Origin of the sequence: Cupriavidus basilensis OR16 (assembly GCF_000243095.1) — a bacterium.
Lineage (GTDB): Bacteria > Pseudomonadota > Gammaproteobacteria > Burkholderiales > Burkholderiaceae > Cupriavidus > Cupriavidus basilensis_D.
The window spans coordinates 1-57,317 of sequence record NZ_AHJE01000018.1; the positions used below are offsets into that span (position 1 = coordinate 1).

Sequence of the window (57,317 nt, forward strand, 5' to 3'; positions counted from 1 at the left end):
GAGAACCTGTCGTGGGGTGGCCTGGTGTTTCCCAAGGGCACGCCGCAGCCGATCGTCGAAAAGCTCGGCGCCGCACTGGAAAAGGTGCTGAAGTCTGACGGATTGCGCCAGGACCTGGCAAATGCCAATGCTGTCCCGGGCACCGGCAACCGCGAGGACTTCGTGCGTTTCATCGCCAGCGAGCAGAAGAAGTGGGCGGACCTTATCGAAACCGCGAAGATTCCGAAACAGAATTGAGCAGCCCGCCAACCATGTCCAACTCCCGCATTGCGATTCTCGACTTTGCCATCGAATCGTGTCATTTCCATCGCGTGATTCGTGTTCCCGGCTCGGGGCGCTAGATGACTTCGGCTCCGGACGGGCAGGTAGGTCCGGGTCACGAAGTCGGCCCGATTGGAGACCGGAGTGAAGCGGCTCGTTCCCACAAATGCAGTTCCAGCGCGCCGCCCCCTACGAGACCGGCGCCGGTTCGGTCCAAAGCAAAGAACCCTCATTGTGTCACCCATCCTCCAGACCAACGGCATCGGACACGCAAGTGCGACGAAGACACTGTGGTCGCTCAACTAGCAATACGCAAACCAACCTGGATTATTTACATGAAAAACTGCCCCTCGCCGTTCTTGCGCTCCTCCCCCTTCTAGGTCCCTCGGAGGCACATGCATTCCGCGATTCGGCAATGGAGAACGTAGTCGACAAGGTCAGAATCGCCAAGAGTACGCCTCACATGGCGCCCGCGAGCGACGCCGAAGCTCCTGCAAGGCTCGCGAGACGAGAAGGTGGTCATCCGTGACTTCTCATCGACGCAGGTGGCATGGAACTGGCCGCAATGGCATCAGTGTGTCATGCAGATATGTAGATCCCTCCTCATCTCGTTGACTGCCGATCGACACAGGGCAGCGCCCCCCCGGGGCCCCGCCTATCTGAATGCGCTTTGGCATCGCGGTTGTGGCGTACCCTGTTATGCTAATTCTTGAAATCACAGCAACTGCGGGCTATCTCTGCGACGGCATATCCTAAGGCAGAATTTGTATTCTTAGGGAAAATCGCGTAGTACCGGATGTCACGATATCGAGTCGGTTTTCTTCGATCTTCTTCCCGAATAAATCAATAGGCAAACACCCGATGCCTATCCCACTCTCGATCAAGCCTCCGACTACTACATCATTGGTTCCTGCATAAATACGATTTGGTTCAACGCCAGCACGCTCGAACAGCTTGCCACTGACGCTCGTCACAATCGATCCTCTAGGAGGCTCCAGGATTGGCCAAGTCGCGAGCCTGTCGAGAGGGACATTGCCCTCGCCCTTGAATGTGCCGTGTGGCGCCAACCACTCGTAGCGCGCTGCTCCAAGTTCGACCGATGCAATCGTCGGAGGAAGTACCGGCTCGGCCACAAGCGCTAGATCGAGTCGGCCCTCCACGACGCGGCCACGCAGTACTTCGGATTGGTCAATCTCCGGCCGCACTAGTACGTCAGGATAATTGCTCCGCATCTCTCGAATAAACGTTGGAAACCACGTTAGAGCGATTAATTCCGTCATACCAACATGAAGGACTTGAGATATCGGCTGTTCGTCTCTTTGCAGTCTCTGTATGGATTCAATACTCTCCAATAGTTTTTCGCATAGCGAGTATATCTCTCTGCCTTTTTTGGAAAGAATGGATTTCTTCCCGTCTACTCGCTCGAACAGACCCTCAGCGGCAATGGCTTCCACTTCTTGCAGGCGTTTTGTTGCCGCGGATTGGGTTATGTGAAGCCTGTCTGCCGCGCGCTGGACGGTTCCGAGTTCAGCCACCCAGTAAAAGGTTTCAATTTGTTTTACGGATAGCATCGACTATTCCACAAAGCCGCTTTTCGGGCCGGCGATGCTGGCATTTTGATATCTTTTGTTGTAGTCGCAGCTATCACGCGCTATCGCGGCAACCTCCCGATGAAATGGTGTCATCGATTCCTCACGCGCGACGACAACATAGCGCACCACGGGTAGTGCGGGAGTGATTTTGACTTCCTTCACCAATCGCATCGAGACCAGTTCGTTGGACACCGCGAGTGGCAAGCAGCCTATCCCCATGCCCGCCGTGGCCATACCACCAAGCGCGGCAAAGCTATTGCAAGTGAGCATCCAACGTCCGAAAGCCGAATCGGTGTCCTGAATCAGGAGTGGATAGTCCGCTAGCTTCTTGACCGAGCAACGAATCAGCTGGGGTTCGAAAGAGCGAAGACGGAACCAGCCGCATCGCATACTGCCAAGCGGAAGCTGTAGCAGACCGGACCACTGCGGTGAATCGGAAACCATAGCCATCTCGAGCTGTCCACGACGCACTTTATCGTATAGTTCCCAGGCAACCCCCCCTATCTCCAACCTCAGTTCCACCAGTGGAAAGTGCGCCTTAAGGACCCCGACAAATCGGGGCAGCCAAGTCATGGCCGCGATCTCCGTGACACCGATGCGGAGTGATCGCTTCATCGTCAGCGGGCTGCCGAGTTGTTCGAGCAGGACATCGCGTTGCCGAAGGACATAACGCGCTTGGGCTAACACTTCGCTGCCCTCCAGAGTGAGACGGGCCGCACGCTCCGTCCGATCAAGCAGCGGAAACGGGAAGCGGCTTTCGAAGCCCCGGATGTGCTTGGAGACCGCAGACTGCGCGATACCGAGGCTGTCGCCCGCAGCCTCGAACGAGCCCATGTCAGCCACAGCGACGAGCGCTTGCAAATGATGAAAGGTGATCTGGAGTGTCATCGGCAATGCATATCCAAACGGAATGTAAAAGTATCGTTAAATATCGCTTTATTTTAGACGTCGTTCCGCTAAAAATGAAGCCAGAGAGAAGACGTAGGCGACTCCCGTCCCCCAGACCCCACAGCGCGAGGCCATCGCCAGGGCACTAGGGCTCGCGCCGCCAGCCATGCTCTTTGTTGAACCCACGAGTGCCCTCGACGCCCCAATGATTGGTGAAGCGTTGAAAGCGATGAAGTCGCTGGCTCGTGACGGAATGAACCCACCTACGGCGGACTCGTGTCGTTGCATTCGTAATACGCGAAACCTGTAGCCCGAATAAAGAAATGAACGATGATGATCAGCCCTGAGGAAAGACTCACAGCACTCGGAATCTCGCTGCCGCCTGCGCCTACTCCAAGCGCGAGCTATGTTCCTTTTCGAGCGGTAGGGTCAATGCTCTATCTCTCCGGACAAGGCCCAAAGCTTCCTGACGGTACGTATCGAATCTGGCAACTACGCACCGCCGACAATATCCCGGATGGCTATGCGGACGCACGCTTGGCCGGATTGAATCTCCTGGCCTCCATCAAGGCTGCCGTAGGCGAGCTCAGTCGTATCGAAGCGGTGATCAAGGTTTTCGGGATGGTAAATGCTGCACCCGATTTCCCGCACCACCCAAAAGTCATCGATGGTGTTTCTGATCTGTTGATCGAGGTCTTCGGGCCAGAGGTCGGCAGACATGCCAGATCTGCCGTGGGAATGGGTTCGCTGCCTCGCGGCATGAGCGTCGAGATCGAAATGATTCTGAAAATCAGGGATTAACGGGTATCACTGATCGCGTACTCCCGGGAATGCGCAAGCGTGGTTTTCGGAAGGGACATCGGGAGCCCGTCTTCAGGCGTTGTCGCCCACATACCGAATCTCGGTCTTCCGATTGCCCTGCGCATGGCGTTGGTCGGTTGGTCCAGAACGCCCGCGCGTGAGGTCGGCCGTGACGGTATCACCTGCAATATCGTCCTTCCCGGACGTATCGCCACCCAGCGCATTAGATTTTTAGATGAAGCAAAAGCGAAGCGAGAAGGACGCTCCGTTGAGTCTGTTGCCATGGACGGCACCGGGGCTATCGCGCTGGGCCGGTACTGCGAGCCAAAGGAGTATGCGGATGTGATGACGTTTCTTGCCAACTCACTCGCCAGCTTGGGATGGAACAACCGGTGTAGGAGCTCCTGCTCTTGTACGCCTTCGATCTGGAGAAGAAATATGGAAGTCCGCGATCCACTACAGACCTCCCCGTCCTGCGCCAGCGCGCAAGACAATGATAATTTAGCCATCCCATCATTTCCCATCGAAACGCCATGTTTCGTCATCCTCGAAGCGGCTGTACTCCATAACCTGCAAAAGACGGCAGAAGCAGCGGGGGGAATCCAGCGGCTCATGCCGCATATCAAGACGCACCGAGCGCAATGGCTGGTAGAGCTGCTGGTTCGAAAGGGCGTGAAGGCGTTTAAGGCAGCGACCCCGGCCGAAATGCAGATGGCGGCGGCCGGAGGCGCTCAACATCTTGTGTGGGCATATCCGACAGTGAACCCCGCGGCAATCTCCCGCGTTGCCGACGTCGCGCGAAGGCACCCCAACGTGCAATTCGAAGCGTTAGTCGATTCCCAACGCGGTTTCGCCGCCTGGCGCGATGAGCTGGGCTGGCAGCCGGCATCCAACGTCAAGCTGCGGCTCGATCTGGATCCTGGTCTGGGACGTACCGGCGTTCCGCTCAACCATGAGGCACTGGAACTGGCCCACGCCATGATGGTAGTGGGCCTCTTCAGTGGCTGGCACTGCTACGACGGCCACATCAAGGGGGCCAATAGATCGGAGCGTGTAAAGGAAATAGAGAGCCTGATTGAAGAGGTTAGGTGTCTGTTATCGCAAGCACGGCGGGAAGGCCTGCCAGTAGACCTGATCGCGGGAGGCAGCTATTCCTTTGATGTCTGGCCCGCTGATGTCGCACAGTGGGTTGCGCCGGGAAGCTGGACGTATTCGAGTGCGCAGCATCAGGCAGACCTGCCGGATTTCGGTTGGAGAGTCGGCGCATACGTGCTGGCTACCGTACTGTCCACACGCCAGGGCACCGCCACATTGGACGCGGGAACAAAAGCCATTTCGCCGGACATACCGCTGAAGGAACGGTTTCAGGGCCCGGGCCCGATCAGAATGATGAAAGAAGAGCACGTCGTTATCGAGACCGACGAACTGGACATCGGCCAGCAAGCGGCTCTCGTACCCCGGCATACCTGCACCGCAGCCTACCTCTACAACCGCGCGCTTGTACAGTGCGTTGACGGAAGCTGGGAGTTCCGCGATCAACTCGGCGCGCAACGTTAGTCGGAAGCCGGGCTGCGGTTCCCGCATGACAGGGCTTCGCTGAAATACTCCTCCTAAATGGCCGTGGGAATTCATGACCAGAGTTCTTCTCTGACAATTGAGCCTGCGGCCTGAGCTCATCGAGAAGGCACCCAGGACATGTCCAAGTTCATCACCGTCGCCGCCGCTCAGCTCGGTCCCATCCAGAAGTCCGAAGGGCGCGAGATCGCGGTCGGACGGATGATCCCTCTGCTAGAACGCGCCTATCACCGCGGTGCGCAGGTCGTCGTGTTTCCCGAACTTGCGCTGACCACATCTTTTCCGCGCTGGTACCACGAGGACCTCGATGAGGCGGACGGCTGGTTTGAAACGGCGTTACCTTCGCCGGCGACCGCGTCGCTGTTCGAGGCGATCCACCGCTTTGACCTGACGGTGTACCTGGGCTACGCCGAGATCGCTTACGAGCCCGATAATGCCGGTGTCACGCGCAAGCGCCGGTTCAACACCTCGGCGATCATCGCACCGACGGGCGAGATGATCCTCAAATACCGCAAGGTCCATCTGCCCGGCCACGCAGAGTACGCGCCGGCGCGCAAGGTGCAGCACTTGGAAAAGCGCTATTTCGAAGTCGGCAATCTGGGCTTCCCGGTGGTCCGCGCGCCGGTTGGCAAGGACGTCAGCGTGAACATGGGCATGATGATTTGCAATGACCGCCGCTGGCCCGAGGCCTGGCGCGTGCTAGGGCTGCAGCAAGTCGAACTCGTCATGCTGGGCTACAACACGCCAAGCCTTAACATGGAAAACCGCGGCTTCGAGGCCCATCACCTGCGCGTGTTCCACTCGCAGCTGTCCATACAGGCGGGCTGCTATCAGAACGCGTGCTTCGCCGTCGCGGTCGCGAAGGCTGGCACCGAGGACGGCCACGAAATGTTCGGCCATTCGATCATCGTCAATCCCCAGGGCGAAATCATGGCGCAGGCCACCAGCTGGGACGATGAGCTCATCGTGGCCGACTGCAACCTGGACATGTGCAAACTGGGCCGGTCCACCATCTTTAACTTTGCCTTGCACCGACGGGTCGAGGCGTATGCACGGATCACCAATCAGGTCGGCAGCGAGGCCCCGCCGGCCTGGCCAACGCGCTGATCCCGTTTTCCTTTCTCACTCGACCACCAAGGGGCCTCGCCATGCAGCCAATCGAAACGCTGGATATCCATCCGGCACGACCACGACCTGCGCACGCGATCCGGCACGAGATGCTGGGTGACATGCGCGTTCCCGATTTCGCCGATGTCGAGCAGGCGGCCGAGGACATCGCGCCCTATGTCGTGCACACGCCATTGCTACGTTCGTCGAAGCTCGATGCCATTGCCGGCGCCCCGGTCTGGCTTAAGGCGGAAAACCTGCAGATCACGGGCTCGTTCAAGGCCCGCGGGGCATTCAATGCGCTGCTGTCGCTGCGTAGCGAACAGCGCGCGAAGGGCGTGATCGCCTATTCCACCGGCAATCACGGGCAGGCGATCGCCTGGGCCGCGCGCCAGCTCGGCGTGGCTGCGACCATCGTAATGCCGGTCGATGCGCCTCGCAACAAGGTCGTGCGCGCGCTTGCCCAAGGCGCACGCGTCGTGCACTACAACCGCCGCCATGAAAGCCGCGAGGCGATCGGAATGAGGCTGTTGGAAGAAACCGGCGGCACGCTAATTCCGCCGGGCGATCATCCCGCGGTTCTTGCTGCCGGGGGCACCGTGGCGCTCGAGGCGTTGCAGGATCTTCCCGAGGCCGCGTTCGACAATCTCGGCCTGTTCGCGGCGCCCTGCGGCGGCGGTGGTTTGCTGGCCGGTTGCGGCCTGGTCGTCGATACGCTGAATCCCGGCGCGCGCCTGATCGCGGCCGAGCCGGCAGGATTCGACGACACGATGCGCTCGCTGCTCAGCGGCCGCAGGGAAAGCAATGCCATAGGCGCGAGGACGCTCTGCGACGCGTTGCAGGCTAGCACGCCGGCCGAACTACCCTACGCGATCAACAAGTGCTTTCTCGCCGGCGCTGTGGCGGTCAACGATGCGCAGGTCAGCGCCGCCATTCGCTTCGCGCTGGAGGAGCTTCGCCTGCTCGTCGAGCCGGGGGGGGCCGTCGCGCTGGCAGCGTTGCTCGCCGGCATGATCGATCTCGAAGGTCGCGACGGTGTCATCGTGCTGTCTGGCGGCAACGTCGATCTTCCCTTACTTCAAACGATGCTGCAGCCCACTGCAGCCGCCGCGCGTGGCACTTGAGACAGCCGTGTCACCGGTCCTGCGCATATCCACGCCGGGCCCGGACGCCAACTTGCCTACCACGAAAGGAACACAACCATGTCTCGCTTCCGAAACTGTGCCCGGCTCCTAAGACGGGCTTCACTGACTGCCCTAGCCATGCTGCTCACGGCGAACTCCTTCGCATCCTATCCCGAGCGTCCCATCACGCTGATCGTCCCGTTCAATGCGGGTACGACACCCGACATCGTCTCGCGCTTGCTTGCCAATGTCGTCAGCACTGACATCGGGCAGCAGATTGTGGTCATCAACCGCGTAGGCGCGTCCGGCATCATCGGCACGCAGGCCGTGATCAACGCGCCGGCCGACGGCTACACCATCGGTTTCGCGAACGTCGCCACGCTTGCCATCAACCAGTCCCTTTACAAAAAGCTGCCTTACGACGCCGACAAGCAACTGGCGCCCGTGGCGCTGACCGGCTACGTGCAGAACGTGCTGGCGGTGCGCAAGGACCTCGGCGTGAAATCGGTCTCCGATCTAATCTCGCTGGCCAGGAGCGCGCCGGGCAAGCTCTCCGTCGGCTCGGCCGGGAACGGAACCACGGGCCATCTGAGCGCCGAGATGTTCAAGGCGATGGCAGGTGTCTCCATCACACATGTTCCCTACAAGGGCGGTCCCGAAGCGGACCTGGCACTGATGCGAGGCGAAGTGGATCTGGTCTTCGAGAACATCACGTCGATCGCGCCGTATTTGAAGAGCGGCAACGTCGTGCCGCTCGCCGTCACCGGCGCACGCCGCGACAGCCGCCTGCCGAAGCTGCCGACGATGGCGGAGACGGGGCTGAAGGATTACCAGGCGGTGGCATGGACCGGCTATGTCGCGCCCGCCGCGACCGATCCGCAGATACTCGACTTGCTCAATAAGGCCTTCAACAAGGCGGTCAACTCGGACGCCATGAAAGCGCGGCTGGCCGATATGGCATACGAGGTCTCAACGGGGACGCGCGCAGCGTTCTTCGACCTCGCCCACAAAGAGAGGCCTGTCTGGGCCGCAGTAATCAAGAGTTCCGGCGCGGCCGTCGACTGAGGAGAGAGACACATGGCGCAATTCGACATACTGATTCGTGGTGGCACAGTGATCGACGGCACCGGCACGCCGCGCAGGCTCGCCGACATCGGGATCGAGGGATCGCGTATCACGGCGCTTGGCGCGCTGTCATCCGACACCGCTCCGGTGGTGATCGATGCGCGGGAACGCATCGTCGCTCCCGGCTTCATCGACTCGCATACGCACGATGACCGCTATCTGACGCTCGATCCGCTGATGCCGGCCAAGCTCAGCCAGGGCGTTACCACGGTCGTCACGGGCAATTGCGGAATCAGCCTGGCGCCCTGGCGTGCCTCCGCAGGACAGGCTGTTCCGCCGCCACTTGATTTGCTGGGGGATGACCCCGCCGTGTTTCGTTTCGCGGCGTTCGGCGACTATCTCGCCGAGTTGGCGCAACATCCCGCTGCCGTCAACGCGGCCTGCCTGGTCGGCCATACGACGAGTTGGGGCGAGCGCCCGCTGCAGTCAACGCAGCCTGCCTGGTCGGCCATACGACGCTGCGGATCGCTACGATGGAACGGCTCGACAGGGCGGCGACCGACAGCGAGATCGCGGCGATGCAAGCATTGCTGCGCGACGCCATGGAGAGCGGAGCCATCGGTCTTTCGACAGGGGCGGCCTATCCCACCGCAATGCCGGCCACGACCGGCGAAATGGCCGCCGTGGCGGAGGTCATGCGCGGCTACGGCGGCGTCTACGCCAGCCACATCCGCGATGAAGGCGATCGGATCCGCGAGGCGCTGGACGAAGCGTTCGAGGTCGGGGCCGCGGGCGACGCACCAGTCGTGGTCTCGCATCACAAGCTGATTGGTCCAAAGAATCATGGCCGCTCGGTGGAGACGCTGGGACATATCGCGCAAGCAATGCAGCGTCAGCCGATCGGACTCGACTGCTATCCGTACACCGCAGGGTCCACAATCTTGCGCAAGGATCGGCTCCCCATGTCGAGCCGCGTGATCGTGACGCGTTCGGTGCCGCATCCCGAGTTCGCCGGCCAGGACCTGGATGACATTGCGGCGGCAATGGGTCTCTCGCCCGAAGACGCCGTCGATGCGTTGCAGCCGGCAGGTGCGATCTACTTCCTGATGGACGAAAAGGACGTGCAGCGCATCCTCGCCTTTCCCGAAACCATGATCGGCTCCGACGGACTGCCGCACGATTGCGCGCCGCATCCGCGTCTGTGGGGCACATTCCCGCGCGTGCTGGGGCATTACTGCAGGGACCTTGGTCTATTCTCGCTCGAGCAGGCCGTGCATAAGATGACCGGCCTGACGGCCCGCCACTTCAGGCTGCCGGGGCGGGGTATCTTGTCGCACGGCAACTTCGCGGACATCACCATCTTCGATGCCGCCGCTGTGGCCGATATGGCGACCTTCGCGCAGCCAGTTGCGCGCGCCAAAGGCATCGAGACCGTGATCGTCAATGGCACCATCGCGTGGAGCGGCGGCGAGAGCACGGGCGCCCGTGCCGGGGCGGTGATCCGCCGGAACGATACGTCTCCTGCCTAGCGCAGGCATCGGTAACAGCCATGGAGCTATCGCACGTTGCACGTTGTACTCATCCGGCGATGGCGTCTTTTACACCGCTGCCCGGCACGGCGCTGACGCTACACATTATGCCAACCAAGGCGGGGCGTCGGCTCGCTGCCCCTACGAAAGCAGGATTAACGTCGCCCTCAACCCGGGATGATTGTCGGTCAATTCGAGGACGCCGCCGTGCTGCTTGGCGACGGCGGCCACGAGACTGAGCCCCAAGCCCACACCCGGCGTACTGCGACTTGCGTCGCCGCGGTAGAAGCGTTCGAGAACTCTGGGCTTCTCTTCGTCGGGGATGCCGGGGCCGTCGTCCGACACGGCGATCACGACCGCCCCGTCCGGGCGGCGTGACGCCTCGACCGTGATCGTCCCATTTTCCTGGGCATACTTAAGGGCGTTGTCGATCAGGTTCCCGACCGCCTGTGCAAGCAGCAGGGGATCGCCGGCCAGCGCCAGAGGCCCGGACGAAGCGAAAACAAGCGCGACCCCCTTTAGCTCGGCCACGGGTTGGTAGAATTCGGCGGCTTCGCATGCTACCGTGGTTGCTTCAACTTCAATGAACCCGGAGCGGCGCGTGCCGGAGTCTATCTCCGCCAGGCGCAGCAGGGCGTTGAAGATACCAATAACACGGTCTACGTCGGCGATTGCGCCTTCAATCTCGGCGAAGGTTTGTTCCGGGCGAGGCCGGGTCACTGACACCTCCTCCAGGCGGTAACGCAGTTCCGCCAACGGTGTGCGCAGGTCGTGCGCGATGGCATTCGACACGTTTCGGATGCCCTCAATCAGGTGCTCGATCTGGTCCAGCATGCGGTTTTCCGTCTCCACGAGCGTGTTGAGCTCGTTTTCACCGCCATAGGTCGGCAACCGGTGAGTGAGATTCCCTTGCATGATGGCGGAAGCCGTCTGGTTGATGTCGTGTACCTTGGAAAGTATCGTGCGTCGAACCAGCGCCCCCCCTACTACACCAAGCAAGAAAACGATGCTGGCAGCACCCACCAGTCCATACAAGAACAACATTTCAAGTCTTTCAAACCGACTGACGTCTCGCCCCAACAAAAGGTGATACCCACCGGGAAGTGTCTGGTGTAACAGCACGGCTCTAACCACACGTCCGCCAACATCTATTGATGCTACGTGCGTCCCTGTTGACTCGGAAGCCTCGCGCGGCCATGCAGGTAGATTGCCGGCACACTTCAACAGTGTCGGATCCGCTTCGATTGCTGATGCAAGCGCAGCGGCGCCCTGCTTTGCGAAGAGGTTCATCATAGCCTGCGCTTCGCCCTGAAGCACCTCGGTTCTACTTTGCTCGATAGTGTTGCGCCAGGCATACCAGAGTGGTGCGGCGAACAGTGCGAGTACAACCAGGCTGACCGCGACGTAGCCGAGCGCTAAATTTAGCACTGAAAAGCGCATAAGCTTAATCATCGGCTGTTAGCATGTAGCCAGCGTTGCGAATGGTCCGCAGCAATTGCCGCCCGCTGCCGGCATCGATCTTCTGCCGTAGTTTGCTGACGTGGACGTCCACCACATTCGTCTGTGGGTCGAAATGATAGTCCCACACGTTCTCGAGCAGCATGGTCCGCGTCACCACTTGGTTTGCATGGCGCATCAAGTATTCGAGCAGCTTGAATTCGCGCGGTTGCAGCGCGACGGTCTTGCCAGCGCGTGTGACCTTATGGGACAGCAGATCCATGGACAGGTCATCGAGCGTCAATGTTGTCTCTGCGCGACCATCCTGCGAGCGGCGCAGGAGTGCGTCGAGCCGTGCCAGAAGTTCGCCAAAGGCAAATGGCTTGACAAGATAATCGTCACCGCCGCTCTTGAGGCCCCGAATGCGATCATCGACATCGGACAGGGCGCTGAGGATCAGGATCGGTACCTTCTTTCCGGTCCTGCGCAACGCCTCAATGATCGCGAGGCCGTCAATACCGCCCGGCAACATGCGATCCATGATGATCGCATCGTAGTGCTCGCTCGCAGCGAGAAACATGCCATCGCGGCCACTTTCAGCTTGATCCGAAGTATGTCCCGCTTCACTCAATCCCTTCTTCAGATATTGGGCGACACGCTCATTGTCCTCGACAATCAATAGTTTCATGATCAATCCGGCTTGACAGTTTTGATTGCGAGAGACCTATCTCGCGCAGCATCTGATATCCACGCATTGCCTGAGGAAATATTAGCCACAGAGCCATTCCGTTGCCAGCACGCGCGGATCCAGACGCAAATCGTCGCAGTTGCGCGGATAACGTGTCACTTTCGCTGTGCCACGGACCCTGAAGCGCTGCGCGTCGTTTCGATGGTGGCCCACGTCATAGAACAGTCGGGGACGGTGAACCCGCCGTTGCGCTGGCCGTCGCGGTGTCAGCCGGCCGTGGTTCGTCGCCGGTGCGCTGGATCCAGCCGCCGCCGAGCGAGCGGTACAGGTCGACAAGACTGGTCAGGCGGTTCAGGCGTGTCGTGACCAACGCCAGCTGCGCGTTGTACAAGTCGGTCTGCGCGGTCAGCACGCTCAGATAGCTGTCGGTCCCGCTCGCGTACACCATATTTGCAAGCTCCAGCCGACGCTGCTGGGCATCGGTGTAGCGCTGTTCCGCTGCCAACTGATCGTCGTAGGTTCCGCGCGCTGCCAGCCCGTCGGAAACCTCGCGGAAAGCGGTCTGGACCGCCTTCTCGTATTGCGCGATGCCGATGTCCTTCTGCACCGTCGCAACATCCAGGTTGGCCTGATTCGCGCCAGCGGTGAAGATCGGCATGACCAGCGATGGTATGAAGGACCATGCGCTGGATCCTGCTGCGAACAAGCCGCCGAGTGTGGCACTGGCAGTGCCGAGGGCGCCTGTCAATGAGATGCGCGGAAAGAATGCCGCGCGTGCAGCGCCGATGTCCGCATTTTCTGACCGCAGGACTGCTTCGGCCTCCAGGATGTCCGGGCGGCGTTCCAGCAGATCCGAAGGCAGTCCGGCTGGTATGTCGGCGAGGATCGGCTGGGCGCCCAGGCCTTACAGGAGGGGGCAGGTCGAGCGGTAACGGCTGGCCGACCAACAATGCCAGCGCGTTCTCGGCCTGCGCGCGCAACCGGATCTGGGCGGCGTAATTGGCCTGCGCCTGTTCCACGGTGGTCTGTGACAGGCGCAAGTCCAGTTCCGACGCGGTGCCTGTATCGAATTGCAATTTCACGATCGTGTATGCGGCCTGCGCAGTCTTCAAGGTACTCTGCGTCACCGCAAGTTGCTCGTCAAACGCGAGCGTGGTGAGGTACTGGTCGGCGATTTGGGACACCAGCAGGATCTCCACAGCCTGGCGTGCGTGCGCGCTCGCCAGGTACTGTTCGAGCGCCGCATCCGACAGGCTTCGCAGGCGGCCGAAGAAGTCCATTTCCCACGAAGCCGAAAGACCCACCGAATAGTTGGAAGTGGAATTTGTGTTGCCGGCAGAACCGCCTGTCGACGTGCTCTTGGTTGAAGCGCTCGCGCCGGCATTCACCTGCGGATACAGTGCAGCGCGCTGGATGCGGTACTGCGCCTGGACCTTCTCGACGTTCAGCACTGCGACCCGCAAGTCGCGGTTGTTCTCCAGTGCAAGCCCGACCAGGCGCTGTAGGCGAGGATCAGGGAGGAAGTTGCGCCAGCCGATATTCGCAGCTGGCAGCATTGTGCTGCCAGCCCCGACTGAAGGGGCCTTGTAGGCCTCGCCTGCGGGAAACACCGTAGATACCGGCGCTGCCGGCCGCTTGTACACTGGCTGCAACGAGCAGCCGGTCGCAAGGGTCACGAGTACTGCACTGGCCGCGCATCTGTATAGCTTCATTTCAGTGTCCTCCCGTGCTGAGATCAGCTCCTGCCGCCGATGGCAATATCGGCTCGGACGATTGCTTCCTTCTGCCAAGCTTGTTGCTGACCACGACAAAAAACATCGGGATCATGAACGTTGCCACAAACGTAGCGGTCAACATCCCGCCTATCACGCCGGTGCCGATCGCGTTCTGGCTGGCCGAGCCTGCACCGTGTGCCAGCGCGAGCGGCAGCACGCCCAGCACGAAGGCCATGGAGGTCATCACAATCGGCCTCATTCGCATGTGTGCTGCTTCTATTGCCGCCTGGAGCGCAGTAAGGCCTTGGGCGTGACGCTCACGTGCAAATTCGACTACCAGGATCGCGTTCTTTGCCGACAGACCGATTGTGGTGAGCAACCCAACCTGAAAGTACACATCGTTGGACAAGCCCATTAATGAAGTTGCACCGAGCGCGCCCAGGATACCTAATGGCACCACCATGATTACCGAGGCCGGAATTGACCAACTCTCGTACAGGGCGGCCAGGCTCAGGAACACCACCAGGATCGACAAGCCATACAGGAAGGGCGCCTGCGAGCTCGACTGCCGCTGCTGCAACGAGGTACCGGTCCACTCGAAGCCGATACCCGGGGGCAGTTGTTTCGCCAGCCGCTCCATGGCGAGCATTGCCTGCCCGGAGCTCTTGCCGGGCGCTGCCTGGCCCAGAATCTCCATGGCTTCGACGCCGTTGTAGCGCTGCAGTATAGGTGGACCGTATGTCCATGCAGACGTGGCGAAAGCGGAAAATGGCACCATGGTACTGCTGCTGTTGCGTACGTAGAGCTGATTCAAGTCGTCAGGGTTCATGCGATACGGAGCGTCGGCTTGCACGTACACCTTCTTAATGCGGCCGTCGGTATCGAGAAAGTTGTTTACATAGCGCGAGCCCCAGGAAGTCGAGAAGGTCTGATCGACGTCGTTTATGTTGACGCCCAGGGCGGCGACTTTCTCGCGATCGATACTTACCCTGAACGTGGGATTGTCCTGCTGCCCGCTAAAGCGTACCTGCGCGAGGTCCGGGTCATCTTTTGCCAGAGCGAGGAGTTGGTCCCGGGCTTTGGCTAGCGCGTCATGGCCGAGCCCGCCGCGATCCTCGAGCTCGAAGTCGAAACCGGCAGCGACGCCCAAGCCCCGGATCGGTGGTGGGCTAACGGGAAAGATAATGGCATCCTTACTCAAGGCGTAACGCTTGATGATGCGGTCGGAGAGTGCCTTGGCCGTCAGATCCGGATCGGTCCGTTGGCTCCAGTCCTTGAGCCGGACGAATAACTGACCCTGGCTCTGACCGCGCCCGGCGTTGTTGACACCGTTCACCATAAATGTGGCTTCAACCATGGCCGCTTCGTCTTTCAGCAGATAGTTGCTGACCTCGTCGAGTACCGCGCCTGTGCGCGCCTGCGTGGCGCCTGGCGGTGTCTGGACCTGGACGAATATAAAGCCTTGATCCTCGTTCGGCAGGAACGACGTAGGCAGGCGGACAAACTCACGCCCACCGCAACCACCACCGCAGCGTAGATGAGCAGCCAACGTCCGGACCTGGCGGCGACGTGACGCACACCATGCACATATTTGTCCCGCCCCTTTCGACGTTTTCCACCACCACGATGGCATCGTCCACCAACAGGCCGATTGCAAGCACCAGGCCGAACATCGATAGCGTATTGATCGTGAAGCCAAGCGCCGACATCACGCCGAAGGTCCCCAGCAAGACCACCGGCACGGTGATCGAGGGGATCAGCGTGGCACGGATATTCTGCAGGAACAAGTACATCACCAGAAACACCAATACGATGCCTTCCAGCAGGGTCTTGACTACGTCATCAATGGAGACCTTCACGAAAGGTGTGATGTCGTTCGGGTAGACCACCTTCAGCCCGCGAGGGAAGTACGGTTCCAACTCCTTGATGCGTGCCCGAATCGCCGCGGCCGTGACCAGCGCGTTCCCTCCTGGTGCCAGCTGGATACCAATGCCGGAGGCCGGCTGACCACTGTACTTGTTGTCAACATTAAAACTCTCGGCACCCAGATTGATGCGTGCGACGTCACGCAACCGTACCTGCGCACCGCCCGGCAGTACCTTGAGCAGGATGTTGCCAAAATCCTCGCTTGTGCGCAGCAGCGTTGATTCAGTAATCGTTGCACTCAGTTGCTGATTCTGCACCGCAGGTGTACCGCCGAGCTGGCCGGCAGAGATCTGCACGTTCTGGTTTTGCAGCGCCGTAGTGACGTCAATCGGGGTGAGCGAGTAACTGTTGAGCTTGGTCGGATCGAGCCAGATCCGCATCGCGTACTGCGTGCCGAAGACATTCATGTTACCGACGCCATTGATTCGGCTGATCGGATCCTGAACATTGGAGACGACATAGTTGGCGATGTCGAACTTGTTCATGCTGTTGTCGGCCAACACAAAGCCGATCACCATCAGGAACGCGTTAGTAGACTTGGTGACGCGGACACCCGACTGCTGAACCTGAGCGGGCAGCAATGGCACGGCCAACTGCAGCTTGTTCTGCACCTGCACCTGTGCGATGTTTGGGTCTGTTCCGCTGGCGAACGTGATCGTCGTGGTCGACTGGCCGGTATCGTCGCTTGTCGATGACATGTAAAGCATGTTATCGATCCCGCTCATCTGCTGTTCGATCACCGTCACCTGGACCACGGTGTTCTGCACTGTCGTCGCCGAAGCACCCGGGTACGTGGTACCGATCTGGACCGAAGGCGGCGCAACTGGCGGAAACTGCTCGATCGGGAGCGACTGAAGGGCCAATCCTCCCGCCAGCATGATGAGGATAGAGAGGACGATCGCGAAGATCGGACGGTCAATGAAGAATTTTGCCATTGCGAAGCCCGCGGTTATTTTGCTTGCGCAAGCTGATGAGTTTGCGGCGTTGCAGGGGCGCCACTGGTGTCCGCACCTGCAGCCGCCTGTGCGGTTCGGCTCGGGGCCTCGACCGCATGCACCAGTTTCCCGGACGGCACGTTCTGGCCGCCGGCCACAATGATCCGTTCGCCTTCGTGCAAGCCGCCGGTGACTACCCACTTGTCGCCCAGCATGTTCTGCGTCTGAATCGTGCGTTGCTCGACCGTGTTATCAGGCCTCACGACAAGGGTCGTTGCTTGCCCCTGCGGGTTGTGGCCAACGCCGGGGACCGGGACGAGAAGCGCGTTATCATTCACGCCCTGCTCGAAGCGGGCGCGCACGAACATGCCCGGTAGAAGGACATTCTTCGGATTCGGGAAGATCGCGCGTACTGTTACCGAGCCGGTGGCCGGATCGACAGTAATGCCGCTGAACTGGAGCGTACCGCTCATCGGGTATTGCGTACCGTCCTCCAGCGTGAGCATCACCTTGGCCTGGTCCAGGCCGTTGAGCTTTACCTGCCCACTGGCCACGTCGCGACGAAGCTGCAACCCGGCGACGCTTGCCTGGTTAAGGTCGACATAGATCGGATCGATCTGCTGCACAGTGGTCAGCAATGTCGCTGCGCTTCCTTGCACATAGGCGCCCTGAGTGACCTGCGAAATGCCGCTGCGACCCGCAATCGGCGATACGACGTCGGTGTATCCCAGGTTGAGCCTTGCTATCGCAACTGCCGCCTTGCCGGCGGCCACATCGGCGGCGGCCTGGCTCTGGGCAGCGACCGCGTTGTCGTAAGCCTGTTTGCTGACGGCGTTGCCGGCAATAAGGACCTTGTAACGGTCCGCCTGCGCAGTCGTCATGGCGAGGTTCGCTTCCGCTTTTTGCAACGTCGCTTCCGCGCTATTCAAAGCCGCTCGATACGGTGCCGGATCGATTTGGTACAGCGGTTGGTTCGCCTTGACGTCTGCGCCTTCCTGGAAGCTACGCTTTTGCACGATGCCATCAACGCGAGCGCGCACCTGCGCGATGAGGTATGCGGAGGTTCGGCCCGGGAGTTCCACGGCAACCGGAACGCTGGTCCGCTTGACCGTGACCACCGTAACATCCGGAGTCGGTGGCTTCGAACTCACGTGCTTTGCGGGACCGCAACCCGCCAGCGAGAGCACTGCCAGCGTGGTAGAGCGTGGTAGCGAGATTGGCACTGTGCCAATGTGTTTTGTGAAGATACATAACTCCAACCCCAGTTTGTGAAGAGCGGCAGTTGCACTTTGCACGATCGCAAGTTAAGTCCGGATTGGCGCTTTGTTAACAGTTGTTAATGTCGGACGGAAGGAGTGGGGTGACCTGCGCTGGGCGTGCGGACCAGCGTGTTGCGGTGGGTTGACGGCCTGAGAAGCTTCCAGTAGGCGATCAACACCGCATTCTCCGACGCCAAGCTGGGGGCCACTGCCGACGGGCGCCGGTTTCGGGTTGTCTTAGAGGTACTCGCAATCGAGCTCGCGCAGCCGAACATTAGGTGTCGACTCGAAGCAGTGAATGAGCCCGACCGCGCCGATGCGCGCCCGGGGGATGAGTCGCCTGCCGCTGCGGCAGTGCGTACTGGCGGCGCCCAAACGCCTGCGCTGCTTCCTGCGCCGCCATTCCGATCTCCAGGGCGGCCTTACGGGTGTTCCTCCGTGTGGGGGGCAACACTTGCGTGCGCGCAGTCGGCAGGTTGCAGAGAGGCGCGCGGAAATCATGCGCCAGATCCGCCGACAACTGGGAAAGTCGCTCGAAGCCATCGCGCGTGGTCAACGAGCGAATTGCCTCGAGGCCGCACGGCGAATCCAGCGCGCCCTGCTCCATCAGTTCATTGCGCACGCGTGCCGCCTTGCGCAGCAGTTCCGCATCGTCGCGGCAAATCACCTGCGTAGCCAGCGCGCGGCACAGGTAGGTGCCCGCGCCACCAAACACAATCGCAACGACCAGGCAAAATGCGAGCGCCAGGCGGGCGGTGAGCGAAAGAGCCTGCATATCAGGACTGCCGGCGCTCCAGCACATAGCCCACGCCGCGCACGGCATGGATCAGCTTGGGCTGAAAATCGTCATCCATCTTGGCTCGCAGGCGGCTCACCGCCACGTCCACGACATTGCTGTCGCTGTCGAAATTCATCTCCCATACGTGGGAAGCGATCTGTGTGCGGCTCAGCACCTCCCTTTGCCGGCGCACCAGGAAATGCAGCAGCGAAAACTCGCGCGGCGTGAGTTTGATGCTGCGCCCGGCGCGAGTCACGCGATGGCGGACCAGGTCGATCTCGAGATCTTCGAACTCGATGCGGTCGGCCTCACGTACTGGGCCGCGTCGGAGCAGCGTACGCACCCGCGCCAGCAACTCGACGAAAGCGAAGGGCTTGGCGAGATAGTCATCGGCGCCGAGTTCCAGGCCACGCACGCGATCCTCCACCTCGTCACATGCGCTCAGGAACAGCACCGGCGTGTTCTTGTGCTGACGCAGTTGCTTAAGCACTTCCCAGCCGTTCATCCCGGGCAGCATCACGTCCATGATGATCAAGTCGTAGCTCACTTCCACCGCCTGGTGCAGGCCATCGGCGCCGGTCACGGCCAGGTCGACCACGAAGGAGGACTCAGTGAGGCCCTTGCGCAGGTAGGCGGCAGTCTTTGGCTCGCCTTCCACCACCAGAATTCTCATGCTCATCCCCATCTAGCCAGTGCATGCAGGGCACGCCGCGGCACCTTGCATGCTCGGATGATAGTCCCAGGCACGGTGGCCTTGAATGACAAATCTGTAATTGAATTGACAGCGTTTCCCGCCCGTGCGCTCGCTAGAATCCGTGAGCCTGGGAAATGGGAGAGGAACATGATGGAATGGACTTCGGCAGGACCATCGATACTCGCAGCATTCATGGCATCCATGGTCGAGTTCGTGGAAGCGCTCACCATCGTGCTCGCGGTTGGCGCCGTCCGCGGCTGGCGCTCGGCGTTGCTAGGCACAGCAGCCTCGGTGGCCGTGCTGGCGCTATTGGTCATCGCACTAGGCCCCGCGCTCGCCAGGATTCCGCTACCGGTGGCCCAATTGGTCGTCGGTACCCTGCTGCTGCTGTTCGGTCTGCGCTGGTTACGCAAGGCGGTGCTGCGGGCGGCAGGGATCTTGCCGTTGCACGACGAAGCGCAGGCGTTCGCTCGGGAAACCGAAGCCTTGCGGAAGCAAGGCGGGCCATCCGGCGGGGCGATCGATGCGGTGGCGTTCGCGACCGCATTCAAAATCGTGATGCTGGAAGGGATCGAGGTGGTCTTCATCGTCATTGCGATTGGTGCGAGTGGCCGAATGATCCTGCCCGCGTCGATTGGGGCTGCCCTTGCGCTGCTGTTCATTGTGGCGCTCGGGTTTTGGCTGCATCGGCCGCTGGCCAAGGTTCCGGAAAATGCCCTCAAGTTCGGCGTTGGTGTCATGCTCGCCGCTTTCGGGACCTTTTGGGTGGGCGAGGGCATCAACGTGTTGTGGCCGGGCGAAGATTGGGCAATCCTGGCGCTTATCGGCGCCTTCCTCGTAGTTGCGCTGGGCATGGTTCGTCTCTGCGGGCATCTGCGTAACACGTCCCCCGCATTGCCAAATTCAACAGCCGCCGCTCGTAAGCCCGCTCAAGGCCGTCTCGCGAAGGTGACCGAGGAACTGGTGGGACTCTTCGTGGACGACGGCTGGCTTGCGATCGGCGTGGTCCTCTGGGTGCTGGCCGCGTGGCGAATCGGGGCAATGCATGCAGTCCTTGCTGAGGCGGAGGGACCGCTGTTCGCGGTGGGACTGACGGCGCTGCTCGCGGCTAGCGCTGTCCGCCGTGCGCGCGCCTGAGCAGCGGCCGCATGCATCGATGCCCCCCTTGTTCGTACTAGCGCAGCGATGGCGCCATGAAATCCGGTCCGACCGGATCCGTCACATGCTGTGCGAGCAACGCATCGATATCGGCCTTGTCCTTTGCGCTCAACATCCATCCGAATGCATCGTTGATGCCGCGTAACTGGTCCGGGCGACGCGCGCCCCACAGCGCAATCGTCGGTCCCTGGTCGAGAATCCAGCGGATCGCCAACGCCAGCACCGACTTGCCATGGCGCTCTCGAGCAAGAACTGCGAGCGCATCGACTGCCGCCAAGTACTGCGCGAAACGCGGTTGCTGGAATTTCGGGTCCAAATTGCGCAGGTCATCGCCGTCAAACGTAGTGGACTCGCTTATCCGCCCGGACAGCAGGCCGCGGCAAAGCGCACCGTAAGCCAGCACGGCAAGTCCATGCTCCCGCGCATACGGCAGTACGTCAGCTTCGATGGCGCGCTCGAACAGGTTGTACGGGGGCTGGACTGCCGCGAGCTTCGCGGCCGCCGAAAACGCGTTCATCTGCTGCGGAGAATAGTTGCTGACACCGATGGCAAGTATCTTGCCTTCGGCCCGAAGCTTTTCCAGTTCGGCCGCGGTTTCCGCGAATGGCACCAGCGCGTCCGGCCAGTGCACCTGATACAGGTCAATGTAATCGGTGCGCAACCGGCGAAGTGAATCCTCTATTTCCTGTCGGATGCGCGCCGGTGTCGAGTTGCGCCGCACGCCGCCATCGCCCCATTCAAGCGCAACCTTGGTAGCGATCACCGCACGCTCGCGCATGCCAGTCAGTGCCTTACCGACCACCTCCTCTGAATGACCGAAGCCATACACCGGTGCGGTGTCGATCAAATTGATGCCCTGATCGAGTGCGCTACGGATCGTCGCCACGGACGCATTGTCGTCAGTTCCGCCCCACATCCAGCCACCTATCGCCCAAGTGCCCAGCCCAATGCGCGATACCGGGATAGGAATGCCTTCAATACGTGTCGTCTCGACATTCATGTTCAATAACTCCAATGGGTGCGGTCGGCCGGTTGCGTATCAATGTGCCGCGCGATGCGTCGCGTCTGCTGATCAGCCCGATCCTGCCGGCTTTCTTTGACGCGTATCCGGACATCCAGCTCGACATCACCGTCGACGATCGGCTGATCGACATCATTGCCGACGGCTACGACGCCGGCATCCGCTACGGCGACACGGTCGCAGGTGACATGATCGCAGTGCCTCTGACGCCGCCGCTGCGCTGGGTCGTAGTGGGATCTCCCGCGTACCTGGCGCGGCGCGGACGGCCAAGGACGCCAGACGACCTGATGCGCCACTCGTGCATCAGGATGCGTATCGGCGACAACTCGCTGTATCGGTGGGAACTCGGCAATGGCCAGCAGGCGCTCGAACTCGACGTGCCTGGCTCCATGAGCGCGAACGAATCCGACACGGTCGTCGATGCTGCGCTAAACGGTGTCGGTCTCGCGTACTGCCTCGAACGCCGCGTCGCCGACGACATCGCGGCCGGTCTGCTCGAAGTGGTGCTGCCGAAATGGTCGGTCGCCGGTCCGCCAATGGCGATGTACTATCCGAGCCGGCGGCAGACACTGCCCGGCCTGCGCCAACTGATCGACATGATCCGCTCGGCGAACACGTGACGGTCAGGGGCGCAGGGCGCACCCGCAAAAAATTGGCCGGCATTGCCGCCGGCCAAACGCCCTTGCATTCAGTGATCAAGCCAAGGTCGATATGAACTTTTACTGGTGATGCCTGGTAGCTCGCCAGTACATGCCGCGAGTGCGATCAGAAGCGGTGACGCACGCCGACCATGGCGCCAGTCTGGTTCTGGCCAGGCAGGGTGTTCATCGTGCTCGTCACACCGTACGTTGCGCTGCCGTGGTTTTTCACATAGCCGAGCAGCAGGTAGGCATCGGTACGCTGTGAAAAGGCATAGTCGGCGTTCAGTACGAACATCAGCGAATCCTTGTCGTCAGTGCGGGCATCGGTGTAGTAGGTCCCACCGGTCAGGCTAAAGGCCGGGGTGAACCTATACAGTGCGCCGACCCAGTAGAGGTTGTCGTGACGCGCAGGGACAATGGCAGTGGTAGCGGCGTTGAGTTCATCGCGCAGCCAGCGGTAGCCGGCGAACACCTTGGCGTCACCGAATGCGTACGACGCGCCAACCGCGATGCGCTTGGCGGTACCGTCAGCCGCGGCGATACTGCTGCCTTGGTACTGGTCATAGGCGACGCCAGCCGAGAACGGCCCGCTCGCGTACGCCAGGCCACCGCCAAAGTTTGTGCCGACCTTAAAATGGCCCGGGACTTCGGTGCCATTGGGAATGGTGCTGTCGCGGCCGGTGCTGTAGAAGCCCGTCGCCGTCAGCCCACCGAACTTTCCGGTGTACTTGATGGCGTTGTCGGCACGACCGTTAAAGCCCAGGGTGTCGACGGAGTTGAGCGAGTAGCTACTACCGACCGCCATCGGGTCGTAGGCGCCGAACAGGTCGTACAGCGCGTTTTGCTGGCGGCCCAGCGTGACGGCGCCGAAGTCGGCCTGCAGGCCAACATAGGACTGGCGACCGAACAGGCGGTTGCCTTGGGCCGAGGTGCCCGTGTCGATATTGAAGCCGCTTTCCAGCACGAAGATGCCTTTCAGGTTGCCCCCAAGGTCCTCCACACCGCGAATGCCCCAACGCGAACCGGAGAGGCCGCCGGAAGTCACACCGAACAGCGAGCCACCCTGGCCCGGGGCGCTTTGCACGTGACTTTGATAACTAACGCCGGCGTCAGCGATGCCATAGAGCGTCACGCTGGACGACGACGATTGGGCAAAAGCAGCGCCGGACACGGCGCAAGCTGCGGCAGCGGCTGCCAATGCGAAGAGAGTCTTTTTCACTGTCAATCTCTGTTTCTGTATGAGCAAGTAGGTTGTCTTCTGCCGGGGGATGATCATGGCAGGGGAATGAGCCGTACGGCTCAGCAATCCCGCCCGGAAAGTTGAAACATTTATGTGACAGCAGCAAGTAAATTATCGGCGGTATATTTATAAGACAAGTTTAAAACAATATATAGATTTATTGAACAAACTCACATTGTCGATGTCATGGATCCAGCCATCATCTGGAATGACGTGTATCAAATGACTATGTAAATGGCTTCAGCCCTCTTACATCAGGAACTGCACTCCGTTGGCCTCACCCCCAGATCCGGCGCCACGAATCATTCGATGAAAATTACGATCTTGTAATTATCTGGTAATTCATTTGTCAGCATTGACGATACATAGTCATGTCAATCATTGATCGGACAACGCTCACCATCACCATATCGGGATAACTCTCATGACCAGCCCCTACTCTCCCAACCTGCGGGGCTACCGCTTGCGTTTTAGTCTAGGGCTCCTATTGCTTATCGCTGTATCGAGCGTCTGTTACGCGCAATCTACAGTCACCGCGGAAAATCCGGCCCTCAGTACGCTAGCGCCGACCCTTACCACCTGTGTCTCGTGCCATGGCGTGTTAGGCGCCGGCATGGCAACCGGCGCTCCACGGCTCGCGGGAAAGAACCCAGACTATCTTGCGCATGCACTATCCATGTTCAAGGCAGGAACTCGTGCGAGCGTTGTCATGCAAAGCGTTGCTCATGACCTTTCCGAGAGCGAGATAAGCAGCCTCGCGGTGTTCTTCTCAACCCAAAATCCTCCGCACGTCCCGGGAGAACCCCCACCGCCATCGGGCCTAGTGATCGCCGGCAAGCAACTAGCCGAACTGGGAGCGCCTCCCGACGTTCCGGCTTGCTTCAGCTGCCATGGGGTCGCTGGAAAGGGCAATGGCGTGCGCTATCCGAGCATTGCCGGCGAGCCGGCTGCGTTTGTCATCAACCGCCTTCACGAGTTCCAGGCCCGCGCGAAGGCTGGAACACCATCACCGGGGACAATGATGGCCGTTTCGGCAACGCTGAACGAGCGGCAGATTGAAGAGGCTGCAGCATACCTGTCGGTGATCGAGCCGTGATAGTCAGCATCACGCGGCCGGTAGAAGCATATCGGACCATCTGGGTGCTGCTTCGTCGCTCACCAATTCATATCTGAATTGTCATATCTCCGTTTGACTACAAGGCGCCAGGTCTTAGCAAGCCTTCGGTTGACTGCTTTGACGAAATTCGTAGTGCGCCGCAACAGAGATGCTGATTACTAATGTCCTTTTCGCCCCTCCCCCTTCTAACTCTCTCGGAGGCCAATTCTACTCGCGATTTGGCAGTGGAGAACGTACCAGAATCGCCAGGAGTACGCCTCACGTGACACCCACGAGCTACGCCACGGCAATCAGCTCTTCCGAGCTCGTAGACAGAAAATGAGCCCAGGCCGCAGGGCTACTTCCTGCGCTTCAGCTTACTGCGCCATCAACGCACGCGCGGCAATGACGCACGAAACGCTCAACATCCGGCGCATAGTCAGCGCAGACCCGTGTGGGCACTAGAGAGAGAGGACTGAGCGGCCCTGGGGAACATCGATCGTCCTCCAGAGCATTTCGATTCGAGGCAAATTCTAGAATCTGGCGGAATGCAAGAACAGCATTTGCCGCCTTTTTCAATCAATAGAGTTTTTATGCTTTATGGACACCGGCTTCCCGCAGAGCTTCGTCGCCGTGGCTGAGCACGGTTCCTTCGCGAAAGCCGCGCATCGCCTGGGCCTCACTGCAGCCGCAATTGCGGCACGTGTCCAGGCGCCGGAGGATTCGCTGTTTGGGCTTCCTCAGCTCCCAGCGAGGTCTGTCGTCCTAATCGCGCTCATCTATAACGACTGCGGATTGAGTCTTTGCCAACGTGCCGAGACACTCAATTGCTGCCTCAAGTTCGTTCGTCCAGCGATAACCGGCGTTCACCCGCAGGCAATCGTCATACGCACCGCCCTGACCGAACAAATGCCCGGGGGCGAAGCCGATCCCTTCTGCTCGCGCCAACTTGAACAGGGGGCGTGTGCTGACGGTGCCACCATCGATCCCGGGTAGCCTGGCCCAAAGAACAAACTGCGACCTGTTGCAGTTCAGCCGTCGCCATGCTGGTCGTGTATTTCAACGCCTTCACCCGCTCGGCGAAACGTCCCGCTGCAATCCAGCCCAGACGTAACCCGGGACAAAGACTTTTGGAGAAGCCCCCGCAAAGAAGGACGTTGCCCTCGGTGTCGAAAGCCCGTACCGGGCGTGGCCGCACTTCGCCAAAGCATACGTCCCCAAAGATGTCATCTTCGATTAACGGGATGTGCCGCTCCCTTAGCAATCTGACGAGAGCCGCCTTGGCGGGATCGAGCGCGACACTGCCAACCGGATTGTTGGCATTGGCGATCGTGACGACCGCTTTGACATGCCTCAGATCGAGCGCATCTTGCAGCACGTCGAGGTCCATACCCGTATCGGGCAAGCAGGGGACCGGCAGCGCCGTCAACTCGAGAGCGCGTAACATCTGCAACAATGCAAAATACGTCGGCGACTCGACGGCTACCACGTCGCCGGGACGGGTGACGGCCCGGAGCGCCAGGTTCAGCGCTTCGACGCATCCATTGGTCACCACCAGTTCAGCCGGGTCGAGGTCGCAGGGATACTGCAGCGCCTGGCGAACGATCTCACGCAGCAGCTCCGGGTGACCCGTTCCGCGGACGTGGGCACCGACAAGGTTCCGATGCTGATACGCGAGACGGCGCAAAAGGACGCTTAATCGGTCGACCGGATACAGAGAGGGTTCGCCGGCTGCCAGATCCAGACGCACCGCGGATGGTGCGCCGACCATTGCAAGATGATCCCGCGCCTGAGCGTCCAGTTCCGGCAGGGGATCGGCCCAACTGCTCGTGCCAGCCCCGCTTGCCCGCTCTGCCCGCCTGGCCACGAAATACCCTGAGCGCGGGCGCGCCTGGATATGCCCCTGCGTCTCCAGCCACCGCAACGCCTGCAACGCGGTCGTCACACTGACGCCATGTTGCATCGCCAGTGCACGTACAGATGGGAGGCGGCTGCCCTCCTCGAGTCCGGCCTGCACGATACCGTCCCACAACCACCTCGCTAGCTGCCTGTATCGCCGCACCACAGGCTCGGTTGTCTGCATGTTCTTCATCCCAACGAGCAAATCTGTTATGTAACAGAATCGGCGCCGCTGTGTATAGGCTAACAGCGAGCGGAATGGCACCATGGCTGCTATTTAAGCGAGATGCCATGAATACCGCAGTTCGATACGACTTTCGTAGCGATACCGTCACCCGGCCAGGGCCGGCGATGCGCGCCGCAATGTCCGCCGCCGAGGTGGGCGACGACGTCTTCGGCGACGACCCGACTGTAAGGAAACTGGAAGCAAGGATGGCCAACATGCTCGGGAAGGAGACTGCACTGTTCGTGCCGTCGGGAACCCAGTCGAACCTCATCGCGCTCATGGCGCACTGCGAGCGCGGTGATGAGTTCATCGTCGGCCAAACGGCGCACTGCTATCGCTGGGAGGCGGGAGGCGCGGCGGTGCTGGGCAGCATCCACCCCCAACCGCTGACCAACCAAGCCGACGGTACGCTACTACTGGCGGACATCGAAGCGGCGATCAAGCCGGACGATCCGCATTTCGCACGCACGCGCCTGCTCGCACTGGAGAACACGACCGGCGGCAAGGTCCTTCCGTCGTCCTACGTCGATGCGGCGACCGCAGTGGCCCGCCGGCACGGGCTTGCCTGTCACCTGGACGGCGCCCGCCTGTTCAATGCGGCCGTGGCACTCGGTGTTGCGGTCGACACGCTGGCCCGACCGTTCGACACCGTCTCTGTGTGCTTGTCCAAGGGACTTGGGGCGCCCGTCGGTTCGGTATTCGTCGGCTCCGCAGCGATCATTGCCAAGGGACGGCGCCTGCGCAAGATGCTCGGTGGAGGACTACGGCAGGTGGGGATTCTCGCTGCGGCCGGGCTGTACGCGCTAGAACACAATGTCGAGCGACTCGCGGACGACCATGCCAACGCGCGCGCACTCGCGCGGGGTCTCTCGGCGCTGCCGGGCCTGACTGTTTCCATGCCCGACACGAACATCGTTTTCGTGAATGTCGCTGCGGAGTATGCGTCGGCCTTCGCCGAGCACCTCGCGGGACAGGGCATCGGCGTCACGTCTGCGTATGGCGCAACCCAGCAGCGCTGGGTCACGCACCTCGACGTCGGCAAGGCGGCGGTGGAAACCGCACTCGCTGCCGCCAGCGAATTTTTTGCAGCCAACGCGACTGGCACCTCGGCCAGGTGAGGGCCGGTCATCTCGCATGTGCCGACCATTTCCATCGCTGGTGTGATAACTGACGATAGATTCTTCAAACATCCAGTATTAACCATAGCTATCGAACAATGAAGGCTGAGAACTTTACATTGCGACACTACTTTGACCGGATAGGTTTTGAACAACCTGCCGAAGTGGACATCGCAACAATCACTGGGATGATGAGGCGTCAGCTATTCACCGTTCCGTTCGAAAATCTGGACGTGCAGGCAAAAAAATGTATTTCCCTGGTTCCCGAACAAATCGTTGAGAAGATTCTCCATCGTAAACGAGGCGGGTACTGTTACGAGGTGAACGGAATCTTCGCGATGGCCCTGCAAGAGCTTGGGATTACCTATCAGTTCGTTGCTGCCAGACCGATGTTTTACCCGGTTAAAAGACCGAAAACGCACATGGCACTCGTGCTGACCTTGAACGACGAGCAGTGGCTGTGTGATCTGGGTTTTGGCAGTTATGGGATCAGGGCTCCGATACGACTGGATGTGCTCGACACTGAGATCAAACAGGATTTCGATACATTTATACTGACCATTTTAAATGATCGAGAGTATCTACTGAAGGCGCTGGTAGACGGAAAATGGGAAAATCAATATGCGTTCGACCTGTCTGCGCAGGAGTGGATCGATTTTGCGCCCGCCAATTACCTAAATTCCACGCATCCGGATGCGATATTTGTACAAAAGTTGCTGGTCATTCAACACAACCAGGCTGGTCGCAAGTTGCTGTTCGGCAATACGCTGAAGATCGTTACGCACGGGAAGACTGAGCAACAACTCGTCGACTCCGAAGACATTCAGCGTCTGTTGTCTTTCGAGTTTGATCTCACTGTACCGAAATGTTGATTCACTATTTTGGGCTCGTCTATATCCACCCCTGTTGGGCCCTTGGCCTCACCAGACGAGCCTCCTTCATTCCCTGACAATCATGTCGCAACCCAATCTCCCCCTCCACTTTCGCTGCGCCCTGCAACTAGCCCAGGACATATATGACAGACGACTGACTTCGCGAGAGGTTACGCGGCACTTTCTCGACCGGATCGCACGCGCCAACAAGCTTCATGCCTTCAGCGCCGTGTTCGAAGAGCGAGCGATGGCCCAAGCGGAGCTCGCCGATAAACTGCTTCTTGCCGGCATATGGCTGAGCCCCCTCCACGGAGTGCCGATAGCGCTCAAGGACAGTATCCAGTGGGCGGAAACGCCCGTCGAAGCCGGGTCCTTAAGCCGCGCTAACAGGATAAGCACCCAAACTAGCGCCGCCGCCACGCTGTTGATCGGGAGCGGGTTAGTCATTCTCGGCAAGACCAATATGACCGAGTATGCATTCGGACTCTCCGGCCAGAACCCGACACTCGGCACAGCACGCAACCCCTGGGACCCAGTGGGACACCGAGCACCAGGCGGGTCTTCTTCCGGCGCTGGCATCGCAGTGGCTGCCGGGCTGGCGCCAATTGCCCTGGGCGGGGACACGGGCGGCTCTGTGCGCGCGCCGGCGACGCTAAACCACCTAGTGGGATTCAAGCCGTCCTCTGGTCTAATCAGCCGAGCTGGCTGCCTTCCGCTATCCGGAACACTTGATGTGCTGGGCCCGATTGCCCGCACGGTGGAAGACGTGCGCGCCCTAACAGCTATTCTCGCCAGACCCGATTCGGCCGACCCTATCACCTTGGCCACGCCGGTGGAGGTCTACCAAAGGCTGAAACTACGGGCCGATGTGTCCTCCAAGGAGCTGCGGGTACTAGACGAGTCGGCCTGGCCAACGTCCCTGGCAGTGGATGCGCAGCGCGTTTGGGATGACGCGATCTACCAGCTCAAGCGAGCAGGTTATAACATCCGCAGTTGGACCCCGCCACCTCTCCTGAATATGAATCAGTTAGCCGACGACAACTCCTTAATTCTCGGCTATGAGGGCTTCAGGCACTATGGCCCACTAGCGCTGGACAATGCCCAACCTCTTTGGGAGGTAGTGCGAAACCGGATCCTGGCCGGTGGAGCGATCAAGGACGAGGCCTATCAGGCCGCACTTGAACGTAGGCGACAGGCCGCCCAACTCTTCGCGCACTCGCTGGGCGAATTCCCCGCCCTCTTGATGCCTGCCTGTGACCAAGGTGCTCAGGTTCTGGACGCCGCAGACCTCGTCCACTCGGGTCTTGGAAAGCTCTTGCGGCCCGCTAACTTCCTCGGCTCGCCCGCCATCGCACTGCCCTCGGGCTTTGACCATGCAGGAATGCCGATAGGCGTGCAGATGTTGGCCCCTGCATTGCGTGATAAGGCACTGCTAGACGCTGCGCATGAGGTTGCACAAGCGCTTCGCGCAGAACCTCGGACCCCAGACCTCGCCGCCTGGGGCCTTCTATAGGGTTCTGTCGCAGTAGCGGTCTGATACGGAACTCGCCTTGGGGCGCGCCTGCTCCGGGATTGGCAAACGCCCGTTTCCCCGCATATCGACACTGGACTATCCTCAACGCGCGGCGTCGCCCCACCGATACTCGGCGATCGTGTCGTCGAGTTGTGCCTTCCGTTCAGGATCGAGCGCAAGATCTGGCGCGGCTAGCGACTCGGTCAATGGATCGGCGTGACTCGCGACGATGATCGCCGAAGTAATAAGCGGGTTCGTCAGGACCCACGCCAGGGAGGTCTTCGTTAGTCCGGACAAGTCTGGCCTGCGCGCTATCCCAATAGCCATTGCCTCTACTGAATTTTTCTCACTCTACAGAGCCGCAGAATTGAGCATTATTCATACAACTGTCACGTTCCTTGTCTAACCTTGCGTCTCAAGCGCTTACCCCGCTCCTGGGCAACAGCGCACAAACGCTATGGATACACAAGGATTTGCAATGAAGACAATTCTCCCCCGCACGGTTGCTGCGCTTTTCGCCACGGCAGCGATGGCTGCAAGCATCCAAGTCCATGCTCAATCGGCTGCCGATGGGTCCAAGGCGCACCCGTTGCGCGTGCTGTTGATTCCCGCCGATGGGGGCACCGAATCGGGAACCAAGGCTGACTATGCACCGGTCTTCAATGCTATTACCCGCAGCACGGGCCTGAATTTTGATTTGAAGGTCGGTCAATCGTATGGCGCGGTCGTGGAAGGGATGTGCAACCAGCTGGCAGAAATCGCGTTCTTCGGTCCGGTTTCCTATGTGCAGGCGCACCAGCGCGGCTGCGCGCAGCTGTTAGCCGTGGGGGTCGAGAATGGGCAGTCTATCTATTACGCGGGCATGTTTGCCAAGTCGAACGCGCCGATTAATAAATCCAGCGCGCGACCTCGCCGAGTTGCGCCTGACTGGCAGCCACGCCAGTAGCTTGGCGGCGCTGGTGCAAGGTCAGGTTGATGCCGCAGCCCTGTCGTTCGACTCCTTCGACAAGGCGGTGCGCCAAGGTGCGGTGGATCCGTCCACCGTCAAGGTGATTTTCAAGAGCGAACCGATTCCGTATCCGCCGCTGGCCATGAACACCAAGCTCCCCGAGGCGCTCAAGGCCGAATTGAAAAAGGCATTTGCCAACGTGCACAAAGCGCCTGGCGTGACGCCGGAGATGATCCGAGGATACGGCGGTGCCAAGATCCAGCGCTACGATACTCAGTTCTCTGAAGAGCAGTTCGCCGGCCCCGCATCCAAGATGACCCTGCTTTCCGACGAGATCAAGGCCGAGATTCTGAAAAAGGCCTCGCAGCGTTGAGTTGCGCTCGGACGGAGACGGGAATGCTTAGTTATGAATCAGTTGGCATGCGCTATGCCGACGGCACCGCGGCGCTCAAGTCCGTGTCGATGTTGGTGCAGCGCGGACAGTTTTGCGTGGTGCTGGGATCCTCAGGCGCGGGTAAGTCGACCTTGCTGCGCATGGCCAATGGGCTCGTTGTGCCAACGCATGGCACGGTGAGTGTAGACGGCGTCCAACTGGACGCCAGGACGCTCAACGCTGTGCGCCCGCGTATAGGCATGGTGCATCAGCAATTTAACCTGGTCCCGCGTGCGACGGTGGCGATGAATGTGCTTTGTGGCGCGCTGCCGGTCCTGCCGGCCTGGCGCGCTCTCTTGGCGCGTTTTCCTGCCGATGCGCGTGCCCGGGCCTGCGAACTCATTGAGCAGGTTGGACTCGCACCAGAGCATCTGCATCGGCGGGTGAGCGACCTGTCGGGCGGACAGCAGCAACGGGTAGGCATTGCGCGAGCGTTCATGCTGAATCCGCCGTTATTGCTTGCCGACGAGCCTGTGGCTAGCCTGGACCCGCGCATCAGCCGGGAGATTCTTTCCTTGCTGCGCACGCAAGCCCGTGAGCGCGGAACAACGGTGCTTTGCAGCCTGCACCAAATCGACTTGGCACGCGAGTACGCCGACCGCATCGTGGCGTTGCGTGGCGGCGCGGTGATGTTTGACGGCCCCGCCACCGCGTTCGACGACACTATCGCGCATTCCTTGTACGAGGTGGGCGTCGCGCCCACCGGCCAGGACGCTCGTGTACCGGTTGCGGCCTCGCCCGCCACGGCGGGGGCTAAATTGCAATTGCAGGAGGTGTGATGCTAAACCCCGCATCCGACACACGCTGGAACATTGGCCATCCCTACGGCGCCAAGACCGTGCTCGCCTTACTGGTGACGCTGACTCTCTGCCTATACGTGGGGCAACGCGTGGAAATGGGCAAGATGGTGGCGCTAACCGCGGATGGCGTGCTGGCTTCGGTCGGCATCAAGCCGCAGTCGCAGGTCACCACGGGTCTGGGACATCTGGCGCACAGCCTGTTTCCCATCCAGATATCCGAGCGGGTTGAGGTGGCTCGCATCGAAAATTTCGATCCGACGCAATTGCCCTGGCTGGCTCACGTGGAAACCGTTGGGGTTAGTGAATCGAAGCTGAATCCCGATACCTTGCGCATGGAAACGAGCGTAGTTGCGCGTGAGTATTTGGTCGAGCCCATGGGTTATTTGTGGCAGGTGGCGGTGAAGATGATCGAGACCTTCGAGATCGCGATCTGGGCCACTTTGCTTGCGATAGGCGCGAGCCTGCCGCTGGCGTACTTTAGCGCACGAAACTATACGCCGAATCGCGTGTGCTACGTGACCGCACGCAGCCTCGTAAGTCTGTTTCGCTCGATGCCGGAGCTAATCAGTGCGCTATTCCTGGTATTGGCCTACGGCTTTGGGCCTATCGCGGGTGTACTCGCGTTGGCGATCCATTCAATGGGCTTTCTGGGTAAGTTCTACGCGGAGGACATTGAGACTGCCGATCCTAAGCCACAGGAGGCGTTGCGCGCAATCGGGGCCGGAAAACTAAAAGTGCTGGCGTATGGAGTAGGTCCTCAGGTCATGCCGCAATTCATCGCGTACACCCTATATATCCTGGATCGCAACGTGCGCATGGCCACGGTTGTCGGCCTGGTGGGCGCGGGGGGCATCGGCCAGGAATTGAAAGGCCGCTATGACATGTACCAGTACGCCCATGTGGGCACAATTCTGGTGGCAATCTTCATAGCCGTGTTCTTGCTGGATCAGCTTGCCGCACGGCTGCGCCGCAAGCTGGCCTGACACGAACCATTACCGGGATTGTGCGATGTGAGGGGCGCGCAATTCTTTTTTGGGCTCCATGCGGTCCAGCACGGCGCGCGTCTTCCCCTGTTGCATTTTCTCCCATGAGCCGGTGCGCCACGCCACCTCCGAGCCTGCCGGCTTTGCTTTCCCCATAGTTGCATTCAAGGAAAACTCCATGAAAACAAGTTCGTCCCGTAACGGCCTTGCTGTCGCGGCCGTACTCTTGTGCCTGATTCTCACCGCCTGCGGCGGCGGCGACGACTCCTCGGCACCAACGACCAATCAGGCCCCCGCCAGCCCTGGCACCCAAGCTGCACCGGCGCTCCGTTGCGCACCCTGACAAGAGACGTCCTCCACCTACCATCCATCCATTAACACCAATCATGACTAACCGACGCGATTTCCTACGCAGATCCGCCAGCGCCGTTGGCGCGGTCTCGGCCTTGTCCTTGCTTCCTGCCTCAATTCGGAAAGCACTCGCCGTCAACGCCGCGGTTGACACCGGCACCATTCAGGATGTCAAGCATATCGTGATTCTGATGCTGGAGAATCGCGGCTTCGACCACTACTTCGGCGCCCTGCGTGGCGTACGCGGATTTGGCGACCGTTTCCCGATACCGCTCCAGAGCGGTAAGGACGTTTGGTTCCAGTCGGACGGTACGAAAGAGATTCCGCCTTACCACATGGACAGGACCACGACCAAGGCGCTGCAATCACCGAGCACGCCGCACAGCTTCAGGGACTCGCAGGCCGCCTGGGACCAGGGCAAGATGGGGTTCTGGCCGCGCTTCAAGACCCAGTACACGATGGGTTACCTTCGCCGTGAAGACATCCCCTTCCAGTACGCGCTGGCCGACGCCTTTACTATTTGCGATGGCTACCACTGCTCCGTCACCAGCGGCACCGACCCCAACCGCGTGGTCTTCTTCTCAGGCTCCAGCTTCGACCCTGTGCTCGCCAAGCAGGGCATCAACAGCAACGACCGGACCTCGGAGCCCGACAACGACCGCTGCTGGATCACCGGCACTATGCCGACCCCGGGCTACACCTATGCGGACAACGCACTCACTTGGCTCACGTTGCCTGACGTGCTCCAGAACGCCGGCGTGAGCTGGAAGATCTACCAGAATACCAACGACAACTGGACCGGCGCCATGCACGGCGGCCTGGCATTCCAGAGCTTCCGCAATGCACAGCCCGGCTCGGCGTTGTATGTGAAGGGCATGACGGACTATTCGATTGCCGACTTGCGCAACGACGTGGTCAACGACACGCTGCCCGCAGTCTCGTGGATACTGTGCTCGGCCGCGAACTCCGAGCACTCCGGCGCCAGCGACCCGGCGATCGGCGCTAACTATACGGCGCAGGTGCTTGAAGCCGTGACGGCCAACCCCGAGGTCTGGGCCAAAACCGTGTTCTTCCTCACCTATGACGAGAATGATGGCCTGTTCGACCACCTGCCGGCGCCAGCACCACCCTCGTACAACGCCGATGGCACGCTTGCCGGCAGCGCAACGCTGCCGCTCGACGGCGAGTACTTCTCCGATCCGACACGCGTCAAACTCCTCGCCAGTGACACCATCAGCGGTACCGTGCGCCCATTTGGCCTGGGCGCACGCGTACCGATGTATGTGATCTCGCCATGGAGCAAGGGTGGCTGGGTCAACTCGCAGGTTTTCGACCACACCTCCGTGGGCATGTTTCTCGAGAAGCGTTTCGGCGTCACCGTCGACGCCATCAGCCCGTGGCACCGCGCGGTATGCGGCGACCTGACCTCATGTTTTGACTTCGTTTCGCCCAACGATCCAAAGTGGCCGGCATTGCCCGACACTAGTAATTACGCCGCAGTCCTGGCCGCGCAGAGCTCGCTGCCCACTCCGAGCGCACCGGCCACGCCACAGCCGCTTTTCCAGGAGGCCGGCACCCGCTTTTCGCGCGCGCTGCCCTACGAGTTGCACACCAGCGCGCGCATCCAACCACACGGCTTGGTGTCGCTGATGTTCAGTAACACCGGCACTCAGGGCGCGGTGTTCCACGTCTACGACAAGCTGCACCTCGACCGCATTCCCCGCCGCTACACCGTGGAAGCAGGCAAGATGCTGACCGACGATTGGAACACCAGCGCGACCGACAGCGGAAAGTATGAACTGTGGGTCTATAGCACCAACGGATTCGTGCGCACCTTCAAGGGCGATGCAGTCGCCAGTAGCGCGGCCGACTTCCAGCCCGAAGTCCAGGTCTGCTACGAGCCGGTCAATGGCCAGGTCTACGTGAAGGTTCACAACACCGGTACCAAGGGCGGCACGGCGACGGTCAAATCCAACGTCTACCGCACCGACGGCCCGTGGACCCTAGATGTGGCAGCAGGTACAACTGGCGTGCTGAACTGGGACCTGGGCCAAAGCGCCCGCTGGTACGACTTTACCGTCACGGCTGCCAACTTCGAGCGCCGATTCTCGGGCCGCGTCGAAACCGGCAAGCCCGGCGTCAGCGATCCTGCCATGGCACTTCACCTATAGGTTTGATCGTGCACGCCCAATGATTCAAGGGAGCTTCTTCTCGGGATGCGGCGTTCCGGATCGGAGGTGACCCGATACAACTGCTTTTTGTCTGGGATGGCGTCCAGTTGGACGCCATCCCAGACTAAAGACGTAGCCTGTACGTGAAGCGCTAGTTATTTCAATTCCAATGTATGTAGCAATGACAGATATCGGACCTTTGTCCTCGGGTAATCGTACGTCCCTCGTTCCGGGCTTCGCGCCCGCGGTGCGTTCACCTTGGCACGACCCAGCATGGCATTACATTATCGATCTGGACGGCACGCTGATCCGCGACGGCGCGGCAATGCCGGGTGCGGCTGCGCTGCTTGAGGCGCTGCATGGGCGCTACGCAATCGTGTCGAACAACTCCACCGACACGGCGGTCAGCATGGCACGCAAGCTACGGAAAATGGGCCTTGTCGTTGCGCCCGCGCAGCTTGTGCTGGCGGGCGAGATGACTGTGAACTGGCTGTGGCAAACCTCGCCCGGCGCGCGTGTGTATTTGCTTGGCAGCCCGGTATTGCGCCGCTATGCCCAGCGGGTGGGCTGCAGGCTGGTGGAGCAGAACCCGGACGTCGTGTTGCTGGCGCTAGACCGCGCCTTCAATTACCGCAAATTGCTGCTAGCGGTGAACGTGCTGCGCACCGGCGCACGGTTGATCGTCACGAACCCCGATCTCAGCCATCCCGGCGGCAACGGCTGGCGCGTGCCGGAAACCGGTGCGCTGCTGGCGGCGGTACTGGCCTGCGCTGACGTGCGTCCCGTGAGCATCATCGGCAAACCTTCCGATGTACTGTTTCGTGAGGGCTTGCGACGGTTGCGGGCGAAGCCGGCGCAGACACTTATGATCGGCGACAATCCGGCGACCGATGCCGCGGGTGCGGTCGCGATGGGTATGTCCTATCTTCTCCTCGGTACTGGGCCTGAGGCTGAAGCGGAAACCCCCGCGCAGTTGCTTGAGACATGGGGCACCAGGCGCACGCACTTGCACCCCGACATCAGTAGCGTTTGAGCGACAGTACGTCGAAGGTGTGGCGGATCGTCTTGACCGCGCGATCGTAGTCGCTCAGGGCGAGACACGCGATCAGCACATCGATGATCGCCAACTGCGCCAGGCGGCTGGTCATCGCCTCTGTGCGAAACTGGGTTTCGCGTGCCATCGTGAGCAGCACGACGTCGGAGAAGGCCTGGATCGGCGATTTACCGAAATTGGTGATGCAAATGGTATGCGCGCCGGCCTCCTTCGCCAGCCGCGTCGCAGTCACGGTTTCATGCGTGCTGCCGGAATGGGAGATAGTCAGTACGGCCACATCGGGCCCGGTCAGCGCGGCGCTGATTACCTGCATATGCGAATCGATAACGGCCTTGGCGTTAAGGCCGATACGCAGCATGCGGTAGTGGGCATCCTCTGCGATCGTTGCCGCACTGCCGATGCCGTAGATCTCGATGCGCTTGGCCTTCTTCAGGATGCGCACTGCGCGCTCCAGCGCCCCGACATCTAGGGTTGACTGCGTGTCGTGCAGGGTCTGCACATTGCTCTGAAAGATCTTGCGCACGACAGCAGCAGCGTTGTCGTTCGGTTCCAGGTCTTCGTGAATCATTTGTACCGGCCGCACGGTCTCCTGCGCCAACACTATCTTCAACTGCTGAAAGCCCGTAGCACCAAGCGTCTTGCACAGGCCGACCACGCTGCCCTCGCTGGCGCCGGTGCGCTCGGCCACTTCGCTGACCGACATATGCATCACTTCCTGCGGATGTTGTGCGATAAAGTCGGCAATGCGCTGGCCGGTAGCCCCCAGCGTGTCGCGGATGCTTTCGATGCGCGCCACGATGGCCGTCAGCGCCGGTTGCTGCGGTTTCGGGGGGGCCTTCTTCGAAGGTTTGTTTTTCGTTGGCATAGAGTGGATGTCGCTCGCGCGTCCGCCGTTGCGGACAGATCGCCGCCATTGTAGAGGACCTTGGCGTTGAAAGCGTTGACTATCATCCACATACGCCGTACCAGCGTGCGATGGGCATGGCTCGCAAGCCTCATTGCCTTTCTTCCGGCTTGTACAACAGGCGGACGCGCGGCGTCCATTCTGCCATGGCATCGATGGGAACAACGGGACCGGGCAGACGCTGGAAATCGAAACGGGACAATACCGGCGATGTCAGCCCGGGGGCGTCCACACTGAGTATCTGCTCTGGCTCGAAGAACTCGTCGAACGCGGCACGGAAATGGCCGCGCGATTTCACCACCACAGTGCGCGCAGCCGCGATGTCGATGCCGAACATTTCGAAAAACATGGGCTCGTGGCATTGATGACGGTTGCTGATCACCACCACCTTCACGCCTCCAACCTGCAGCAAGGCCGAGGGGCCCAGGTTAAAGCTGCAGCCAGCCAACTGCCCTCGCCGTCCGACGCCTCTTCCTGAATGCAGGCGCAGCACTGTAGCGAGCGCGCTGAACGGCGACGAGTATGTGGCGGTTTCCTCGCGATTGAAGCGAGCGGTGAACGAAGCGCCGACGCCAAGCGCATGCGCCTCGGCGCTCAGTGACGGATCCGTGACAACACCCAGGATCGCGTTATTGACACCCCCTTCCAATAGCGCTTGCAGCAGGAATGGCGTGTTGCCGCGCCCGCCCCCACCCGGGTTGTCGGCCACATCGGCCAAGAGTACTGCGTGCAGTGAAGGGGAGCGGCCAGCCGCCCGAGCCAAAGCCACAGCTTGTTCGAGCGGCACCAACTCGGGCGTGAAGGCGGCCCGCCCTGCCCATGCGGGCGTGACCAGGTCCAGGGCAGTTCGACGCGCGAACTCGGCATCGTTACGGGTTGATACGATCACCGTCATTCCATTCTTAGGTGTGTCTCCAAAGACGAATCCGCCCAGAGCCGAAATATTGACGATTCGTGGATCATCCAATGCTTCTGCCGCCTGGATCATGTCCGCGTAAGGCCCGGTGCCGGGCGCGGTCAACAGCTGCGTCGGTGGTGCGCAAACGGGCATGCGCACATGGGCCACGGTCACGCGCATGCCTCGCAGCAGTTCCATCAGCACATCGGCCGCCTCCGCCCCCCGTTCGGCCATGTCGGTATGGGGATTGCGTCGATAGGAAATTAGCGTGTCAACGTGGTCGACCATCCGGTCGGACACATTCGCATGCAGATCGACGGTGGCTACGATGGGTACCAAGGGACCAACGATGGACCGCGCGATTTCGAAGACGAGGCCGTCCGGGTCATCCTCCTCGGTGGTAATGGCGGCGCCATGTTCGCAGATGTAGACAGCGTCCAACGGCAATGCGGCGCGTAGTCCCTGCTCGAAGATAGCTAACGTCTCATTGAAGAAAGCGTGATCGACGGGGCCACCCGATTCTGCGTTGGCGAACAGAATCGGCACGGGGGTCCATGCACCGTTTGCATCCATGCGCCGGACGAAGGCTGGGATCTCTGGCGTCATGGCAGGTGCGGGACTGCGGGCATCCGCCAGCAACGCGTCTCCGGCCAGGTAAGCGCGGTCCACGAAGTCGGCACGCGTGGAAACCGGGGCAAAGCGGTTCGATTCGATAGCGAAGCCTAAGATTGCAATGCGAGGGCTAGACATGGTCGGCGGGATGCTCAGTTCTGTTTTGGGATATGCGCGGATTCGATGACGCCGCCCCATTTCTTCTGCTCGCTGGCGACGAATCGCGCGAACTCTTCGCGGGTGCCGGTGCCTACCGATGCGTTGGCGTCGGTCAGCTCCTTGCGCAAGGCGTCGGACTTCAGCACTTTCTCCAGCGCGGCGCTAACCCGGTCAACGATCGGCTGTGGCGTGCCCTTGGGAAACACCAGACCGCCCCACGAGACGTTCTCGTAGCCTTTCAGTCCGGACTCGTCCAGGGTCGGCAGATTGGGATAGAGTGGAATACGCTCGCGGCTGGTGATCGCCAGCGCGCGCAGCTTGCCGCTCTTGACGAGCGGCCATGCGACCGAGGCATTGGTAAACGTGTAGTCAAGCCGGCCGCCGGCGAGGTCGGTGAGGGACGGCGGATCGCCGTTGTACGGGATGAACAACACGTCGATGCCGGCCATCTTCTTGAATAGCTCGCCGCCCATGTGGCCACTGCTGCCGGTACCTGCCGCGGCGTATGACAGCTTGCCGGGCTCCTTCTTGGCCAGCGCAATCAGTTCGGCGACGTTCTTGATCGGGGAGTCGCCACGAACCACGAGCAGGTTGTAGATCGAGAACATGCGGCCCACGGGCACAAAGTCCCGTTGCACATCATAGGGAAGCTTGCTGAACAGGCTGGGGTTGACGGCCAGGGTGTTGATGTTGCCATAGCCAAGCGTATACCCATCCGGCGCAGCGCGCTTGACCATCGCCATGCCGATGTTGCCTGCGGCGCCCGGGCGGTTGTCGACGACGAAATTGGCGTTGGTCGCTCTCGCGAGGTGACTCAGGACGATACGGCTCAGTACGTCGCCCGATCCACCGGCAGCAGAGGGGACGATCACGGTGACTGGCTTATGGGGCCATGGGTCCTCCGCCGCCTGGACGGACGAGGTGAGACTGCAGGCCGCACCAAAGGCGAGTGCAGCGAAGGCGGTGGTGAATCGCTTGATGCGATCTCCGAGGGAACAGTGAGTGTGGCGTTCGAATTTCATGATTTTTCCTAAAGTCTTTCCCTGCCATTGCTCATGACAAGCAAGCGGTCTGGGCAATGATTCACTCGTTTGCGTGTCAGAATTGGCCCCCTCCCTGCGCGATTGAACGCGCCTGCACCGGCCAATCGATGCGGGCGCTACAACAGCTGCCCGCGCTGGTCAAGCCTGCCGGAGTGACGACGCGTACGTCGCCGCGCAACTCACCATGCGCTCCTGTTGCGCAGGCGTGATTCGGAAGAATGCGCAGGCGCGTGCCTACGGGAAAGCGATGGGAGAGGTCCGCATCGCGTCCACCTTCACGCGACACGATGCCGTGCTCCTGGTTGGCGCCACTCAGCAAATAGCCTGGCAACACCGTGCCGTCTATCGTGCAGACCTGCCCATATCCATAGTCCTGCTTCTGCTTCTGGGTTCCGCGGTCGCGGCTCATGGCCATCCACCCTGCGTCCACGATGATCCAACCCTTGTCGCTCTGATGACCGATCACCGTCGTCAGTACACTAAGCGCTATCTCATCAGTGGTGCAGACACCGATGTTGTTCATCACCAGGTCAAAGAGAACATAGACGCCGGCCCGCACCTCGGTCACCCCCTGGAACTGCACGGCGGCAAGCGCCGTCGGGGTCGAGCCGACACTGACCCCTGGGCATGGGAGGCCCTCCGCGCGCAGACGCTCCGCCGCGCGCACGCAGCCGACGCGTTCGCGCTCGGCCAAGGCCGTCAACGCCTCAGGCGTATCGAGCTCGTAGCTCGAGCCAGCGTGGGTCAACACGCCACCAAGGCGCATACCCCCGTCATGCAATACGCGGCCGACTTCCAACAGCGCTGAGTCTTCAGGCTGGATGCCCGAGCGGTGGCCGTCCGTGTCGATCTCGATCCACACGTCGAAGGCCTCACAGTTCGCTCTGCCGAAGTCGGCAATCGCCTGAGCCGAAGCCACGCCGTCGGTGAGTATCTTCAAGTTGCAGCCGCGCCGGCGCAATGCCAGCGCCTGGGGAAGCCGGTGCGGTGCCATGCCAACCGCGTAGAAAATGTCCGTGACACCCGCCGCAAGGAATTGCTCGGCTTCCTTGAGCGTGGAGACAGTGATTCCATGCGCTCCGGCCGCGAGTTGGGCGCGCACGACAGCCGTGCATTTGCTGGTCTTTACATGCGGTCGAAACCGCACGCCCAGCATTTCCATGCGCTGCTGCATCCGATCGATGTTGTGCTGCATGCGCTGTCGGCGCGCGGTGAAGGTGAGACCGGTGCGTATGTAGCCACTGTAGTCAGCCAAGCCATCTCCGTGGTTAAATGCCTGGAAATCTATTGTTAAGCTGAACTGAATGATCCGCATCGAGGACTTGCAGCTTGTGTCCGCGTTGGCACGAGCGCCATCGCTCAGCGCCGCAGCGCGCGCGCTCGACGTTACCCCGCCAGCGCTGTCTATGCGCCTACGCAAACTTGAGACAACGCTCGGACTTGCACTTGCCACGCGTACCGCTCATCGCCTCAGCCTGACCCCCGAAGGCGAGCGCTTCGCACACGAAGCCGAGCTGCTGCTACGGCAGTTGGAGTCGCTGCCCGAGTCCTTCCAACGCGACGACCGGCAGTTGACTGGAATCCTCCGTATCTCTGCCCCCTTCGGCTATGGTCGCCAACGTATCGCGCCGATGCTCGCGCGCTTCGCGCGACTCCATCCTGGGCTACGGCTACAGTTGGACCTGCGGGAGACGCCATGGCCGGACCGCCACGACGCGGACGCGGTGGTCCACGTCGGCACAGTGAAGGAATCTTCGTGGATTGCCCGCACGCTGGCCGCCAATGAGCGATGGCTGTGCGCCAGCCCAGGCTACCTGAGTACGCACGGGGTGCCCCGGGTGCCGCGCGATCTGCTGACGCATGCCTGCATCTGCATCCGCGAAAACGATGAGGACGTGACACTGTGGCATGTCCGAAAAGCATCAACACATGCGCACCGGCGGCAAAGCCCTGGAGAGACGCTTCGCGTCGCGCCGGCTTATACCACTAATGACGGAAGCGTCGCTCGCCACTGGGCGGAAAAAGGCATGGGATTGGTTCTGAGGTCAGAATGGGATGCCGCCGAGGCAATCGCTAGCGGCGCGCTGGTGCGCGTGCTGGCTGACTGGCAATTCGACAGCGCGCCTGTCACCCTTCTAGTTCCGACGCGCAAGGGCCGCACCGCCCGCGTGCAGGCCCTTCTGCAATTCTTCGAACAGACGCTGGTTCAGCGAACCGAGAGCGCTAGCGACTGAGATGCGTCGTTTGCCGTACCGGTCGGCAGTACATGCGCACTCAAGGTACATGATGCGGACGCCTGCGGCAAACAAGCGCTCGCGGCCGAGTCGCAAGACTTATTCTACAGGCCCCTGCTCTAGTTACTCTCACACTTCTTGCAGTATCTACTGAATCTGCAGTTCGGTAGGACACGCCTGCCCGCCACGCACTAGGTGACGCACTTCGACCAACTTGACTAAAGCTTGAGGCCAATGGACGTGCTCTTTGCCTGGCGGCCATCGGCAAATTGATTCGCGTAATTCGCGATGACCTGCCGGTATTCCGGATCGACGATGCGAGCCAAACCAAGCTCGGTAGCCGGGTCGCCAACCTGGCGCCCAGACAGATTGGTGTGGATCGCCAGAATCGCTTGGCCAGGACACGGGAGGTCATGAACCACCACTCCGCGAAAACGAGAGAAGGCGCGGCGCGGTCTCGGCTGGCGCGCAACAGAAAATCAACGGTGTCGCCATGCTTATCCACCGCACGAGCCGGGGCATGCGCTCGATTCCAGTTCCGTGCTATCGCGATGCGGTACGCGTATGGCCGCTCACCTCGCGGCCGGCATCCGGTTCGATGCCAATAAAGTAGAGGACTGAGATCAGCACCAACACCGCGACCAGCAGAAACGCGACCCGGAAGTCAGCCAGAGAAAGCTGCGCGTGGTTGCCATGAACCAGCACCGCAGCGTGCAGGGCAATCGCGCCGAATGCGATTCCTAGACCGATCGTCATCTGCTGGACCATGCTGAAGAATGTGCTCGCCGAACTCATCCGTGCCGGCGGGACGTCTGCGAACGCCAGCGTGTTAATGCCCGTGAATTGCATCGATCGGCAAAGCCCGCCGATCAGCAGCACTAGCGTGATCAGCACGCGTGGCGTGCTTGGCGAAATCAGGCTGCACATCGCGATCGTGGCGGCGGTGAGTAGCCCGTTGACGATCATTACATTGCGATAGCCGAAGCGTTTGAGGATCGGCGTTGTGACGGACTTCATGCCCAGATTTCCGGCCGCGTAGGCGAGCACCAGCAACCCGGCGGCGAATGAGTTCAAGCCGAAGCCGAGTTGGAACAGCAGCGGCAACAGGAAGGGCGAGACGCTGACCGATACGACATACAACGAACCGCCATCGAGGGTCACGCGAAAAGTCGGGATTCGCCACGGCGAAAGATCGATCAGTGGATGCGCGGCGCGGCCGAGATGTCGTATCGCCAGCGCCGCGGCGCCTGCGCCGCAGGTCAGCGCAGCAACCGTGATGCGCCAGTCGCTATGCAATTGGCCGACAAGTTCCATCCCGTACATGAGGCAGATTAGCGCGACACCGCTCAAAACGAAGCCGGACACGTCGAAGGGACGGTGGGTGGATGCGCGGTAGTTTGGAATGAAAGTGGCGGTTAGTGCGAGACCCAGCAGGCCAATCGGCACGTTCAACAGAAAAATCCAGCGCCAGCTGAAATAGGTCGAAATAAAACCGCCCAACGCCGGACCGACGACCGGTGCGGCCAGGCCGGGCCACGTGATGTAGGCAATCGAGCGCATCAAATGATGTTTCTCCGTGCTGCGCAGCACGGCGAGGCGGCCTACCGGCACCATCATTGCGCCGCCGACTCCCTGCAGGATCCGTGCAACAGTGAATTCGACCAGACCGTTACTGAGCCCGCAAAGGACGGAGGCGCCGGTGAACACGACGATCGCGCCGCCGAACACGGAGCGTTGCCCGAATCGGTCGGCCACCCAGCCGCTGATCGGAATGAAGACCGCGATCGCGAGCAGATAGGCGGTCATACCGATGCTCAGGCCCACCGGCGTGACGCCGAACGTAGCCGCCATGTGGGGCAGCGCAGTCGCGATCACCGTGGCGTCCAGATTCTCCATGAAATAGGCACTGGCGACGATCAGCGCGATGATGACTGACTGGCGGGTTGACAAAGGCATCGGCGGAAAACAGAAAGCGGGTTGATCGGCAGCCCCTCAGACGCCCCCCCCGTTGAGGCGCGTGCAGCCGTCAGCCGTCAAAGATGAGGCTCGCTTCACGACAGCCTGAGATAATGCTTGGCTACGCCGGGTGGCAGGCAGGGCTGCTTCTCCCCCCGGAGGATATACTCTATCAAACCTTAAGTCGTCATGTGAAGACTTATTTTGGCAACGGTGGGCACAGGAAAGTCATGAAGGCCAAACTCAAGGATGTTGCAGAACCGAGCCGCGGGACCGGGAAGGCTCGGGTGGCGGGCAAGCGGCCGATGAAAGCGGCGCCGCAGCGCCTGCCGCGTGCTGAACGTCAGGCGCGCGTGCTGGCCAAGGCGGCCGAGTACTTCGCGGAGCATGGATTGAACGCGCAGACGCGCGCGATTGCGGATGCGTGTGGCATCTCGCAACGTTTACTGTACAGCCTGTTCCCCAGCAAGGCCGCTTTGATCGACGAAGTATACAAGCGCGAGATCGTAGGGACCTTCAAGGCAATATGGTTTGTTCAATTGAAAGACCGCAGTGTACCGATAGAAAGCAGGCTCAATTCGTTCTATCGCGAGTACTACGACACCTTGTTGACCCGGCGTTGGCTGAGGTTGTTTCTCTATTCATCACTTGAAGACTTGCAGTTGGCGCCGGCCTATACCAACGCAGTCGTCACGCATGCGCTTGAGATCATCGTCACGGAGACGGCCCATGAATTGGGCCGCAGCGTGCCCTCCGACCCGGGGCAACTGACAGAACTGGGCTGGCTGCTGCACGGCGCGGTGTCGCACCTCGCAATTCGCCGCCGCATCTACTCGAACGACAACACTACGCCCTTCGACGCGGTGATCGCGATGCACGTCCGCGCCTTTCTGGCCAGCATGTCTTCGCTGCTGCCGGCACTGGAACCCGCCGGAGCGTGACGCGCTGAGCAGTCTGCCGGTTCGGTGGATTCGCCCGGCCAGCGCCGACACCTTTGCTAAAACACCTTCGTCGCGTGCGAAGCACGCACGCCCTTCCTGGGTGGCCCTTCGCGCGCGCCCAATCTCTGCAGAATTCCAGTCAGATTGCACTCCACAGCGTCCGCCGGCAGAAAGAAATGGCCTCTGATCGTCGTTCGACGAACATGAAGATGGCGATTGAGGGGGAAATTCATCTGATTCCGGAGAAATCTCTCGTTAAATCAGTGTGTTGTGCTCCTCATCCGATGCCAGGAAGGCTCTCCGTTACTCTCGAGACGACATACATCGTCAGTTGACGACTTCTGCTTTCTGGACTATCTTCGCCTACTAGGACGTAGCCGAGTCAGCGGCTACGCCACGTGTGAACCGCGCCGCACAGGCTGTCGGAGAACCGTGAGTGACGTCAATAGGTTCGGGAATGGTCGTCGTTGACTTCTACGGTTGTCGGCGGACGCGGGGCTCGCCGCTTCCGGTTAGCTGGGTGGGATGTCACGGGCCTTCGCTGCCGACAATCTCTTCTTCAGCACTGGACGCGGCGACTCGGACCTGGCTGTCGCGATGTACCACGGTCAGGACCGCGGCCCGATCGACGTGCTTGGTCTTGAGGCCCGTCAACGTGACTGTTGGTCTCGATGTGATCAGAGCCTCGGTCGATCACGGCACTGCGTTCGATATCGCAGGCAAAGGGATCGTTGACGAACGCAGCCTGCTCGAATCGCTGCATCAGGGCACCGAACTGGCGACGCGGGCGCCTGACACGGCCTGAAATATTATTTTCCAGCAAGGCATCACTACCCAATCGCGCAGTGACATGTTGCATTAGCAGGTGTAATGGTGATGCATACACGACGGACTGAAGACTTTCACGAAAGACTGCTTGAGGCCGGTGTCGCACTGTTTGCCGAAACGGGTTATCACGGCACCGGCGTGAAAGACATTGTCGAGCGTGCCGGCGTACCGAAGGGTTCGCTCTACAACTACTTCGACAGCAAAGAGGCATTCGGTGCCGCGATGCTGCTTCACTACGCGGACGAGCAGGCGGCTGAACAATGCAAGGAAAAGAGAATCAATGCAGAACTTTACGTTTCATAATCCCACTCGAATCATTTTCGGCGAAGGCCAGATCGCCGCACTCGATGTCCACATCCCACGCAACGCCCGGGTTCTGATTACTTTCGGCGGCGGTAGCATCAAAAGCAACGGCGTGCTCGCGCAAGTGCAGACTGCGCTCGGTGAGCGGGCCTGGTACGTCTTTGGCGGCATCGAGCCGAATCCGACCTACGAAACGCTGATGCAAGCGGTCCAGCTTGCCCACGAGAAAGGCATCGACTTTCTGCTCGCGGTCGGCGGCGGCTCGGTGATCGACGGCACCAAGTTCATCGCGGCGGCGTTGAAGTTTGACGGCGAGCCGTGGGACATTCTGGCCAAGCAGGCCGATGTCCGTGACGCCATGCCGTTTGGCAGCGTGCTGACATTGCCCGCCACCGGTTCGGAAATGAACAATGGCGGCGTCATCAGCCACCGAGCAAAAGGCGACAAGTTGCCGTTCCGCAGTGACGCCACCTATCCGCTCTTTTCGGTGCTCGATCCGACGACGACCTATTCGTTGCCGCCCCGGCAAATCGCCAACGGCGTGGTCGATGCCTTCGTCCACATCGTCGAGCAGTACCTGACCTATCCGGTCGATGCAAAGGTGCAGGACCGCTTTGCCGAAGGACTGCTGATCACGTTGACCGAAGTGGGCCCGCAGGCGCTTGCTGAGCCGCACAACTATGCCGTGCGCGCAAACCTGATGTGGACTGCGACGCTGGCGCTGAACGGCCTGATCGGCACGGGTGTCCCGCAGGACTGGGCGACCCATATGCTTGGTCACGAGATTACGGCGCTGCACGGACTCGATCACGCACAAACGCTAGCGATCGTGCTGCCGGCGATGCTGAATGTGCGCCGGGATCCGAAGCGGGCAAAGTTGCTGCAGTACGCCGAACGCGTCTGGAACCTCACCGAGGGTAGCGAGGACGAGCGCATCAGCGCGGCGATCACGGCAACCCGCACGTTCTTCGAACGCATGTCCATCGGGACCCGCCTGAGCGACTACCAGATTGGTGGCCAGTCGATCAGCACTCTGATCTCGAAGCTTGAAGAGCACGGAATGACGGCGTTGGGCGAGCACGGCGACGTGACGCTTGAGGTTAGCCGCCAAGTCTATCAATTTGCCGCCTGAGCGAGCTCGCGCCCGCTTGGCTGATCATTTGGAGTTTCATCATGAAGATTGGATTTGTAGGACTTGGCTCGATGGGTGCCGCGATTGCGATGAACCTGATCGAGTCCGGGCATGACGTACATGTCTTCAATCGTAACCCCGCCCGCGCCGAACCTCTGCGCGCAGCAGGTGCGAGCGTCGCGACAAGTCCCGCGCAGGCGGCACTGTCGGCCGACGTCGTGTTCACGATGGTGTCCGACGACGCCGCGCACGCAGCGGTCACCTTCGGCGAGGCGGGTATTGCCACGACGCTGAAACCGGGGGCGTTGCACATCTCGATGAGTACCATCAGTGTGGCAACCGCACAGGACCACGCAGCGAAGTACCGCGAAGCCGGTCTCGGCTTCGTGTCGGCACCGGTGTTTGGCCGGCCTGATGCCGCGGCGGCGCGCAAGCTGTTCATTATGGCCGCTGGTGCGGATGAGTACCTCAAGGTTGCAGTGCCGCTTCTCGAGCTGCTTGGGCAATCGGTCGGCATTGTCGGCGAGGATTATGGCCCGCTGATTGCGTCGCAGCGATTCCAGCCGCCTGGTTTCTCCTTGCCGCTTGGCCAGAAAGACAACCGCCTGATGCTGGCGGCCGCTGAGGCGCTGGGCGTTCCCCTACCGCTGGCGAGCCTTGTCCATGACCGCTTCTTGAACTTACGCTCACAAGGTATCGGCGCTGAGCATGACTGGTCCGCGATTGCGCTTTGTGCCTTGACCGACGCGGGCTTGAGCAAACAACTCTACGGCGGCTGAGCGTAGTCGACATGAGGCGGCTTGCCCGGGAAACCACGGTTCTTTCTAATGTACCGTCCCGGCTTGTGGTGCAATTCGGCATGGGGGCGGGAAGCTGCCCGCTTTCGCCGCAGCGGTATCTTTGAGATGCACGGTGGTGAAATTGGACTGCATTTGCGAATGCAATGCATCAGCTCGATGCCGGAAATGGTAACGGCTGTTGCAGATCGCTATTTCGGCTAATGGCGACCTCTAATTACGCAAATGTGGGTGCCAGCCACGATAGATGAAGGAAAAACGCTCTTCTCCTGCCGATACTCGCGAGTGCTTTCAATGAAGATCTCCCTGCATGATCCGGCTGGTGGCGTCGTCGACGTAGACCAGCAATGTGCAGGCCGGCGCCCGGTCTTCGAACCAGCGATGATCACAGCCATCGCGAGTCGGTCCTGCAAGGTCAGGTGCGTGCGTTCCACGCGGCCCTTGGCCTGGCTGCTGTTGGCACAGATACCCTCGATGTTCAGCTCGAATATGGCCCGGGCAAACTGGGTGTGGCCGTCGCCGCCGGTCGCATTGGGCTTGTTGACCCGGAACACGCTGGCCTTGTCGCTGTAGAACGCCACCGGCTTGCCATGGCGCTCCAGGTAGGCTCGCGTCGCGGCAAAGTATGTGAAGGCAGCCTCCGAATGCGTAAAGCGCAGTTCCAAGGAACTACGGCTTCGCAGTATCAGCACGATGGAGGAAGCCAACGCCTTCATGCCGGAATTCATCGCCGACTACAACGCACGCTTTGCCAAGGCGCCGCGCAACAGCCACGACGCGCATCGGCCGTTACGACCAGATGAGAACCTGGATCTGATCTTCACCTGGCGCGAGCCGCGCTGCGTATCCAAGAGCTTGACGATTCAGTACGACAAGATGCTCTACCTGCTGACCGACACGCCGGAGCACCGGAAGCTGGCTGGGTCGGATCGAGGTAGTCAAGGCGGATTCAACCGGTCGTCGCAACACCTTTGATCGAGGAGGTGTTTATGGGACGACCAGCAGGGTGGAAGCATAAGTTGACAGGGCGAGGAGCGATGCGCTCGCCAGGTGCGCCGTCGCATCGGCGCGAGATCGAGCGGCGATTTTGGGAGCAAATCGCGACAGGGATTACAAGTGAGAGGGCTGCAGAGGCGGTAGGCGTGTCGCAGGCGGTAGGCACTCGCTGGTTCCGTCATAGTGGCGGCATGCCACTTTTCATGTCGATCCCCATATCCGGGAGGTACTTGTCGTTCGCGGAGCGAGAAGAGATCGGGCTACTTTCGCTGCAAGGCGTCGGAGTACGCGAGATCGCTCGCCGTATCGGACGCAGCCCGTCAACGGTCTCCCGGGAACTGACACGTAACGCTGCAACTCGTAGCGGGCAGCTTGAGTATCGGGCTTCGGTTGCGCAGTGGAAGGCGGAACTGGTTGCCAAGAGACCCAAACCGTCGAAACTGGTGACTAACCCACGGCTGCGCCACTACGTGCAAGACCGTTTGGAGGGCAAGGTTCGCGACGCTGTTGGCCGTGAGATTTCAGGGCCTCGGCAAGCGCCGTTCAAAGGGAGAAACAAACCGCATCGCGGTGACCGTAAATGGGTCAATGGCTGGTCGCCCGAACAGATTTCCAACCGGCTGCAGATCGACTTCCCGGATGACGAATCCATGCGCCTCTCTCACGAAGCCATTTACCAGGCTCTCTATATTCAGGGCCGAGGTGCTCTCAAGCGCGAGCTGGTTAGCTGTCTGCGCACTGGGCGGGCGTTGCGTGTACCGAGGGCTAGGGCACAAGCCAAGGCCTGGGCGCACGTTAGCGAGGACGTGATGATCTCTAGCCGGCCTGCGGAAGCGCAGGATCGTGCTGTGCCAGGGCATTGGGAGGGTGACCTGATCATCGGCCTGAACCGGTCCGCGATCGGAACGCTGGTCGAGCGATCAAGCCGATTCACCATGCTCGTCCACCTGCCTCGCGAGGAAGGCTACGGGCTGATTCCCAGAACGAAGAATGGCCCTGCGCTGGCCGGCTACGGGGCTGTCACGATGGCCAATGCGATCAAGAAGACCGTGATGGACATGCCTGCCCAGTTGTGGCGATCATTGACCTGGGATCGTGGCAAGGAACTATCCGATCACGCCCGTTTCACCGTCGAGTCTGGGGTAAAGGTATTCTTCGCCGACCCGCACAGTCCATGGCAGCGTGGCACGAACGAGAACACGAACGGCCTTCTGCGGCAATACTTTCCAAAGGGCACAGACCTGTCTCGGTGGAGCGCTCGAGAGATCCAGGCCGTTGCCAATGCACTGAATACCAGGCCTCGGAAAACGCTTGCTTGGAAGACACCTGCCGAAGCCCTGGACGAATACCTAAAATCTGTTCAACAATCTAGTGTTGCGACGACCGGTTGAATCCGCCCAATACGCCAGTGCCGAGTACCAGGCCATGCTGGCGCGCCACGGCATCGTTTGCAGCATGAGCCGCAAAGGCAACTGCTGGGATAACTCGCCCATGGAGCGCTTCTTCCTGAACCTGAAGATGGAGCGGGTGTGGCAGCGGCGCTACGCCAATCACGCGGAGGCACGACGTGACATTACCCAGTACATCGTGGGCTTCTACAACCCTGTGCGCTTGCACTCAACCCTTGGCTATGTCTCGCCTACCGCTTACGAGGCCAAGCCAACAGCAAAACAACCTATCAGCCTGTCCGAAAAAACTTGACCACTACATTACCCAGTGAGTCGTTCGCATTGTGTCCTGCCTTAAAGTTACCGTTGCTCTCTATGCTGTTATGGAAAACTTTCCATAAAGCAAAGGATTTTTAGCCTGGCGGGCATTACGGGCGAGACGCTGCCGGCGCAACCACGGCGTCCTTGAACCCAGCATTGTCGAAGGCCCGGCGGACGACCCCAGTCGCCTTGGCGGTTTCGATGAAATCTGAGACAAATTCGAGCGCGGCTGGCCGGTTCTTTGGTACTGCCACGGCGACGCCCTCGACATGAAAGGAGCCTTCCAAAACGCGCGCACCGGGCACTTGGGCAGCCAGACCCGCAAGCGTTTCACGTCCTGCAGCGGCCGCATCCACTTTCCCAGCCCGCACCTGCTCCCGGACCTCGGCAAGCGTCTTGAACCGGAGCAGAGTCGCATTCTTCAGAGCCTGCTGCCGATTCCGGGCGGTAACCGATCCCTCCGCGACAGCGATGCGTACGCCGGGGCGATCCACATCGGCCTGAACGTGGATTGCGGAGCCGCTGGGTACTAGATAGGTGAACTCGAAGCGGTAATATGCGGGCCCATAGTCCATCACCTTCGTGCGCTCTTCATCGAACGGCAGAAAAGTGACGTCCCACGCATTGCGGCGAGCCGCTTCGAGTAATTCCACGTAGTTGTCATACATCATGAGCTCTACCGGTGCGCCAAGCTTTTCGCCGAGCGCGTTCGCCAGATCCACTGCCACGCCCCGTGGGCGATTAGTCGAGGGATCAAGCGTCGCGCGGAATGTGTTAGCTGTCGGCCCCACTGAGATCGCGACCCTTACTTTGCCCGTCGGCGCAAGCTGCTGCCTCGCTGCAGCAGAGCTTCCGTCGTTTTGCAGTGACGCGCAGGCGGTTAGCGCTGCAGCGATAAGAACGAGGCCGAACTTGAATAGACTCATCTTCATTTCGGTTTCTCACCTCCGCGGATATGGGTTGCTGCTCAATGCAATAAGTAACCGGCGACCTGGCGGCGGACACGAAGTGCCGCTGACGGGGGCATTCAGCTTGACAGACAGGTTGGGCGGCGTTTCGCACTGGATATACTTAGACACCTTACCTCCCGCACGAAGCAGTCTCTTCCCGTCCTAGCGCACCGCCGCTGATCGCAGCAGACGGTGAGCGGTCGCGTTATGCGTGCCGGAGTTACTAGATTACTTGGCGCGTTTCAGCACGACTTCACCAGATCCACCTCCGGACGCCGCAGGGGTTGTCCACTTAAGATCGTCCCCCGAAAGAACAAAAGGCCGGCGCTGCTCGACGCCATTCCAGTTCGGAAACGTACTTGTGTCTATGTGAAATGTGATGGTTTTGTCCACCTCATTGATTGTGTACCTGCCAAAGTGGGCAATCGAGCCCTGCACGACAGCCTTAAATTCCTCCGCCGTACCCCGCGTGCGATCGTTGAACGCGAACTTGGGTAGGTCGTCCCGCGAGTTGACCAACGCATAGTGGCTATGGCCATCAAAAATCACAAGGCCCTGTGGATTCGGACCGTACATCGGCGTTCGGCTGCCATCCGGGCGAACAGTGTCGACCGAGACGTAGGTCCAAGCGCCAGCGAGTTGCTGGTTGAGCGTCTTTTGAGCTGTCGCGTCGACTGATTGCAGGGCAACTCCCAGAAACAGCAGTGCCATGATGGTTGGCGTGACGATGCGCATTTGTCTCACGATGCTTCTCCTATGGCGATTTGTCCCAAGCGACCTCTAACGTAATGAACGCCGCAGATCCTGCGGATTAAAAAGCGGCTGAGATTTTCATCGACCATATGAACCCCTGATAATGACTTTCCTGTGCATTGGTCATTGAAAAAATTCAGCTGAATAGAACTTCCATAAAACCCTGCACTGCAACATAGCAGAGAAATTCCAGTCAATCATCACCAAATTTGGAGACGGCTTAACAAGACCAACTGCCGCCCGCGAGCGTCTCATTGTGGCCGATCTGAGCCGCTGCCTGGCGCCGCATCCCAAGCGGGCCTCATCGGGCAGAGTTCGGCCGCAGCGTAGGCAATTAGCCTCGCCGTTTTCGCCAAGTCTAGTGCATCTTCATGCGAAAAAGGGTTGGGCTATGCAGTGCGCTGCTGCGACAGCGGATCCGGAGTCGCCGCACTTGGCAGCAGCCGATGGGCGTAGCGCGCAATCGGGAAGTCGAACGTACCACGCAGATTGATGCCTTCGAGGCGGGTTGGTGCAATCTGACGCAAGTCTTCGGTGCGCATCGCTTCGCCACCGATGGCTTCGATCGCGTCCAGTGCGCGTTGCATATGCAGCGTGTTCCAGGCCATCACGGCGTTCGACAGCAAGGTCAGGGCCGACGACACTGCCGCCAGGGAAGCATCATGCCGGGTCAGTTCAACATGGATCTTACCCTGATGGATGGCCCGTTGCACGGTATGTACGGCCTCGCCGCGATTCAGGGCATGCTGCATCTCGTGACGGAACGCGAGGATGGTGAAATAGTCGATCAGGAAGATCGTGCGGAACAGCCGCCCGAGATGAACGCCGGCTTCATAAGCAGGCTGGCCTCGCGCATCGAAGCCAAGCAAACGAGACAGACTCATGGCGTAATCGGTGTAGCCATGGGTATCGACGGCCAATTGTGCCACGTCTTCCGACCCGCTCTGCCGGATCACGCCCTCGATGGCAGCACCGGCCTGCCGTTCGTTCAGCAAGATCGGTTGGTCATAGAAGATGCCCCAGCGATCACGGACATGGGTATACATGCCGATCGACGCAGTGCGCCGGCGCGGGTCGGCCCGTGCCTGCCAGACCGAGCGGGTCGTCTCCAGCGACATCATGTCCGACGAAGCCAGATCGGCGCGTCCCCAGTGCCGGGCGATCGGGTGCTGGTGCATGAAGGCCAGCACGATATCGGCAGCCTGGCGGAGTTTGCGCTCATCCGCGATGCGATGCATCATCTGTCGGATCGCGCTGGGCGACAGCTCCGGCACCATGCGTGCGAGGTCTGCTGCCGACATCGAGGTCCCGCGCGCCAGCACCGCCGCGTAGATCATCAGTAGCTCACTGCGCGAATGGGGCTCTCGGCCCAGCAGTAGCCAACTGAAATGGGTGCTGCTGTCGATCTCCAGCAGGATTTCTGGCAACTGCCCACCGGGATGCCGCTCGAAGAGCGCGGGCCGCAGGACATCGACCGATGCTTCCGGCTTCTTCGCCGAGAGCGGATCAATGTGGATCGCGCTATCGATTCTCAATTCTCCGCGCAGGGCGGCGTCGCGTAACCTGGTGAGCCCCGCATCCAAATGTGCAATCACGGGCTCCAGGAATGCCTTGGCATCCTGCGGCAGTTTGAGATGGCCATAGAAGTGATTGCGACGGGCCTGCCAATCCGCATTGGAAATCAGCAGTGCTGCCTGGCTGCGGAACGCGAGGCTATGATCCAGGAAGACCGAACCGTTACGCAGCGCCACCCGCAAGGCAAACAGCATCCCCCATTCGAAGGCGGCCAGGGCCCGCTGGCGATCCTGGCCCTCCAACGCCGGTTGCCAGGCGCGTCCCAACCGAACCGCAACCCTGTCGGGAAGCCAGTCGGCCTTGCGTGCATAGAGCTCGCGCAATACCTCCATCACCTCGATCACCGGGTGTGCCAGTTCCAGTACCCGTTGGCAGGGACGGCCATCCGCATCCACATGCCGTTCCATATGGATCTTCGCTTCGGTCAACGTGCCCGTCTTGTCTGTGCACAAGACATCCCCAGACGCTTCACGATCATGTGCCGCGCGGCCATGCGCAGCGCACCCCGCGACAGGGTGACCGATACCACCATGGGTAGCAGTTCCGGCGTCAAACCGACAGCCAGGGCCACTGCGAACAGGAAGGACTCTAGCCAGGGCTTGTGAAACAAGGTGTTCACGAGCAGGACAAACATGACCATCAGGATGGTCAGCCGCATGATCAACATGCCGAAGCGGCGGGCACCTAGTTCGAACGACGTCGGTGGTGGCTGGCGCGAAATGCTGTCGACGATTTCCCCGCCCCCCGGTGTTGCAGCGATCGAGGAGCGCATCAAATTGCACGGCGGGCCGTTTTCTCGTCGGTGGGCGCATGTGATCGCAGAATTCGCTGGCAGAGCCGCAATCGATGTCATTCTGGGTGTCGAATAACATGCCCTCGCGGCCGGAAATGTCTGAATAAGTCTCGCCACGATTCGATTCGCGCGCCGCCAGGGATTCAACGCTTGTGCTTCTGGGTCAAGGGAAAGCCTCAGAAGGTGCTTCCTTCTCGGCCACCTGGCGTCGCGGCGACCAGTGAGCGCATCGGAGTACCGGGAGGGCTATTTTCAATTCCACTCCTCCATGGCCTTGATCGGGGTCCACGGTCTCCTTGAGGAAAGCCGTCTGGCGCCCACCCCATCGAGTAACACTTGTTGGGAATCAAGTCGCAAGAGCGTATTCTTACGAAATGACATAACAACAGACCATAAGCAACGACAAGACACTCATGAAGTACGCCCCTATACCTCTGGCCCCGACAAAGCGCTCGACAACATCGAGAAAGCGCCAGAGTGAACAACCAGATGAAGCTCGCAAGACTGCGCAACCCGGTCAATTCGACCCGCAAAACAAGCAGATTGCAGATTTGAGCTAGTTCGCGTCGAAGCAGTAATCCCATGCTTCATCAACATCACTTGTGGTGCTATCGCGCCTACAAACGGATTTCCGACGCCGCCATCGCAGCATTCCCGTCCGGCTGTACCAATTAACGTTGGCACCTTGGGTCTCAACCCTCCGAGCGCTGTTGTGCCCGGATAACCGAGGTGCCGATATGCTTCCGCTGTGCAAGCACCCTGCTGGGTGGCATCGAACTCATGCACATGCTCGCCAAGGGCCAGATGCAGCGCACCGAGGAGCACTGCGTCAGCGGCGCAGCAATTTTACTCGCTGCCCGCTTAACCAATACGGTCTTTGCCAACTTCCGCCGCTTACTCCTCCTTACTGCGACACAGCCCCAGAGACGCCGCGCGCATTGGCGACTCGCGAGGATCATCCCATGGCAAATCTAGGAGCCGTTCCGTCGTCTGAGCGCGCGGCACTCCCTGCTCCATGCTGACGACACGGATTCATCGCGGCACTTTCATGTGCTGGATCGCTACCCGCAGCGCTTGCGTCACTTAGCCGTCGGCATCGAATAATCCGCTCCCCTGGACGTGCTATCCGACCAGCGCTGCATGACGGACTTCTGCCGCGTGTAGAAGCGCACACCCCCCTCCCCATAGGCGTGCATATCGCCAAACAGCGAGCGCTTCCAGCCGCCAAAGCCGTGCCAGGCCATCGGCACCGGGATCGGCACATTGATGCCGACCACGCCGACTTCGATGGGCCGGGCTAATTCGCGCGCCACGCCGTGAGCCGGAGGTTGGACGGCCTAAGCGATCAGGCCTGGCGTGAACGAATCGGCAACGCCGTGCCGCCGGACGCCGCGTGCGCGATCGCCGAGGTAATGGGCACCACCCTGCTGCTGGCCGAATCCGGCGAGACGTTCATGCTGTCGGCCACGCCGGGGTGGGTGCGGCCGGTGGCCGTAGCGCTATCGGTGGAGCAGCCTGCGGAGGTGTTGTAATGGCTTATTTTCCGACCAAACCGGCTACGGCCGAAAATGCGGAGACGATAGCTATACCGAGAGCCCATTTCGAAATGCGAAGCGCTTGTCGCGCAGTCTCGGCTTGGTTCTGCGCCGCCCCCGCTGCCTGCTCCGTCGCCAGAAGCGCTCGTTCCTCGCGTATCTCCGCTCGCTGGCCGTCGATCCTATCGAGATAGGCACTAGCGTTCTCTAAACGCCTGTCGCCGAACGTGTGGTGCTCTACGTGCTGCCGGAATTCGTCCTCGCTGTGTTTAGCAATCCACTCGAGTATCTCGGCATCGG

General features: G+C 60.6%; 44 protein-coding genes and 15 pseudogenes (1 of these 59 running past the window's edge). 33 read left to right on the plus strand and 26 right to left on the minus strand.

What is annotated here, in order from left to right:
* The coding region (locus OR16_RS07545; RefSeq protein WP_006157364.1) for a tripartite tricarboxylate transporter substrate-binding protein at positions 1–237 on the plus strand (237 nt) is incomplete at its 5' end.
* Positions 238–1,013: 776 nt separating this feature from the next.
* Here OR16_RS07545 and OR16_RS41035 read toward each other — a convergent pair.
* Together OR16_RS41035 and OR16_RS07550 are read right to left on the minus strand one after the other, a co-directional pair.
* On the minus strand, positions 1,014–1,832 hold the full coding sequence (locus OR16_RS41035) for a LysR family transcriptional regulator (RefSeq protein ID WP_006157365.1): 819 nt from the start codon (positions 1,830–1,832) through the stop codon (positions 1,014–1,016).
* Between the two features lie 3 nt (positions 1,833–1,835).
* Positions 1,836–2,741, minus strand: a complete 906-nt coding sequence (locus OR16_RS07550; RefSeq protein ID WP_006157366.1) for a LysR family transcriptional regulator — start codon at positions 2,739–2,741, stop codon at positions 1,836–1,838.
* Between the two features lie 121 nt (positions 2,742–2,862).
* Between OR16_RS07550 and OR16_RS45480 the strand changes: the two are divergent.
* The 9 genes and pseudogenes from OR16_RS45480 to OR16_RS07580 all read left to right on the plus strand — a co-directional run.
* Positions 2,863–2,997: pseudogene (locus OR16_RS45480) on the plus strand (amino acid ABC transporter ATP-binding protein); the annotation flags it as partial.
* A 74-nt stretch (positions 2,998–3,071) separates the two neighbouring features.
* Positions 3,072–3,542 carry a RidA family protein gene (locus tag OR16_RS41045; RefSeq protein WP_081488711.1) on the plus strand — a complete coding sequence of 157 codons (471 nt, stop codon included), beginning with the start codon at positions 3,072–3,074 and terminating at the stop codon, positions 3,540–3,542.
* A 5-nt stretch (positions 3,543–3,547) separates the two neighbouring features.
* A pseudogene (locus OR16_RS41050) lies at positions 3,548–3,917 on the plus strand (SDR family oxidoreductase); the annotation flags it as partial.
* 63 nt (positions 3,918–3,980) lie between these two features.
* Positions 3,981–5,099: an alanine racemase gene (locus tag OR16_RS07560; protein ID WP_006157369.1), complete on the plus strand. Its 1,119-nt coding sequence runs from the start codon at positions 3,981–3,983 to the stop codon at positions 5,097–5,099.
* Positions 5,100–5,237: 138 nt separating this feature from the next.
* Positions 5,238–6,224 carry an N-carbamoyl-D-amino-acid hydrolase gene (locus tag OR16_RS07565; protein WP_006157370.1) on the plus strand — a complete coding sequence of 329 codons (987 nt, stop codon included), beginning with the start codon at positions 5,238–5,240 and terminating at the stop codon, positions 6,222–6,224.
* A gap of 41 nt (positions 6,225–6,265) precedes the next feature.
* Positions 6,266–7,348: a threonine ammonia-lyase gene (locus tag OR16_RS07570; RefSeq protein WP_237716982.1), complete on the plus strand. Its 1,083-nt coding sequence runs from the start codon at positions 6,266–6,268 to the stop codon at positions 7,346–7,348.
* A gap of 138 nt (positions 7,349–7,486) precedes the next feature.
* Positions 7,487–8,413 (plus strand): Bug family tripartite tricarboxylate transporter substrate binding protein, encoded by a 927-nt coding sequence (locus OR16_RS07575; RefSeq protein ID WP_006157372.1) that lies wholly within the window; start codon positions 7,487–7,489, stop codon positions 8,411–8,413.
* 12 nt (positions 8,414–8,425) lie between these two features.
* A pseudogene (locus OR16_RS48135) lies at positions 8,426–8,773 on the plus strand (amidohydrolase family protein); the annotation flags it as partial.
* A gap of 173 nt (positions 8,774–8,946) precedes the next feature.
* The gene (locus OR16_RS07580; RefSeq protein ID WP_006157374.1) at positions 8,947–9,942 is read left to right on the plus strand and encodes an N-acyl-D-amino-acid deacylase family protein; all 996 of its coding nucleotides are present in this window, start codon (positions 8,947–8,949) and stop codon (positions 9,940–9,942) included.
* 141 nt (positions 9,943–10,083) lie between these two features.
* Here the strand turns inward: OR16_RS07580 and OR16_RS07585 are convergent, their stop codons facing one another.
* From OR16_RS07585 to OR16_RS07615, 7 genes and pseudogenes are all read right to left on the minus strand, one after another.
* Positions 10,084–11,382, minus strand: coding sequence for a sensor histidine kinase (locus OR16_RS07585; protein WP_237716983.1), 1,299 nt, complete (start codon positions 11,380–11,382; stop codon positions 10,084–10,086).
* 4 nt (positions 11,383–11,386) lie between these two features.
* Positions 11,387–12,067, minus strand: a complete 681-nt coding sequence (locus OR16_RS07590) for a response regulator transcription factor (RefSeq protein WP_006157376.1) — start codon at positions 12,065–12,067, stop codon at positions 11,387–11,389.
* A gap of 214 nt (positions 12,068–12,281) precedes the next feature.
* A pseudogene (locus OR16_RS07595) lies at positions 12,282–13,779 on the minus strand (efflux transporter outer membrane subunit).
* 1 nt (position 13,780) lies between these two features.
* Positions 13,781–16,643 (minus strand): annotated as a pseudogene (locus tag OR16_RS07600) (efflux RND transporter permease subunit).
* A 14-nt stretch (positions 16,644–16,657) separates the two neighbouring features.
* Positions 16,658–17,890: an efflux RND transporter periplasmic adaptor subunit gene (locus OR16_RS07605; RefSeq protein ID WP_423739639.1), complete on the minus strand. Its 1,233-nt coding sequence runs from the start codon at positions 17,888–17,890 to the stop codon at positions 16,658–16,660.
* A 286-nt stretch (positions 17,891–18,176) separates the two neighbouring features.
* Complete coding sequence (locus OR16_RS44475; RefSeq protein WP_006157380.1) at positions 18,177–18,677, minus strand: hypothetical protein; 501 nt, start codon at positions 18,675–18,677, stop codon at positions 18,177–18,179.
* A gap of 1 nt (position 18,678) precedes the next feature.
* The gene (locus tag OR16_RS07615; protein WP_006157381.1) at positions 18,679–19,353 is read right to left on the minus strand and encodes a heavy metal response regulator transcription factor; all 675 of its coding nucleotides are present in this window, start codon (positions 19,351–19,353) and stop codon (positions 18,679–18,681) included.
* Positions 19,354–19,521: 168 nt separating this feature from the next.
* Here OR16_RS07615 and OR16_RS07620 point away from each other — a divergent pair, with 168 nt between their 5' ends.
* Positions 19,522–20,511, plus strand: coding sequence for a COG4280 domain-containing protein (locus OR16_RS07620; RefSeq protein ID WP_141639851.1), 990 nt, complete (start codon positions 19,522–19,524; stop codon positions 20,509–20,511).
* Positions 20,512–20,548: 37 nt separating this feature from the next.
* Here the strand turns inward: OR16_RS07620 and OR16_RS07625 are convergent, their stop codons facing one another.
* Positions 20,549–21,532 (minus strand): aldo/keto reductase, encoded by a 984-nt coding sequence (locus tag OR16_RS07625; RefSeq protein ID WP_006157383.1) that lies wholly within the window; start codon positions 21,530–21,532, stop codon positions 20,549–20,551.
* Between the two features lie 14 nt (positions 21,533–21,546).
* On the opposite strand from OR16_RS07625, the gene OR16_RS07630 reads away from it, so the two are divergent.
* Positions 21,547–22,173, plus strand: coding sequence for a LysR substrate-binding domain-containing protein (locus OR16_RS07630; protein ID WP_006157384.1), 627 nt, complete (start codon positions 21,547–21,549; stop codon positions 22,171–22,173).
* 145 nt (positions 22,174–22,318) lie between these two features.
* Here the strand turns inward: OR16_RS07630 and OR16_RS07635 are convergent, their stop codons facing one another.
* Positions 22,319–23,413: a porin gene (locus tag OR16_RS07635; protein ID WP_043418897.1), complete on the minus strand. Its 1,095-nt coding sequence runs from the start codon at positions 23,411–23,413 to the stop codon at positions 22,319–22,321.
* A gap of 445 nt (positions 23,414–23,858) precedes the next feature.
* Here OR16_RS07635 and OR16_RS43440 point away from each other — a divergent pair, with 445 nt between their 5' ends.
* The gene (locus tag OR16_RS43440) at positions 23,859–24,530 is read left to right on the plus strand and encodes a c-type cytochrome (RefSeq protein ID WP_141639852.1); all 672 of its coding nucleotides are present in this window, start codon (positions 23,859–23,861) and stop codon (positions 24,528–24,530) included.
* Positions 24,531–25,130: 600 nt separating this feature from the next.
* Positions 25,131–25,526, plus strand: a complete 396-nt coding sequence (locus tag OR16_RS41060; protein WP_081488712.1) for a helix-turn-helix domain-containing protein — start codon at positions 25,131–25,133, stop codon at positions 25,524–25,526.
* Here OR16_RS41060 and OR16_RS07645 read toward each other — a convergent pair.
* A complete protein-coding gene (locus OR16_RS07645) occupies positions 25,414–26,697 on the minus strand; it encodes a PLP-dependent aminotransferase family protein (RefSeq protein WP_006157387.1) in 1,284 nt (427 codons plus the stop codon). The genes OR16_RS41060 and OR16_RS07645 overlap by 113 nt on opposite strands.
* Positions 26,698–26,720: 23 nt before the next feature.
* Here OR16_RS07645 and ltaE point away from each other — a divergent pair, with 23 nt between their 5' ends.
* From ltaE to OR16_RS07660, 3 genes are all read left to right on the plus strand, one after another.
* Positions 26,721–27,773: a low-specificity L-threonine aldolase gene (gene ltaE, locus OR16_RS07650; protein ID WP_043418899.1), complete on the plus strand. Its 1,053-nt coding sequence runs from the start codon at positions 26,721–26,723 to the stop codon at positions 27,771–27,773.
* Positions 27,774–27,871: 98 nt separating this feature from the next.
* Positions 27,872–28,645, plus strand: coding sequence for an arylamine N-acetyltransferase family protein (locus OR16_RS07655; protein WP_006157389.1), 774 nt, complete (start codon positions 27,872–27,874; stop codon positions 28,643–28,645).
* An 82-nt stretch (positions 28,646–28,727) separates the two neighbouring features.
* Positions 28,728–30,158, plus strand: a complete 1,431-nt coding sequence (locus OR16_RS07660) for an amidase (RefSeq protein ID WP_006157390.1) — start codon at positions 28,728–28,730, stop codon at positions 30,156–30,158.
* A gap of 102 nt (positions 30,159–30,260) precedes the next feature.
* Here the strand turns inward: OR16_RS07660 and OR16_RS07665 are convergent, their stop codons facing one another.
* Positions 30,261–30,455 (minus strand): hypothetical protein, encoded by a 195-nt coding sequence (locus OR16_RS07665; RefSeq protein ID WP_141639853.1) that lies wholly within the window; start codon positions 30,453–30,455, stop codon positions 30,261–30,263.
* Positions 30,456–30,687: 232 nt separating this feature from the next.
* Between OR16_RS07665 and OR16_RS07670 the strand changes: the two are divergent.
* From OR16_RS07670 to OR16_RS07695, 5 genes and pseudogenes are all read left to right on the plus strand, one after another.
* Positions 30,688–31,480 (plus strand): annotated as a pseudogene (locus OR16_RS07670) (PhnD/SsuA/transferrin family substrate-binding protein).
* A 47-nt stretch (positions 31,481–31,527) separates the two neighbouring features.
* On the plus strand, positions 31,528–32,319 hold the full coding sequence (locus tag OR16_RS07675) for a phosphonate ABC transporter ATP-binding protein (protein ID WP_006157392.1): 792 nt from the start codon (positions 31,528–31,530) through the stop codon (positions 32,317–32,319).
* Complete coding sequence (gene phnE, locus OR16_RS07680; protein WP_006157393.1) at positions 32,319–33,323, plus strand: phosphonate ABC transporter, permease protein PhnE; 1,005 nt, start codon at positions 32,319–32,321, stop codon at positions 33,321–33,323. Before OR16_RS07675 ends, phnE begins: the two co-directional genes overlap by 1 nt.
* A gap of 386 nt (positions 33,324–33,709) precedes the next feature.
* Positions 33,710–35,845 (plus strand): phosphocholine-specific phospholipase C, encoded by a 2,136-nt coding sequence (locus OR16_RS07690; protein ID WP_043418907.1) that lies wholly within the window; start codon positions 33,710–33,712, stop codon positions 35,843–35,845.
* A 181-nt stretch (positions 35,846–36,026) separates the two neighbouring features.
* Positions 36,027–36,878: an HAD-IIA family hydrolase gene (locus OR16_RS07695; protein ID WP_063709570.1), complete on the plus strand. Its 852-nt coding sequence runs from the start codon at positions 36,027–36,029 to the stop codon at positions 36,876–36,878.
* Here the strand turns inward: OR16_RS07695 and OR16_RS07700 are convergent.
* From OR16_RS07700 to OR16_RS07715, 4 genes are all read right to left on the minus strand, one after another.
* Positions 36,865–37,698: a MurR/RpiR family transcriptional regulator gene (locus OR16_RS07700; RefSeq protein ID WP_043418930.1), complete on the minus strand. Its 834-nt coding sequence runs from the start codon at positions 37,696–37,698 to the stop codon at positions 36,865–36,867. The genes OR16_RS07695 and OR16_RS07700 overlap by 14 nt on opposite strands.
* Positions 37,699–37,894: 196 nt before the next feature.
* A complete protein-coding gene (locus OR16_RS07705; RefSeq protein ID WP_006157398.1) occupies positions 37,895–39,451 on the minus strand; it encodes a M81 family metallopeptidase in 1,557 nt (518 codons plus the stop codon).
* Between the two features lie 14 nt (positions 39,452–39,465).
* The gene (locus OR16_RS07710; protein ID WP_006157399.1) at positions 39,466–40,494 is read right to left on the minus strand and encodes a Bug family tripartite tricarboxylate transporter substrate binding protein; all 1,029 of its coding nucleotides are present in this window, start codon (positions 40,492–40,494) and stop codon (positions 39,466–39,468) included.
* Positions 40,495–40,570: 76 nt separating this feature from the next.
* Complete coding sequence (locus OR16_RS07715; protein WP_237716989.1) at positions 40,571–41,710, minus strand: alanine racemase; 1,140 nt, start codon at positions 41,708–41,710, stop codon at positions 40,571–40,573.
* 109 nt (positions 41,711–41,819) lie between these two features.
* Between OR16_RS07715 and OR16_RS07720 the strand changes: the two genes are divergently transcribed.
* A complete protein-coding gene (locus OR16_RS07720) occupies positions 41,820–42,749 on the plus strand; it encodes a LysR family transcriptional regulator (RefSeq protein ID WP_006157401.1) in 930 nt (309 codons plus the stop codon).
* Between the two features lie 224 nt (positions 42,750–42,973).
* On the opposite strand, the pseudogene OR16_RS07725 reads toward OR16_RS07720, so the two are convergent.
* Together OR16_RS07725 and OR16_RS07730 are read right to left on the minus strand one after the other, a co-directional pair.
* A pseudogene (locus tag OR16_RS07725) lies at positions 42,974–43,174 on the minus strand (PAS domain-containing protein); the annotation flags it as partial.
* Positions 43,175–43,292: 118 nt separating this feature from the next.
* A complete protein-coding gene (locus OR16_RS07730) occupies positions 43,293–44,705 on the minus strand; it encodes an MFS transporter (RefSeq protein WP_006157403.1) in 1,413 nt (470 codons plus the stop codon).
* Positions 44,706–44,935: 230 nt separating this feature from the next.
* On the opposite strand from OR16_RS07730, the gene OR16_RS07735 reads away from it, so the two are divergent.
* From OR16_RS07735 to OR16_RS07750, 5 genes and pseudogenes are all read left to right on the plus strand, one after another.
* Positions 44,936–45,646, plus strand: coding sequence for a TetR/AcrR family transcriptional regulator (locus OR16_RS07735; protein ID WP_006157404.1), 711 nt, complete (start codon positions 44,936–44,938; stop codon positions 45,644–45,646).
* 518 nt (positions 45,647–46,164) lie between these two features.
* Positions 46,165–46,451: pseudogene (locus OR16_RS41065) on the plus strand (4-hydroxythreonine-4-phosphate dehydrogenase PdxA); the annotation flags it as partial.
* A 65-nt stretch (positions 46,452–46,516) separates the two neighbouring features.
* On the plus strand, positions 46,517–46,777 hold the full coding sequence (locus tag OR16_RS07740) for a TetR/AcrR family transcriptional regulator (RefSeq protein WP_006157406.1): 261 nt from the start codon (positions 46,517–46,519) through the stop codon (positions 46,775–46,777).
* Positions 46,755–47,909 (plus strand): alcohol dehydrogenase, encoded by a 1,155-nt coding sequence (gene yqhD, locus OR16_RS07745; RefSeq protein WP_006157407.1) that lies wholly within the window; start codon positions 46,755–46,757, stop codon positions 47,907–47,909. The genes OR16_RS07740 and yqhD overlap by 23 nt, the downstream gene beginning before the upstream one ends.
* A gap of 41 nt (positions 47,910–47,950) precedes the next feature.
* Complete coding sequence (locus OR16_RS07750) at positions 47,951–48,688, plus strand: NAD(P)-dependent oxidoreductase (RefSeq protein WP_006157408.1); 738 nt, start codon at positions 47,951–47,953, stop codon at positions 48,686–48,688.
* Between the two features lie 392 nt (positions 48,689–49,080).
* On the opposite strand, the pseudogene OR16_RS07755 reads toward OR16_RS07750, so the two are convergent.
* Positions 49,081–49,371 (minus strand): annotated as a pseudogene (locus tag OR16_RS07755) (ISNCY family transposase); the annotation flags it as partial.
* Here OR16_RS07755 and OR16_RS07760 point away from each other — a divergent pair.
* From OR16_RS07760 to OR16_RS07770, 3 genes and pseudogenes are all read left to right on the plus strand, one after another.
* Positions 49,361–49,624 (plus strand): annotated as a pseudogene (locus OR16_RS07760) (ISNCY family transposase); the annotation flags it as partial. The pseudogenes OR16_RS07755 and OR16_RS07760 sit on opposite strands and share 11 nt — an antisense overlap.
* Before the next feature lie 71 nt (positions 49,625–49,695).
* Positions 49,696–51,093 carry an IS30 family transposase gene (locus OR16_RS07765; protein ID WP_006157411.1) on the plus strand — a complete coding sequence of 466 codons (1,398 nt, stop codon included), beginning with the start codon at positions 49,696–49,698 and terminating at the stop codon, positions 51,091–51,093.
* Between the two features lie 4 nt (positions 51,094–51,097).
* A pseudogene (locus tag OR16_RS07770) lies at positions 51,098–51,403 on the plus strand (integrase core domain-containing protein); the annotation flags it as partial.
* Positions 51,404–51,518: 115 nt separating this feature from the next.
* Here OR16_RS07770 and OR16_RS07775 read toward each other — a convergent pair.
* The 4 genes and pseudogenes from OR16_RS07775 to OR16_RS44480 form a co-directional block, all read right to left on the minus strand.
* Positions 51,519–52,343, minus strand: a complete 825-nt coding sequence (locus tag OR16_RS07775; RefSeq protein ID WP_006157413.1) for a transporter substrate-binding domain-containing protein — start codon at positions 52,341–52,343, stop codon at positions 51,519–51,521.
* Between the two features lie 246 nt (positions 52,344–52,589).
* Positions 52,590–53,096, minus strand: a complete 507-nt coding sequence (locus tag OR16_RS07780) for a lipocalin-like domain-containing protein (protein WP_006157414.1) — start codon at positions 53,094–53,096, stop codon at positions 52,590–52,592.
* A 407-nt stretch (positions 53,097–53,503) separates the two neighbouring features.
* Positions 53,504–55,048, minus strand: a pseudogene (locus OR16_RS07785) (Tn3 family transposase); the annotation flags it as partial.
* A 65-nt stretch (positions 55,049–55,113) separates the two neighbouring features.
* Entirely contained in the window at positions 55,114–55,461 is a 348-nt protein-coding gene (locus tag OR16_RS44480) for a magnesium-translocating P-type ATPase (protein WP_006157416.1), read from the minus strand.
* A 762-nt stretch (positions 55,462–56,223) separates the two neighbouring features.
* Here OR16_RS44480 and OR16_RS44485 point away from each other — a divergent pair.
* Positions 56,224–56,347 (plus strand): annotated as a pseudogene (locus OR16_RS44485) (IS6 family transposase); the annotation flags it as partial.
* Positions 56,348–56,561: 214 nt separating this feature from the next.
* Here OR16_RS44485 and OR16_RS07800 read toward each other — a convergent pair.
* Positions 56,562–56,798 (minus strand): annotated as a pseudogene (locus OR16_RS07800) (aldehyde dehydrogenase family protein); the annotation flags it as partial.
* Positions 56,799–56,810: 12 nt separating this feature from the next.
* On the opposite strand from OR16_RS07800, the pseudogene OR16_RS07805 reads away from it, so the two are divergent.
* Positions 56,811–57,014 (plus strand): annotated as a pseudogene (locus OR16_RS07805) (DNA cytosine methyltransferase); the annotation flags it as partial.
* Between the two features lie 4 nt (positions 57,015–57,018).
* Here OR16_RS07805 and OR16_RS07810 read toward each other — a convergent pair.
* Positions 57,019–57,317, minus strand: partial view of a hypothetical protein gene (locus OR16_RS07810; RefSeq protein WP_006157420.1) — the 3' portion only. It continues 16 nt past the right edge of the window; the window shows 299 of its 315 coding nt (coding positions 17–315); its start codon lies beyond the right edge, outside the window; its stop codon occupies positions 57,019–57,021.

Excerpts from the sequence above, each read along its gene's own strand:
- OR16_RS41035 (WP_006157365.1), bottom strand. The coding sequence starts at position 1,832 with ATGCTATCCGTAAAACAAATTGAAACCTTTTACTGGGTGGCTGAACTC.
- OR16_RS07550 (WP_006157366.1), bottom strand. The coding sequence starts at position 2,741 with ATGACACTCCAGATCACCTTTCATCATTTGCAAGCGCTCGTCGCTGTG.
- OR16_RS41045 (WP_081488711.1), top strand. The coding sequence starts at position 3,072 with ATGATGATCAGCCCTGAGGAAAGACTCACAGCACTCGGAATCTCGCTG.
- OR16_RS07560 (WP_006157369.1), top strand. The coding sequence starts at position 3,981 with ATGGAAGTCCGCGATCCACTACAGACCTCCCCGTCCTGCGCCAGCGCG.
- OR16_RS07565 (WP_006157370.1), top strand. The coding sequence starts at position 5,238 with ATGTCCAAGTTCATCACCGTCGCCGCCGCTCAGCTCGGTCCCATCCAG.
- OR16_RS07570 (WP_237716982.1), top strand. The coding sequence starts at position 6,266 with ATGCAGCCAATCGAAACGCTGGATATCCATCCGGCACGACCACGACCT.
- OR16_RS07575 (WP_006157372.1), top strand. The coding sequence starts at position 7,487 with ATGCTGCTCACGGCGAACTCCTTCGCATCCTATCCCGAGCGTCCCATC.
- OR16_RS07580 (WP_006157374.1), top strand. The coding sequence starts at position 8,947 with ATGGAACGGCTCGACAGGGCGGCGACCGACAGCGAGATCGCGGCGATG.
- OR16_RS07585 (WP_237716983.1), bottom strand. The coding sequence starts at position 11,382 with ATGCGCTTTTCAGTGCTAAATTTAGCGCTCGGCTACGTCGCGGTCAGC.
- OR16_RS07590 (WP_006157376.1), bottom strand. The coding sequence starts at position 12,067 with ATGAAACTATTGATTGTCGAGGACAATGAGCGTGTCGCCCAATATCTG.
- OR16_RS44475 (WP_006157380.1), bottom strand. The coding sequence starts at position 18,677 with ATGCAGGCTCTTTCGCTCACCGCCCGCCTGGCGCTCGCATTTTGCCTG.
- OR16_RS07615 (WP_006157381.1), bottom strand. The coding sequence starts at position 19,353 with ATGAGAATTCTGGTGGTGGAAGGCGAGCCAAAGACTGCCGCCTACCTG.
- OR16_RS07620 (WP_141639851.1), top strand. The coding sequence starts at position 19,522 with ATGATGGAATGGACTTCGGCAGGACCATCGATACTCGCAGCATTCATG.
- OR16_RS07625 (WP_006157383.1), bottom strand. The coding sequence starts at position 21,532 with ATGAATGTCGAGACGACACGTATTGAAGGCATTCCTATCCCGGTATCG.
- OR16_RS07630 (WP_006157384.1), top strand. The coding sequence starts at position 21,547 with ATGGGTGCGGTCGGCCGGTTGCGTATCAATGTGCCGCGCGATGCGTCG.
- OR16_RS43440 (WP_141639852.1), top strand. The coding sequence starts at position 23,859 with ATGACCAGCCCCTACTCTCCCAACCTGCGGGGCTACCGCTTGCGTTTT.
- OR16_RS41060 (WP_081488712.1), top strand. The coding sequence starts at position 25,131 with ATGGACACCGGCTTCCCGCAGAGCTTCGTCGCCGTGGCTGAGCACGGT.
- OR16_RS07645 (WP_006157387.1), bottom strand. The coding sequence starts at position 26,697 with ATGGTGCCATTCCGCTCGCTGTTAGCCTATACACAGCGGCGCCGATTC.
- ltaE (WP_043418899.1), top strand. The coding sequence starts at position 26,721 with ATGAATACCGCAGTTCGATACGACTTTCGTAGCGATACCGTCACCCGG.
- OR16_RS07655 (WP_006157389.1), top strand. The coding sequence starts at position 27,872 with ATGAAGGCTGAGAACTTTACATTGCGACACTACTTTGACCGGATAGGT.
- OR16_RS07660 (WP_006157390.1), top strand. The coding sequence starts at position 28,728 with ATGTCGCAACCCAATCTCCCCCTCCACTTTCGCTGCGCCCTGCAACTA.
- OR16_RS07675 (WP_006157392.1), top strand. The coding sequence starts at position 31,528 with ATGCGCTATGCCGACGGCACCGCGGCGCTCAAGTCCGTGTCGATGTTG.
- phnE (WP_006157393.1), top strand. The coding sequence starts at position 32,319 with ATGCTAAACCCCGCATCCGACACACGCTGGAACATTGGCCATCCCTAC.
- OR16_RS07690 (WP_043418907.1), top strand. The coding sequence starts at position 33,710 with ATGACTAACCGACGCGATTTCCTACGCAGATCCGCCAGCGCCGTTGGC.
- OR16_RS07695 (WP_063709570.1), top strand. The coding sequence starts at position 36,027 with ATGACAGATATCGGACCTTTGTCCTCGGGTAATCGTACGTCCCTCGTT.
- OR16_RS07705 (WP_006157398.1), bottom strand. The coding sequence starts at position 39,451 with ATGTCTAGCCCTCGCATTGCAATCTTAGGCTTCGCTATCGAATCGAAC.
- OR16_RS07710 (WP_006157399.1), bottom strand. The coding sequence starts at position 40,494 with ATGAAATTCGAACGCCACACTCACTGTTCCCTCGGAGATCGCATCAAG.
- OR16_RS07715 (WP_237716989.1), bottom strand. The coding sequence starts at position 41,710 with ATGCAGCACAACATCGATCGGATGCAGCAGCGCATGGAAATGCTGGGC.
- OR16_RS07720 (WP_006157401.1), top strand. The coding sequence starts at position 41,820 with ATGATCCGCATCGAGGACTTGCAGCTTGTGTCCGCGTTGGCACGAGCG.
- OR16_RS07730 (WP_006157403.1), bottom strand. The coding sequence starts at position 44,705 with ATGCCTTTGTCAACCCGCCAGTCAGTCATCATCGCGCTGATCGTCGCC.
- OR16_RS07735 (WP_006157404.1), top strand. The coding sequence starts at position 44,936 with ATGAAGGCCAAACTCAAGGATGTTGCAGAACCGAGCCGCGGGACCGGG.
- OR16_RS07740 (WP_006157406.1), top strand. The coding sequence starts at position 46,517 with ATGGTGATGCATACACGACGGACTGAAGACTTTCACGAAAGACTGCTT.
- yqhD (WP_006157407.1), top strand. The coding sequence starts at position 46,755 with ATGCAGAACTTTACGTTTCATAATCCCACTCGAATCATTTTCGGCGAA.
- OR16_RS07750 (WP_006157408.1), top strand. The coding sequence starts at position 47,951 with ATGAAGATTGGATTTGTAGGACTTGGCTCGATGGGTGCCGCGATTGCG.
- OR16_RS07765 (WP_006157411.1), top strand. The coding sequence starts at position 49,696 with ATGGGACGACCAGCAGGGTGGAAGCATAAGTTGACAGGGCGAGGAGCG.
- OR16_RS07775 (WP_006157413.1), bottom strand. The coding sequence starts at position 52,343 with ATGAAGATGAGTCTATTCAAGTTCGGCCTCGTTCTTATCGCTGCAGCG.
- OR16_RS07780 (WP_006157414.1), bottom strand. The coding sequence starts at position 53,096 with ATGCGCATCGTCACGCCAACCATCATGGCACTGCTGTTTCTGGGAGTT.
- OR16_RS44480 (WP_006157416.1), bottom strand. The coding sequence starts at position 55,461 with ATGCGCTCCTCGATCGCTGCAACACCGGGGGGCGGGGAAATCGTCGAC.